This window comes from Aestuariibaculum lutulentum, from assembly GCF_032926325.1.
Lineage (GTDB): Bacteria > Bacteroidota > Bacteroidia > Flavobacteriales > Flavobacteriaceae > Aestuariibaculum > Aestuariibaculum lutulentum.
The window spans coordinates 3527998-3585668 of the sequence record NZ_CP136709.1 but is presented as its reverse complement, the minus strand read 5'-3'; the positions used below and the strand labels follow the sequence as shown (position 1 = coordinate 3585668).

The 57671-nt window shown below is 35.6% G+C and carries 44 protein-coding genes (2 of these 44 only partly in view); 24 read left to right on the top strand and 20 right to left on the bottom strand.

The genetic code is table 11. From position 1 onward, the window contains the following. Positions 1–1066, top strand: the 3' portion of a protein-coding gene (locus tag R1X58_RS15195; protein WP_240573217.1) for an RluA family pseudouridine synthase. 620 nt of this gene lie to the left of the window's left edge; 1066 of the gene's 1686 nt are visible here — the last part of the coding sequence; its start codon lies off the left edge, out of view; it ends in the stop codon at positions 1064–1066. Positions 1067–1072: 6 nt separating this feature from the next. On the opposite strand, the gene R1X58_RS15190 is transcribed toward R1X58_RS15195, so the two are convergent. Beyond that, positions 1073–2023, bottom strand: coding sequence for an NmrA/HSCARG family protein (locus R1X58_RS15190; protein ID WP_240573216.1), 951 nt, complete (start codon positions 2021–2023; stop codon positions 1073–1075). Positions 2024–2143: 120 nt separating this feature from the next. Next, positions 2144–3433 carry a serine hydrolase domain-containing protein gene (locus tag R1X58_RS15185; RefSeq protein ID WP_240573215.1) on the bottom strand — a complete coding sequence of 430 codons (1290 nt, stop codon included), beginning with the start codon at positions 3431–3433 and terminating at the stop codon, positions 2144–2146. Positions 3434–3642: 209 nt separating this feature from the next. Here R1X58_RS15185 and R1X58_RS15180 point away from each other — a divergent pair, with 209 nt between their 5' ends. After that, on the top strand, positions 3643–4356 hold the full coding sequence (locus R1X58_RS15180) for a tetratricopeptide repeat protein (RefSeq protein WP_240573214.1): 714 nt from the start codon (positions 3643–3645) through the stop codon (positions 4354–4356). Positions 4357–4411: 55 nt separating this feature from the next. On the opposite strand, the gene R1X58_RS15175 is transcribed toward R1X58_RS15180, so the two are convergent. Together R1X58_RS15175 and fahA are read right to left on the bottom strand one after the other, a co-directional pair. Then, on the bottom strand, positions 4412–5590 hold the full coding sequence (locus R1X58_RS15175) for a hypothetical protein (protein ID WP_240573213.1): 1179 nt from the start codon (positions 5588–5590) through the stop codon (positions 4412–4414). Between the two features lie 110 nt (positions 5591–5700). Further along, positions 5701–6987, bottom strand: coding sequence for a fumarylacetoacetase (gene fahA, locus R1X58_RS15170; RefSeq protein ID WP_240573212.1), 1287 nt, complete (start codon positions 6985–6987; stop codon positions 5701–5703). A gap of 202 nt (positions 6988–7189) precedes the next feature. Here fahA and glyA point away from each other — a divergent pair, with 202 nt between their 5' ends. Then, positions 7190–8464 carry a serine hydroxymethyltransferase gene (gene glyA / locus R1X58_RS15165; RefSeq protein WP_240573211.1) on the top strand — a complete coding sequence of 425 codons (1275 nt, stop codon included), beginning with the start codon at positions 7190–7192 and terminating at the stop codon, positions 8462–8464. Between the two features lie 248 nt (positions 8465–8712). Beyond that, complete coding sequence (locus R1X58_RS15160; protein WP_240573210.1) at positions 8713–9882, top strand: MalY/PatB family protein; 1170 nt, start codon at positions 8713–8715, stop codon at positions 9880–9882. Positions 9883–9888: 6 nt separating this feature from the next. On the opposite strand, the gene R1X58_RS15155 is transcribed toward R1X58_RS15160, so the two are convergent. The 10 genes from R1X58_RS15155 to R1X58_RS15110 all read right to left on the bottom strand — a co-directional run bounded on the left by R1X58_RS15155 (position 9889) and on the right by R1X58_RS15110 (position 23919). Beyond that, on the bottom strand, positions 9889–10992 hold the full coding sequence (locus tag R1X58_RS15155) for a lipid II:glycine glycyltransferase FemX (protein ID WP_240573209.1): 1104 nt from the start codon (positions 10990–10992) through the stop codon (positions 9889–9891). A gap of 99 nt (positions 10993–11091) precedes the next feature. Beyond that, entirely contained in the window at positions 11092–12654 is a 1563-nt protein-coding gene (locus R1X58_RS15150; protein WP_240573208.1) for a hypothetical protein, read from the bottom strand. Between the two features lie 123 nt (positions 12655–12777). After that, entirely contained in the window at positions 12778–13797 is a 1020-nt protein-coding gene (locus tag R1X58_RS15145; RefSeq protein ID WP_240573207.1) for a UDP-glucose--hexose-1-phosphate uridylyltransferase, read from the bottom strand. A gap of 13 nt (positions 13798–13810) precedes the next feature. Next, the gene (galK, locus tag R1X58_RS15140; RefSeq protein ID WP_240573206.1) at positions 13811–14962 is read right to left on the bottom strand and encodes a galactokinase; all 1152 of its coding nucleotides are present in this window, start codon (positions 14960–14962) and stop codon (positions 13811–13813) included. Positions 14963–15022: 60 nt separating this feature from the next. Beyond that, on the bottom strand, positions 15023–15919 hold the full coding sequence (locus tag R1X58_RS15135; protein WP_240573205.1) for an aldose 1-epimerase: 897 nt from the start codon (positions 15917–15919) through the stop codon (positions 15023–15025). 188 nt (positions 15920–16107) lie between these two features. Further along, on the bottom strand, positions 16108–17517 hold the full coding sequence (locus R1X58_RS15130) for a purine-cytosine permease family protein (RefSeq protein WP_240573204.1): 1410 nt from the start codon (positions 17515–17517) through the stop codon (positions 16108–16110). A gap of 26 nt (positions 17518–17543) precedes the next feature. After that, positions 17544–18833 carry a class II aldolase/adducin family protein gene (locus tag R1X58_RS15125; protein ID WP_240573203.1) on the bottom strand — a complete coding sequence of 430 codons (1290 nt, stop codon included), beginning with the start codon at positions 18831–18833 and terminating at the stop codon, positions 17544–17546. A gap of 56 nt (positions 18834–18889) precedes the next feature. Further along, positions 18890–20260, bottom strand: coding sequence for an FGGY-family carbohydrate kinase (locus tag R1X58_RS15120; protein WP_240573202.1), 1371 nt, complete (start codon positions 20258–20260; stop codon positions 18890–18892). A gap of 4 nt (positions 20261–20264) precedes the next feature. Next, the gene (locus R1X58_RS15115; protein WP_240573201.1) at positions 20265–21545 is read right to left on the bottom strand and encodes a sugar isomerase; all 1281 of its coding nucleotides are present in this window, start codon (positions 21543–21545) and stop codon (positions 20265–20267) included. A gap of 268 nt (positions 21546–21813) precedes the next feature. Then, positions 21814–23919 (bottom strand): bifunctional aldolase/short-chain dehydrogenase, encoded by a 2106-nt coding sequence (locus tag R1X58_RS15110; RefSeq protein ID WP_240573200.1) that lies wholly within the window; start codon positions 23917–23919, stop codon positions 21814–21816. A gap of 319 nt (positions 23920–24238) precedes the next feature. Between R1X58_RS15110 and R1X58_RS15105 the strand changes: the two genes are divergently transcribed. The 18 genes from R1X58_RS15105 (at position 24239) to R1X58_RS15020 (ending at position 50086) form a co-directional block, all read left to right on the top strand. Further along, entirely contained in the window at positions 24239–25051 is an 813-nt protein-coding gene (locus R1X58_RS15105; RefSeq protein ID WP_240573199.1) for an SDR family oxidoreductase, read from the top strand. Between the two features lie 23 nt (positions 25052–25074). Beyond that, positions 25075–26238, top strand: coding sequence for a mannonate dehydratase (uxuA, locus tag R1X58_RS15100; RefSeq protein WP_240573198.1), 1164 nt, complete (start codon positions 25075–25077; stop codon positions 26236–26238). An 18-nt stretch (positions 26239–26256) separates the two neighbouring features. Further along, positions 26257–26994: a (Fe-S)-binding protein gene (locus tag R1X58_RS15095; protein WP_240573197.1), complete on the top strand. Its 738-nt coding sequence runs from the start codon at positions 26257–26259 to the stop codon at positions 26992–26994. 2 nt (positions 26995–26996) lie between these two features. Further along, positions 26997–28361 (top strand): lactate utilization protein B, encoded by a 1365-nt coding sequence (locus R1X58_RS15090; protein WP_240573196.1) that lies wholly within the window; start codon positions 26997–26999, stop codon positions 28359–28361. Continuing rightward, on the top strand, positions 28358–28939 hold the full coding sequence (locus R1X58_RS15085) for a LutC/YkgG family protein (RefSeq protein ID WP_240573195.1): 582 nt from the start codon (positions 28358–28360) through the stop codon (positions 28937–28939). The genes R1X58_RS15090 and R1X58_RS15085 overlap by 4 nt, the downstream gene beginning before the upstream one ends. Before the next feature lie 92 nt (positions 28940–29031). Next, positions 29032–29874, top strand: coding sequence for a 5-dehydro-4-deoxy-D-glucuronate isomerase (gene kduI / locus R1X58_RS15080; RefSeq protein WP_240573194.1), 843 nt, complete (start codon positions 29032–29034; stop codon positions 29872–29874). A gap of 116 nt (positions 29875–29990) precedes the next feature. Further along, complete coding sequence (locus tag R1X58_RS15075; RefSeq protein WP_240573193.1) at positions 29991–31220, top strand: hypothetical protein; 1230 nt, start codon at positions 29991–29993, stop codon at positions 31218–31220. Between the two features lie 129 nt (positions 31221–31349). Then, positions 31350–33581 (top strand): tetratricopeptide repeat protein, encoded by a 2232-nt coding sequence (locus tag R1X58_RS15070; protein ID WP_240573192.1) that lies wholly within the window; start codon positions 31350–31352, stop codon positions 33579–33581. A 246-nt stretch (positions 33582–33827) separates the two neighbouring features. Continuing rightward, positions 33828–37181 carry a glycoside hydrolase family 2 TIM barrel-domain containing protein gene (locus tag R1X58_RS15065; RefSeq protein ID WP_240573191.1) on the top strand — a complete coding sequence of 1118 codons (3354 nt, stop codon included), beginning with the start codon at positions 33828–33830 and terminating at the stop codon, positions 37179–37181. Between the two features lie 144 nt (positions 37182–37325). Then, entirely contained in the window at positions 37326–37892 is a 567-nt protein-coding gene (locus R1X58_RS15060; RefSeq protein WP_240573190.1) for an RNA polymerase sigma-70 factor, read from the top strand. Positions 37893–38075: 183 nt separating this feature from the next. Beyond that, positions 38076–39242 carry a FecR family protein gene (locus tag R1X58_RS15055; RefSeq protein ID WP_240573189.1) on the top strand — a complete coding sequence of 389 codons (1167 nt, stop codon included), beginning with the start codon at positions 38076–38078 and terminating at the stop codon, positions 39240–39242. A 160-nt stretch (positions 39243–39402) separates the two neighbouring features. Next, positions 39403–42933 (top strand): SusC/RagA family TonB-linked outer membrane protein, encoded by a 3531-nt coding sequence (locus R1X58_RS15050; RefSeq protein ID WP_240573188.1) that lies wholly within the window; start codon positions 39403–39405, stop codon positions 42931–42933. A gap of 32 nt (positions 42934–42965) precedes the next feature. Beyond that, entirely contained in the window at positions 42966–44375 is a 1410-nt protein-coding gene (locus R1X58_RS15045; RefSeq protein WP_317292996.1) for a RagB/SusD family nutrient uptake outer membrane protein, read from the top strand. 63 nt (positions 44376–44438) lie between these two features. Continuing rightward, positions 44439–45404: a hypothetical protein gene (locus R1X58_RS15040; protein WP_240573186.1), complete on the top strand. Its 966-nt coding sequence runs from the start codon at positions 44439–44441 to the stop codon at positions 45402–45404. Between the two features lie 85 nt (positions 45405–45489). Further along, complete coding sequence (locus tag R1X58_RS15035; protein ID WP_240573185.1) at positions 45490–46701, top strand: TlpA family protein disulfide reductase; 1212 nt, start codon at positions 45490–45492, stop codon at positions 46699–46701. 15 nt (positions 46702–46716) lie between these two features. After that, positions 46717–48099, top strand: a complete 1383-nt coding sequence (locus R1X58_RS15030; RefSeq protein WP_240573184.1) for a TlpA family protein disulfide reductase — start codon at positions 46717–46719, stop codon at positions 48097–48099. Between the two features lie 71 nt (positions 48100–48170). Further along, positions 48171–49550 (top strand): TlpA family protein disulfide reductase, encoded by a 1380-nt coding sequence (locus tag R1X58_RS15025; protein ID WP_240573183.1) that lies wholly within the window; start codon positions 48171–48173, stop codon positions 49548–49550. 197 nt (positions 49551–49747) lie between these two features. Then, complete coding sequence (locus R1X58_RS15020; protein WP_240573182.1) at positions 49748–50086, top strand: DUF4870 domain-containing protein; 339 nt, start codon at positions 49748–49750, stop codon at positions 50084–50086. A 73-nt stretch (positions 50087–50159) separates the two neighbouring features. Here R1X58_RS15020 and dnaN read toward each other — a convergent pair whose 3' ends face one another. The 5 genes from dnaN to R1X58_RS14995 all read right to left on the bottom strand — a co-directional run bounded on the left by dnaN (position 50160) and on the right by R1X58_RS14995 (position 55288). After that, positions 50160–51278: a DNA polymerase III subunit beta gene (gene dnaN / locus R1X58_RS15015; protein ID WP_240573181.1), complete on the bottom strand. Its 1119-nt coding sequence runs from the start codon at positions 51276–51278 to the stop codon at positions 50160–50162. A gap of 180 nt (positions 51279–51458) precedes the next feature. Continuing rightward, complete coding sequence (gene gldG, locus R1X58_RS15010; protein WP_240573180.1) at positions 51459–53126, bottom strand: gliding motility-associated ABC transporter substrate-binding protein GldG; 1668 nt, start codon at positions 53124–53126, stop codon at positions 51459–51461. Continuing rightward, the gene (locus R1X58_RS15005) at positions 53119–53604 is read right to left on the bottom strand and encodes a hypothetical protein (protein ID WP_240573179.1); all 486 of its coding nucleotides are present in this window, start codon (positions 53602–53604) and stop codon (positions 53119–53121) included. The genes gldG and R1X58_RS15005 overlap by 8 nt, the downstream gene beginning before the upstream one ends. After that, a complete protein-coding gene (gldF, locus tag R1X58_RS15000; protein ID WP_240573178.1) occupies positions 53601–54320 on the bottom strand; it encodes a gliding motility-associated ABC transporter permease subunit GldF in 720 nt (239 codons plus the stop codon). The genes R1X58_RS15005 and gldF overlap by 4 nt, the downstream gene beginning before the upstream one ends. 110 nt (positions 54321–54430) lie before the next feature. Continuing rightward, positions 54431–55288 carry an SAM hydrolase/SAM-dependent halogenase family protein gene (locus tag R1X58_RS14995; RefSeq protein ID WP_240573177.1) on the bottom strand — a complete coding sequence of 286 codons (858 nt, stop codon included), beginning with the start codon at positions 55286–55288 and terminating at the stop codon, positions 54431–54433. A 153-nt stretch (positions 55289–55441) separates the two neighbouring features. On the opposite strand from R1X58_RS14995, the gene R1X58_RS14990 reads away from it, so the two are divergent. Next, entirely contained in the window at positions 55442–56395 is a 954-nt protein-coding gene (locus R1X58_RS14990) for a PhoH family protein (protein ID WP_240573176.1), read from the top strand. A 207-nt stretch (positions 56396–56602) separates the two neighbouring features. Next, positions 56603–57559: a phosphoribosylaminoimidazolesuccinocarboxamide synthase gene (locus tag R1X58_RS14985; protein ID WP_240573175.1), complete on the top strand. Its 957-nt coding sequence runs from the start codon at positions 56603–56605 to the stop codon at positions 57557–57559. 72 nt (positions 57560–57631) lie between these two features. Here the strand turns inward: R1X58_RS14985 and R1X58_RS14980 are convergent, their stop codons facing one another. Continuing rightward, positions 57632–57671: the 3' end of a Crp/Fnr family transcriptional regulator gene (locus tag R1X58_RS14980; RefSeq protein ID WP_240573174.1), read on the bottom strand. The gene runs 536 nt beyond the window's last position; the window shows 40 of its 576 coding nt (coding positions 537–576); its start codon lies off the right edge, out of view; its stop codon occupies positions 57632–57634.

Here is a 57671-nt window from a genome sequence, read left to right as displayed (position 1 = left end):
ATATTTGAAATTTGAATGGGAACAAAAAATAAAGGAAGTCGAAGAAGCGCTTAACTGTCTTTTAAAGCCGATAACCGATTTAAAAAATAAAAGAGCTTCACAATCTTCAGACTTACAGAAACGCATTCATGAGCAATATCAGTTTTTAAATGCTGAAGGAGCAACTAAAGATTTACTGGATATTTTTAAAGATACGAACTCACCAATTCCACCGGCAGGTTCTGGAGAGTGTGCGGCGCCAAAATTATTTCAATATGCCTACGAAAATGATTTTAAGCCTATTGCAATGGCTGAATTCTGGTGGGGTGCTTCTCCAAAATCGGAAGTACGTAAACATAAACAGTTTTATCCTTCTTGCCGAAGTAAATGTGAACCTATTTTAGGACACATGATGCAAGGTTTACAGGTTGATGAAAATCCAATAGAGCAGGGTATAAGCTATGAGGCGGATTTAGAAATAGTTTACGAAGATGATTACTTGTTATTAGTTAATAAACCACATGAGTTTTTATCGGTACCAGGGAAAACCTTTAGTGAGTCTGTATTAACTAAAATGAAAGCCTATTTACCAAAGGCCAAAGGTCCGCTATTGGTACATCGTTTAGATATGTCGACTTCCGGGTTGTTATTGGTGGCTAAAAACGAACGTATACATAAGCATTTGCAGAAGCAGTTTATTGAGCGCACAGTTAAGAAGCGTTATGTGGCTTTGTTAGATGGCGAGCTTAAAACAAAATCAGGTCAGGTAGATTTGCCTTTACGTGTCGATTTAGATAACCGTCCGCAGCAATTAGTGTGTTACGAGTATGGTAAACCTGCTGTAACCAATTTTGAGGTTCAGGCTATTGAAAATGGTAAGACCAGAATTCATTTTTATCCGATAACCGGTCGTACACATCAGTTACGTGTTCATGCTGCGCATAGTAAAGGGTTGAAAACGCCTATAGTTGGAGATGATTTGTACGGTGTTAAAACAAACCGCTTGCATTTACATGCCGAGCAATTAACTTTTGTTCATCCAATAACCAAAGAGGAGTTAACTATTATTTGTGAAGCCCCTTTTTAGTATTAATTAATCAATTGGTATTCGAGAGCTATTAAGAGATAGCCACTTATCCAAGTTTTGTAATTCGGGATTAAGTTCTAATGAAAAGGCTTCGTCTCGAACTTTATTGAAGTCGTCGTTAAAATCTCTTTTAAACTGAAACATATTACCTAAATCGTCGGCTCCAGGAAAACCAAAACTTCTATAAGTCTCAGGGCTTACGTTGTTGTAAATAACATTTATGTTTAAAGCTTTTGAAAGTTTTTCAGCCATGTCGGTTCCGTTTAATTTTTCGCCAACAATACCAACGGTTTTATGGAGTAATTCTTTTCCTTTTTTGAAGATGCCATAGGCGCATTTTCCAATATCTTGGGCGGCTATTCCGGCAAGGGTTTTATCATTCATAGGGAATGCAATGTAATAATTGCCGTCTTCTCCTTTTTGCGGCCCCATACCAAAATAGATAAAATTATCCCAGTAAAAGGATGTTCTTAAAAAGGTAACAGGTAAGCCTGCTTCAGAAAAAAGTTTGTCATCGTCACCTTTGCCATCGAAATGAGGAACTTTGTATTTGCCTTGCAACGTAGGCATGCGATCATCATTTAAAGGCACCCAGTTTCTCGTGTCTTCTAGGGTAGACCAAACAATGTGTTGAAGACTACTATCTTTAGCGGCTTTTATAAAATTCTCTACTTCCTCAATTTCTTTTTCGGCTGAAAAATGTTCCCAGAAGAAGGTTACAAAGTATGCACCATAAGCTCCTTCGATGGATTTTTCTATACTTTTTATGTCATCAATATCCGCTTCAATGATTTCAGCTCCTAAAGCTTCCAGGGCTTTTGCTTTTTCAGAATTCACATTTCTGGTCACTGCGCGCACCGAGAATTCAGAATTAGAATCTGCAAGTATAGCTTTAACAAGCCCGCCACCTTGAGCACCTGTGGCGCCAAATACAGTTATAATTTTTTTATTTTCCATGATTTACTTTTTAATTTATGATGTTTGAATAAGTAGAAGAAATGGAAAATGGTGTCTTTGGAGTAAGTCCTCTAAAGATAATAAAAAATCATTTTAAAATTAAGAATGAGAATTTGTGAATTATAAACTTGCGATGTCTTTTGAGTGGTCTGTGTTGTGTTGATTATACACCTGTTTAATAATTTCTTTTAATTCAGGTATAACGTTTGCAGCAATTTTAGAGTGACTATTTAAAAGCACGCAAATGCCTAAATCGTCTTCTGGAAATAATGCAATTTCGTTTCTAAAATCATTCACGCTACCGCCATGATGAAGGATTGTTTTTTCTTCGTGAGTGTCTTCATCTGCATATTTATGAATACGCCATCCAAAACCGTAATAAGATTTTAAATGTCCCGGCCAGCGTTGGTAATATTTACTACGTCCACCAATTTCAACAAAAGGATTAAAGGCGTCTAGTAAAGCTGATTTATCCATGATTTCAGGATTGTGGCCTAATAGAAAACGCATCCATTTCGCCATATCAAGAGCACTGGCATTAATTCCTCCAGCCGCAATTGCGTTATAATATTTATTGGTAAGTTTTATGGGTTTCCAGCCGTGTGTTCTTTTTATATGCGGCGAGGCTACATTTTCTGCATGAGTTAATGTTTCGTGATCCATACAGGTGGAATGCATGTCAAGTGGCTTGAAAAATCGATTCATTAATGCCGACGCTAAATCCTGCCCGGTTTCTCTGCGGATAACTTCACCGCAAAGCGCGAACATGGCGTTTTGATAACTGTACATAGAACCCGGAACGCTCACCGGTGTAATTTCTTTAAAGTGTCCTACAATATCAGTTAATGGTAAACCAGCTTCAACCAAATCAGTAAAGCTATGGTAAGGTGTACCTGCTGTATGTGATAGCAGATTTGCTAAGGTTATTTTTTCAGTATTACTTTTGTCTCCTAATTGAAAACCTGGAATATAGTCACTTACTTTATCTTCCCAATGAATAAGTCCTTCGTTTTCAAAACTTGCCGCTAATATGCCGGCGAAGCCTTTAGAAATTGACCCTAATCGAAATATGGTTTCATTGTTTATATTGTCCTCTAATTTAGCATTTCGTTTACCAAACCCTTCGGAAACCACAATGGAATCGCCTTTTACAATACTTACTCCAGCTCCTATAATATCACCTTTTGCTATGGCGCTCTCGAAATAGGATTCAACCGCAGTTTTTAAATCTTCTTGCTGGGCTTTATATTGTTTTAAAATTTCAGGATCTTTGGTCGGTTTTTGAGGTAATTCAGGAGTTTCAACAACTACGGTCTCAGGAGTTGTTGAGTATTTAAATATAGTTAGCGCTAGGGCAAAAATAGCCAGAACGATAAACGCAGACTTTACTAAGACTTTAGATCTTCGCATTAGGGTTAAGTTATGGGTTACTAACAGTTGGTTTTCGCAAATATAGGATAAAATGTATTGATAATCCGATTAAAAGCGTAAAATTTAATATTTTTTAACGATTTAAGATGTTGGTTTGTAGGTGTTTGGCGGTGAATTTTATTGAAGAAATTAATAACTATATCTGTTTAGTAAGAATTTTCTATATTAGTTTTTTATTAAATGTATTTATGCGGCTAGTTATTGTAATTGTATTTTTTGGATTTTCTCTAATTTCAAATTCTCAAAATTCTAAAGAATTTGAGAAATTAATTGTGGAAGGGAACATTGCATTGAAAAATGGTGAATTGAAGAAAGCAGAAGAAATCTATTTAAAAGTTCTTCAAAAAGATTCTAAAAACACAGACGTTTTATATAATCTGGCATTAGTTGAATTCCATTTAGAGAATAGAGCAGTTGCTTGCGGGTTATTACAAAAATCGTATAAATTAAAGGATAAAGGTGCAGGTAAGCTCATTAAGGAATACTGTGGTGATATTTTTTATAATGATTTTATGTTTTATGAGGATGTTGAAGTTGGGTTAAAGTTTAGAACAAGAGGTAGAGAATATGATTTAATAAAAGAAGGTAGCATTCATCCTATTTTGGTTAACCAACTATCTCAAAAGATATATGGTTCCGAAGAGTTTGTTGACTTTGATGGTGGTAAAGTTCGAGTTTCCCTTTTAGTGGATAAATATGGAGCTGTAAAGAGTAGGGTAACGGGTGGTTTTGAGAACGTATTAACTAAGACTGGCAAAGAAGCAAGAATGGAAGTTATTAATAAGGTATTTCAAGAAGAAATTGATTTCATCCCTTGTCAATACCAAGGTAAGCCAGTAGGGATGTGGAGCCCCGTTGTTTTTGTTTTTAATTTGAGAGAAAGTGGCTATCCTTTCAATTAATTATTTTGAAGGAGATTAAAAAAAACGCCCAAACTAAATTTGGGCGTTTTTCATTCTATCTTATGGAATAGGAATTTATAATCTGTTTGAGCTGTGCTTTAAGATCTTCACCTGTATCGTAAATCATTTGCGATTCACTAGGGAAGGGCACACGCTGGTTGTTTAAATATTGTAATAAGTCGGTTTCCAAAGCACGACGATCTCCTCTTGACGTAGCAAAAATATGCTGAAATACAAATTCACTAGTAATCGGAAAAGCATCTTCCAGTTGTTTGGTGTTTAAATTTATGTATTCAACATTTCCGGTAACCTGTACTGATTTAAATTGTGTCGATTCATAATACTCGCAACGTACAGTTTTTAAATTATCTACCTGAATGGTATTGCCTAAGCTGTCTTTTACCTGATTACCATTTGCGTCCAGTAAATTCTTTTTACCATCAGCAATTTGTTTTTCTTTAATAATTTGTCGCTCTTTAATTTGTTCGGGAGAAATACTGATGCCTCTCAAATTCACACGCATACTGTAATCGTAATTTACATCGTTTACAGCATTGTTGTGGTAAACCGTCCATAAGTTGTTTAATCCGTAGGTGCTGAAATTAAGTAAATCGTCTTCCAGGCGTTGTGGGATTACCTTTTCGGTATCGTTAACCATGTCTACTAAAACAAAATCGGTTCCTTTGGCATGCGCTACATCCATAAGCTGACGTACGTCTTTGAAATTCGGATTTATAGTTTCAATTTCTTTGAAATCGTTATAAGCCTGACGGTAATCTAACTTGTTTTTTGAATTTAGTAACGATGATGCTGTTTTATACATTTGTTGTGATGCATCATTTTTAAAGGAAATAATGTGGCTTGAGTAATTGTTAAAATCAAATTTTACTTCTTTGCCGTTAATGAATAAAGGTAAAACAGGTTTAATGCGCTCCTGACGATTATCTAAATTTACATAGGTATCGTAGATGCGAATGTAGTTCTCGGGGTTATTATCTTTCTTTAAAAAGTCAACAGAGCTTAGGTCGCGTTCGGTGGCCTTGTTGTAAGCCTCGTGAAGCATTACAATATATTCTGCTTTTCCTTTTTTATCTTTGTTGGTACGTAATTTATTTAACGCATCATAAATCGCCTGGTCATAATTACCTGAACTTAATGATTTTTCAATTTGCTTGCTGCTACTACAAGCACAAAGTATAAACAAAGAAAGAATAGAGAGTAGTTGTTTTTTCATGCTTTAAAATTTTGAGTTTTGATTAGGGGTAAACAATAGTAATGCCATTTTATAATAAAGAACCCTCAAATGTAATATTTGAGGGCTAATATTAAGGCGTTAAAATAAATTTATTTCTTTTTAAATACGGGTAATAATTTGGTTGACACTTCGCCGAAACCAATTCGTGTTCCGTCTTTTTCGCAATAGCCTCGCATGATTACGGTATCGTTATCATTAATGAATTTACGTTCTGTGCCATCTTTTAGTTTGATTGGTTTTTCGCCTTTCCAGGTTAATTCAAGCATCGAACCGTAAGATTCTGGAGAAGGCCCCGAAATGGTTCCGCTTCCCATTAAATCACCAGAATTTACAGGGCAACCATTAATAGTATGGTGAGCCAGCTGCTGCGAAATATTCCAATACATATATTTGAAGTTAGACTTCGATACAATATTTTCTTTGGCACCTTCCGGCTGTATCGATACCTCTAAATTAATATCGAAACTTTTCTTTTTACCAGAATATTTAAGGTAATCTAACTGTGGTTTTACAGGTTTTGGGCCTTCAACACGATAAGGATCTAATGCATCAAGTGTTACAATCCATGGAGAAATAGATGTTGCAAAGTTCTTAGCCAGGAAAGGTCCAAGTGGTACATATTCCCATTTTTGAATATCGCGTGCACTCCAGTCGTTTAATAATACTAAGCCAAAAATGTATTCTTCGGCTTCGTCAACAGGAATAGGTTCTCCTAAATCGTTGGCGGCCGTTGTTATAAAAGCCATTTCTAATTCGAAATCTACTAATTTACTTGGTCCGAAAACTGGTTCGATTGCGCCTTCCGGTAAGGTTTGACCTTGAGGTCTATGTACCGGAATGCCTGAAGGAATAACCGAAGAACTTCTTCCGTGGTAACCTACAGGAATATGAAGCCAGTTTGGTAACAAGGCATTCTCAGGATCTCGAAACATAGTCCCTACATTTGTAGCGTGTTCCATGCTTGAGTAAAAATCGGTGTAATCACCAACTTCAACAGGCAGTTGCATTTCAATTTCGTCTAAACGAAACAGGACAATTTCTTTATGACTTTTATTATTTTTTAATGTGGTGTTTTTGCTGTCGAAAACTTCGGCAATACGGTCTCTTACGGCACGCCAGGTTTTTCTACCATCAGCAATAAAATCGTTTAACGAATCCTGAAGAAAGATATCATCGGTTAAAGGAATGCCATCAAAATACCCTAACTGGTGTAAAGCCCCTAAATCTATAGCGGTATCACCAATACGGGTTCCGATAGTAATGATGTCATCACGCGTTAAAAAAACACCAAACGGAATGTTCTGAATTGGGAAATCTGAATTTTTATCGACGTGTAACCACGATGTTCTATCTGGATTGTTAGCTGCTAATCGCATAACGTTTACTTTTATTTAATAGTTGATAATATTCAAACCTACATAAATTTTTCATTTTTAAGGAAAAAAATAAATAAAAATTGGGTTTAAATACCGGGTTATCAAAAAGGTTAAAAACTTAATAGTAAATATATGTTTTTTGATGCTTTTAACTAATCTATTTGTTACTTTTGCACAATATTTAACTAGAATTTAATTTTATATGCAACGCGACGAACAAATTTTTGAATTAATTCAAGCTGAAAATGAGCGCCAATTACATGGTTTAGAGCTTATTGCGTCTGAAAACTTTGTAAGTGAACAAGTTATGGAGGCTGCTGGTTCAGTATTAACTAATAAATACGCAGAAGGATATCCAGGGAAACGTTATTACGGTGGATGTGAAGTAGTTGATGAAGTAGAGCAAATAGCTATTGATAGAGCAAAAGCTTTGTTTGGAGCCGAGTATGTAAACGTACAGCCGCACTCAGGAAGTCAGGCAAACACAGCGGTTTACCATGCATGTTTAACACCTGGTGACAAAATTTTAGGATTCGATTTATCTCACGGAGGTCACTTAACTCACGGATCGCCAGTAAACTTCTCAGGAAAATTATATAACCCGGTATTCTACGGTGTTGAAGAAGAAACAGGCGTATTAAACTACGATAAAATTCAAGAGATTGCGACTAAAGAGCAACCAAAATTAATCATCGCCGGAGCATCTGCTTACTCTCGTGATATTGATTTTGCTCGTTTTAGAGTTATTGCTGATAGCGTTGGTGCTATTTTAATGGCTGATATCTCTCACCCAGCAGGTATGATTGCAAAAGGTATCTTAAACGATCCAATGCCGCACTGTCACATTGTAACAACAACAACTCACAAGACGTTAAGAGGTCCAAGAGGAGGTATGATTATGATGGGTAAAGATTTCGATAACCCATTCGGAATCACTTTAAAAGATGGAAGCTTACGTAAAATGTCTTCTTTATTAGATTCAGCGGTATTCCCAGGAAACCAGGGAGGTCCATTAGAGCACATTATTGCTGCTAAAGCAATCGCTTTTGGTGAAGCTTTAACCGATGAGTTCTTACACTACCAGTTACAAGTAAAAGCAAATGCAGCAGCTTTAGCTAAAGCATTAGTGGCAAAAGGATACAACATTATTTCAGGAGGTACAGATAACCACTGTATGTTAATCGATTTACGTAACAAAGATATTTCAGGTAAAGATGCAGAGCAGGCTTTGGTAAAAGCAGATATCACCGTAAACAAAAACATGGTGCCTTTCGATACCCGTTCTCCGTTTGTAACTTCAGGTATTCGTATTGGTGCTGCTGCTGTTACAACAAGAGGTTTAAAAGAGGCTGAAATGGAGCAAATCGTTGAGTTAATTGATGAAGTGATCATGAATTACCAAGATGAAGCTGTTTTAGAAGCTGTAGCTGATAAAGTAAACGCATTAATGGCAGACAGACCATTATTCGTAGCGTAATTGACTTGTCATGCTGGACTGGTTTCAGCATCTATACATATTCAGAAAATCCCGCTTATTTAGCGGGATTTTTTGGTTTTGGGCGTTACCCTTCGTTGTTACTTCGGGTCGGGCTTTTCGCGCTACATGGTAGCTTGCTACAATCCCTAACGCAATTAGATTTAGAATCTTAAATTCAATATAAAATTTGGTATAAACTAAATCAATATTGGTAGTTTTGAGATGCGACTAATAAAACGAATCATCCTATGAGTATCTTCGATATAGAACACAACGTTGAAAACCATTTTGTAAAGAACAATCCTAAATATTTAAAAATGGTTTTAGGCACAGACGATGTGATGCCTTTATGGATAGCAGATATGGATTTTAAAGTCGCTCCGCCAATTACTGAAGCTTTAAATGATATTGTGGAGCGTGGGGTTTATGCGTACGAAGATATTAGTGAGCAGGTTAAAGAAGCCATTGCTAACTGGAATTTAAAGCGTCATGGTTTAGAGTTGAACCCGAATAATTTTATTCAGGTCAATGGGGTGCTTACCGCCATTGCTGTTATTTTAAGAGCCTTGACAGAAGAAGGAGATGGTATCATGATTCAAACACCAGTATATCATCAGTTTTATACGGCTATAAAAACAGCAAACCGTACAGTTGTTGAGAATCCGTTAAAAATTGAAAACGGACACTATGCGTTCGATTTCGAAAACATGGAAGAGCAGCTTAAAACCGGAAACACAAAAGTGATTTTACTGTGTAATCCGCATAATCCAGTGGGGCGGGTTTGGAATAGAGAAGAATTACAAAAGCTGGTGGATTTAGCAAATATTTATAACGTAATAATTGTAAGCGACGAGGTACACTCCGAAATTGTGTTTTCAAACTCTAAATTCCACAGTATACTATCGTTTGAAAAGACTCAGAATCATATTGCTGTTCTAGGGTCTCCGGCAAAAACGTTTGGTATGCAAAGTATAGCTAATGGTTATATTTACACCGAAAATAAAGCGCAGTTTGAAACGATAAACAGTCTGGTAACCTCAATGTATTTACATCAGGGAGGCGCGTTGTCGGCGTATGCGATTTTAGCAGCCTACACTCATGGTCATGATTGGGTAGATGCGTTAGTTGTGTATTTAGAAAAAACAGTTGACTGGATTGAAATATTTTTAAAAACAGAATTACCACAAGTGAGAATGATTCGACCTGAAGGGACCTATCAAATCTGGCTAGATTTTTCAGCATTGAATATCTCCGAAAGGGAATTAAAAGATTTAGTATTCAATAAAGCAAAAGTAGGTTTGGCTCTAGGTTCAACATTCGGAACCGATTATCAATTATTTATGCGTATGAATATCGCATCGCCACTTTCAAAAATTCAACGTGCATTTCAGCAATTAAAAGCAGCGATGGATTCCTAAATCAGTTTAATTCTGCATTTCCTGCAGTTTATATAAATCGTATAGTTTTTGATTAAACGGATAATCCCAGCAACCCATACGGTGATATAAATCGCCACCAAATCCTTTTTTGTAAACATGAACACCGTGTAACGGGTGGCTACGATTTAAATTGGGTGCCGAGCCAAACATATCATATTCGGTGCAGCCCCAGGCTTTCGATACTTTCATCGATTCCCATTGCAGAGCATAGCTAGCGGTTAAATTGTTTTTGTCGTTTGCCGAAGCACCATATAAATAAGTACCTCGTTTTTTTGATAACACTAAAAACATAGACGATAAAAATTCGCCATCTTTTTCAGCCATTAACATTTTAACCGTAACCCCTTTTTTACTGTTGTCCTGATTATTGAAAATAGTTGAAAAGAATTCCTCGTTTTGGGCAGGCATACCATGGCGATTAGCTGTTTCCAGATACAACTTATACCAGTCGTTCATGTGTTCTATACCATATTCCTTAACGTTAATTCCTTTCTTAGAAGCTCTTCTTATGTTATATCGCGTGTTATAGCGCATATTGTACAACAGGTCCTCTTCATCTAAAGATAAATCGATAAAAAAGGTGTTTTTGGGAAGATTATCGCCTACACTTTTTTGTAAGTTCCAGTTGGCGGTATTGAAATTCACACGAAATTCCTGTGTTTTGTTGGGTGGCGGACCAATCCAGTTGCCGTCGTTATCAAAATATTCCTCTTCGGTAGCCCATTGGTTTTCCCAGATTAAATCGTAACGGATAAAAATACAGTTGGGTGGGAGGAACGGACGTATAGATTCTGAAAGTTGCTCCAAAAACAACCCTTGATTTTCAAAGTCGGGCTCTAATTTAGGGCCGTAAGGCACGTAAGCAAAGCAGTGATTCTGGTCGACGTACTTAATAAGTATTAATAAATCTTCGCCCTTTTTTTCAATAGAACTAGCATCGCTAATCAATAAGTCTTTTGAAATGGTTAGTTCAAAACCTTTGGGAATGAACCCTTGGTTTTCTTTTACGCGGCCCCAGAACGGCGTTTGCGGTAGTATGTTTGTTGCATCAAATTCTTGTATATCCTTTTCGCGTAGCTCACAAATCATGTTTTTGGCTGCAAAACTACAGAATCATATATATAATATGAAATTATTAAGGAGTTTATGTTCGAATTGGGTCTTATTTACAAAACCAACTCATGTATTTTAATTCTCCTCCTCTGGAAACGTAATATGCTGATATGCGCCTAAATCGGGAGTAGTCGTTCGGTTTACATTTAATATATCGGTTGGAACCTGTGATGCAAAACCAGGTAATCCTTGATTGATTGCAGCCGAGTTCTCTCCAATAATCAACTTATTTTCTTCAGTATTAAAGAAGTCGGGTGTTTGATTAAAGATATTACCATGGTAATGTGTGGTATCTTCAAAATCGTAATTGGGCCCTGAGTAATAATTGGTGTAATCCTGAAAGCGAATTAAACAGTTGGTGAATTTAAAATTAAAGTTTACGGTTTCTTCTTCAACTTCATCGAACAAGAGCTCTGGGTTGTCGTTTCCGTATATAATGCAGTTGTTGAAATTAGCTTCGGTTAAATCTGTAACCACTATGTTTTCATCGGCATCAACGATATAATTATTTAAAAGCAGGGCGGGGAACTGTCTAGCATTATTCCAGTAATTGGCAATCGTGCAATGCGTAAAATTATAACGGCCACCAAAAGTACCAGCAAACGATGATTGTCCGGCATTGTTTAATACCACGTTTTCAGCAGTAATCGAGGTATTTCGTCCTAAAATACCAAAACCTGTGTTGTTGTAAATCTGCGAATTGGTCATTTTTAAAGCGTCTTCGGAGGCTTCCGCACCGCCATCACATAAAATACCGATAGAGCCATTTTTAATGGTAGCGTAGTTAATAATATTGTTAGTGCTGCCTTCAAAAAGCCATATGCTGCCCCATTGACCAGGAATATCAGCGAAATCTGGTTCTAAGCGGTCTCCTTCAAAAATGACTTCGTTCTCCAGTAAGTCCTGATCTGCACTGAATTCACCATTTACGTGAAGTGAAGCGCCTTCAGAAACCAACAGCCCTGAACTTTCATGGAAATGAATACGGGCTCCGGCATCGATGGTTAGCGTGTAGCCATTAGGTACGGCAGCATATCCGTAAATGACATAAGGTTTTTCGTTTGTAAAATGTAATTCATTGGGTTGTAAAGTGCGTCCTTGAATATCGGTTTCGTATTCCTCGCCACCAATATTTAAGCTTAAGGTTTCAATAATTTTAGTGTCGTAATCGCGATTCGGATAAATAAATACGGCATCCTGAACCAAAGTTACCAGTTCTACATTTTGCTGGTTAGTTCCGGCATCAAACTGAATTTGGTCTGTATATAAAAAGGTGCCGTCATTAGCGAAATCGTTGATATTGATAGTTGATTCTACAAAAATATAAATGCTGTCTTTGGCTTGAATTTGCACATTGCTAAATACTTTTCCTGCCATACCGTCTATATTCAAACGGTAGTTTGAACTGTTACCTTCGCCTAATTGCACCGATGGAATATTGATGTCGGTATTACTACGATTATATACTTTTAGTGTGTAGGTACTAGATCCAATATTGGTAAACGTGGTGTCCAAATACACAGTATCTTTTGAAAATTCCAGATTTCCGGTACTTGGTGAAAACTCAAAATCTTTGCGACAAGAACTCCAAAACATTAAAAATAAAAAAGTAAGTAAAAAGTATATGTAGCGTTTCATTAAAGGCATTTGTTTTGTAGGCTAAAAATATAACTTTTGAAGTTATGATTTAGTGTATTGTTTTAAAAATTAAAAACCTGATGGAGTGCATCAGGTTTTATTGTTCATCTATTTTTTTAGAGGCTATAGTAAATTACGAAGCATTTTTACAGCGCTTTCTGCTGTAATATCGCGTTGGGGCGAACCAAACATTTCGTAACCTACCATAAATTTCTTAACCGTTGCACTACGTAATAATGGTGGGTAAAAACTCATGTGCCAGTGCCAGTGATTATTATCTTGACCATTGGTTGGTGACTGATGAATACCACTTGAATAAGGGAATGAAGTGTTGAACAACTTATCATAAGCCTTGGTGATTACCGAAATGGCTTCAGCAAACAATAAGGTTTCGTTGTCTTTCATTTCAGAAATATTCGTCTGATGTTTTTTAGGGACAATCATGGTTTCAAAAGGCCATACTGCCCAGAATGGAATTAACACCACAAAAGCATCATTTTCAAAAATAATGCGCTCTTGTTTCTCTAATTCCTGAGCCAGATACGTTCCTAGAATACTTTTTTGATGCTCGTTATAGTAATTACGTTGCTGTGTATCTTTCTTTTCAACTTCGTTAGGTAGTGTTGTCTGGCTCCAGATTTGTCCGTGCGGGTGCGGATTACTACATCCCATAACAGCTCCTTTGTTTTCAAAAATCTGAACGTAATTGATTAAGTCATTGTCACCAAGTTCCTTGTATTGTTTTTGCCATTCTAAAACGACCTGCTCAATTTCTACAGGAGCCATGTCCGCTAAGCTTTTAGAGTGGTCTGGACTAAAACAAATCACTTTGCAAATACCTTGTTCGCTTTGCGCTTTTAATAAACCGTCGTCTACTGTAAAGGTTTTTGAATCGGTTTGAAGTGCTGCGAAATCGTTAGTAAATACAAATACGTTTTCGTATTTCGGGTTGACTTCGCCGTTAATACGAGTGTTGCCTGCGCATAAATAGCAGCTTTCGTCGTAAGATGGTCGGACTTCGTTTGAAACCGCTTCGTTTTGTCCTTGCCATGGGCGCTTTGCACGGTGAGGAGAAACTAAAACCCATTCACCGGTAAGTATGTTGAATCGTTTGTGTGAGTAATCTTGTAAATCGGTATTCATTGTTTTTTTAGCTTTAGTCAGTTACTAATCCGGTTCCATCGGCCAGTTCTACAGAATAGATAGAGCAGTCTTTACCAAATTTGTTTTTATAAAGTTCTGAAATTTTTGTCTTAAAATCGTTAACAGCAGATTTTGCAATCAGGTTAATGGTGCAACCACCAAAACCGCCACCCATCATTCTTGCGCCCAGAATCTGGTCGTTTTCTTTAGTTTGATCTACTAAATAATCAAGCTCTTCACAGCTTACTTTGTATTGGTGTTGCAGTCCGTGGTGAGAGCCGTAAATGAGTTCTCCTAAGGTTTTTAAATCACCATCGGTCATGGCTTTAGAAGCTAATTCGGCACGTTTATTTTCCTGAATAACGAACAACGCTTTTTGGTAGTTTTCTTCGGTAACTTTGTCTTTTACGGTTTCTAAATCGGCTTCATTAGCATCTCTTAAAGCTTTAATGTTTAGCATTTCAGAAATTGATTCACAAACCGAACGGCGATCGTTGTACGCGCTATCAGAAAGGCTGTGTTTTACGTTGGTGTTGATTAACATCAATTCGTAACCTTCAAAATCGATATGAAACGGTTGTGCTTCAATCGAGCGACAATCTAAAAGTAAAGCATGATCTTTGATTCCGAACATGCTAGCGTATTGATCCATAATGCCGCAGTTGACACCCACATAGTTGTGTTCTGCTTTTTGGGAAATGAAAATCATTTCTTCACGGGTTAATCCTAATTCGAATAATTCATTTAACCCAAAAACCACGCTGTTTTCAAGTGCTGCTGAAGAGGACATTCCTGATCCAGCAGGAATATTTCCACTGAAAACCACGTTGAAGTTTCCAACCGTAAGTCCTTTTTTCTGGATTTCAGCTATAACACCTAAAACGTAATTCCCCCAGCTTTCTTTAGCTAAAGGTTGAATGCTATTTACTGAAAATTCTAAGGTATCCTCAACATCAATCGCATAAGCTACAGAAGTGTCAGAATCGTTTTTTTGAAATGCCGCAACAATACCTTTGTTTACAGCAGCCGGAAATACAAACCCGTCGTTATAATCGGTGTGTTCCCCAATAATATTGATACGCCCTGGAGAAAATACCACGAGCGGTTGCGCGTTAAATTTATCTACAAAGGTTTCTTTTACCTTGTTCACTAATGCTTTATTCATCTGTAAATATTTATTTTTTAAGTCAGATGGAATACCCTAAAAGGGGTATTTCATAATTAACTATTGTAGTTTAATGTTCCAGTTTAATTGATAGGTTTCGTTTGGTTTTAAGGTTTGTAATCCCATGTTATTATTGAAGCTATCTGAGACACCTGTAGTTGGCTCAATAGCTACATGCGTTTTTTTAGGCGGTGTATAGATTTGTAAATAACTTTCTTTTGAAGAACTACTCATTACAAAACTATATTCAGGCGTATTGAATGTAATATCGTTATGGTTTAACAGGAAGCAATCGTCAAGATATTTATCCTTAATTTCAAAAATATTGGTGCTTGAAGCATCTGTTGTTCCTGTAGTAATGCAACGTTCGTTTAAAACCAATTGTTTGTCACTGTCAAAACTTAATGTGCTTTCAAAAAGGTTAGCCGATTCAAAATACGGATGCCATCCCAAAGTAAAAGGAAATGTTTTATTATCGGTATTTTTTATAGTCACATTTAAATCTAAAGACGTCGCCGTTAACACATATTCCAATTGAATCGCAAAAGTATATGGGAATCCTTCAGATTCGTTTTTTTCTAAGTATTCCAATTTTACTGAAGCTTGATTATCATCAGCAACTTGTTCAATAATTTTAAAAGTTTTATTGAATACCAAACCGTGCAGTGCATTGTTATTTCCCGGTTCGTTTATTGGAAATTGAAACGTTTCGTCTTCAAAAGTATAAGTGCCATTGTCTATTCGGTTTGCAAAAGGAAATAAAATCGATGATGCGTAAGTATCGGAATAGGGTAGCGGGTCTAATGAAGTAATTAATGATTTTCCATTTAAAGTTAATGCTTGGAGGCTGGCACCCAGACTGGTATATATTTTTGCGGAGGTTTGAATTGAGGAATTCTCAATTTCAATATATTCTAAACCATTAGAATTATCCGTTTTAAGATTTATGTTGTACAATTTTGTTGAATTAACAGATTAAGAACTACAAATATACTAACTAAATATTGAATAATAATGTGTTATAAACGTATTTTTTACGCTTAATTAAAATGGTTTTTTTTGAATAATTCAGTGTTTGCTGTAGATTATTAAAAAAAAGCCCGTAAACGAATTTACGAGCCTTTAAATTATGATAATAAACGTGTTTATTGCTTTTGAAATTTTTTACTGAATACCAGAAATAATACACCACACATTAGCCATGTTGGCAAAGTAACAAACGATAAAAAGATATCGAATTGAATGGAAATAAAATAGAACAACCCAAAACTAATTGCCCAGGCAAAAAGTACTGATTTGTTAAACTTAATTCCTGCGTGCTCGGCATAGTTTTTAATGATACCATATTTTTTTGCAAAGAAATGCTCGAATACAATTACTGCTCCAATAGGTGCTAAAATAAATCCGTAGAAAGCAACAAAATCTAATAATTTCATGGCGAATGCAGGGAATATTCCAGCTAAAGTTGCAATGGTACCTGCTATAATGGTTACCCAGAACGTTGATACTTTTGGAATAATTGCTTGAAACGCTAAACCAGCTCTGTAGATGGTTGGGTTAGCTGTTGTCCATCCAGCCAGAATTACAGCAATGATACCGAATACACCAATAGCGTTATATGCTAAAGGGCCTGGAGCTACCGAAGGAGCCTGACCAGTTCCTAATAAAGCCTGGGCTTCTGGAGACTGTAAATACACAGCATATAATAAACAAGCAGCAATCCAAGCCATGTAGTGACCTACATACATACCTGCAGCTGTTGTCCATCCTGAACTTGCCTTTTTTGCAAAACGGAATACCGATAAATCAGACATACCAATATGCATAGCTGCATTTGCAAACCAAGACCAGATAACCACGTGCCAGAAGGTGTATTTAATTTGTCCAGGAAATGGTTCTGAACCTTCTCCCCAGATATTCCAGAAATCGGAAAAGCTTTCAACTCCTAACTGATTTAATGCCACAATACCACAGGCTAAAAACGCCAAAACAATAATAGGAGACATGTAATTTGCTGCTTTCGATACGGTATCATAACCACGAGCTGCGATAATTGAAATCACAGCACCAATAGCCAATACGATAACAATCCATGTTACGCCGTTAGGCATGGTATCGGTTAGTTTTGGCATTGGCATATCAAAAGGGATACCTACCGCTGTTGCTGAAACGGTAATCATGGAACCTGCAAGAAAGCAGAATAAAATTCCGTTAGCTAAATTGTATACAGTAACTAAGTTTTTACCGCTTATTTTTTCTAATTGAAAATATAAGGTTAAACGGTTTTTTACCGCAACTTCAGCAGTAAGGAAACGCCAGCTTAATACGGCTAACAAGTTTCCTAAAAGTAAGCCTATAATTAAATCGAAAGCACTAACTCCGGCAGTTAAAAACAGGGGGCCGATTACAAATTCGGTACCTGCGGCATGCTCACCGGCATACATACCTAAAAAGCTTTTCCAGCCTTTTAATTTTGATTGCGGGACAGGGGTTCTCTCAAACTCCCCTCCAGCAATATCTTCTATCATGTCTTCTTCTTGATGATATTGTGTCATATATGTTAGTTTAGTTAATTGTTTATTTATGTTAAAAATTTCTTTCTTAATTCTTCTACCTGATCGTCGTTAATAGGCACCATATTACCTAAAGAAGTTCCTAAAACAATAGATTTAGCACTAAATTCGGCAACTTCAAGGTAGTCGAATGTTTGTAATAATTTATCGCCCGTAACAATCACAGAATCGTTTTCAATAATTAAAGCTGTTGTACAATCGTCGATAATCTGAGAGTTGTTATTCGCTTTAAAATGCGTACCGTATTCCACCATTGGTATATCCTGTAAAAAGATCCAGCTTTCCGGAATGGTTCTCACGTTTAAATACGATTTAGTCACCGAGAATGCCATTAAATAAGGCGATTGCGTCATGATAATGGAATTCACCTTCGGATTACGTTTATAGATTTCCTGATGTATCCATGTCGCTCGACTAGGGTTTTTACCAGCTTCTCGTTGTCCGTCTTTAATTTGAACAATATCTTCAATAGCCATATCCCAACGATTTACGTGAGTAGGGGTAATTAGGAAATCATCCCCTTTCCAGCGCATAGAAACGGTTCCGTAAGAGCTTATCATTAAACCTTGTTCACAAGAACGTTTTACGATGTTACAAATCTCTAAACGCTTTTCAACTTCATCCGATGGATACTCGGTTGCAGCCATTTCAGGAAGTGTCGATTGGGTTTGTGATTCAAACTGTTCTATCTGTTCATCTGTGAGGTAATTGGGCGTGCCAATTTGAGATCCGTATAAAATGGTGCGAGCACACAGCTCTAAAGCTTCAAAGCGCTCGAAAGCATCATTTAAATCGCTTCCACCTAAAACAGTTCCGTGGTTTTCCATGATAACTGCTTTAAATCCTTTTTTAAATTCTTCAGCAATAACATCTCCTAATTTATGACTTCCAGGCAATTCGTAAGGCGCATAACCAATAGGTCCGCAAACGTGTTTAGCTTGTGAAATGATATTGGTATTTGGTATTTGGCGAACAATGCTGAAAGAAACCAACGCTGGTGGATGTGCATGGATTACCGATTTAATATCTGGCCTAATATCATATATGGCTTTATGAAAAGGAAACTCCGACGACGGTTTGTGTTTACCAACCACGGTACCATCCTTCCTGACGCAAATAATATCTGATGCTTTTAGCGATCCTTTATCGATTGCTGAAGGTGTTACCCATATATCACCGTTGTCATCGATGATAGAAATATTACCACCCGAAGTGGTCGTCATGCCCCTTTTGTAGATTCGACTAATAATTTTTGTAATCTGATCTCTGGGGTGCTCCAAATTTAATTTTGAGGCCATATAGATTTAATTTAATGTTAGGCAAATATTAAAACATAACAAGCTATAAGTTTAGGTTAACTGATGATAAACGGTACGTGTTTTTTTAACGAGTAGTTCTTTTTCAGAAATTTAGAATTCAGTTTGCTATCGGAAATAGAAATCGCAGCACCTAAAGCCGATCCCAGTGAAGAATCGGTGGTCCTTAGTTTCATATTTCTGAAATTATGCGATAACAGTTTTATGAATAAATCGTTGTCGCTAAAACCTCCGTCAACATATAAACGTTTGATTTCCTCGTCGCCTATAACATCTTTTATACTCTTAATTTGAAGTTCAACCAGCTCAATCATTAACTGATGGAAGGCTTCCTCAAAATCTTTGTATGGCAGTTTTGTCTCGGCAGGCATATCTTTTGAAGACAGACTTTCCCACTTAAACATGTGTTCAAAATCGTTTACGATTTCTGTATAAATCTCGTAATTGAATTTGATATGACGATGAGTATCTTCAGGAACGTTATAATGTTTATGAAGCTTACTAACCTGAATTTTATATTCGTTACCTAAAAATAAACGCGTTGCTTTAACTGGTTTTCCGTTAATACGCATGTAATTTATTGAATCCTTATCTTTTGTGTCTTCAATAATTGGATGATCTGCAAACGGATTTAAGGTAATGCTCCATGTACCTGTTGATACCAAGACAAATTTCTTTTTAATGCTTCGTACGTAAGGTAATAGAGCAGAAGAACTATCGTGAATACCAACACCAATTTTAATGCGTCGTCCATTATAGTTCATATTTATGCTTGTTTCGGTAGAAACAATGGTTGGAAGAATATGGTGTAATTCTTCTTTGTATACCCACTCGTGGTAATCTTTTTTTGCGTAATCCCATAGTGCGGTATGGCAGCCAATACTGGTGTATTCGCTTAATGGAATTCCGGTAAACACATAACTTAAGTATTGTGGTAGATGTAACGAGTATTTAATTTTTTTGAATATTTCAGGTTTACTGTACTTTAACCAGTACAATTGTAAACCTGAATTTAATAAACTTAAATCGAAACACCCGGTAGTTTTTAAAAACTCCTCTTTAGGGCCGTATTTATCTAAAAATGAATCAACAACTTCCTGATCTAAAGGCTTTGTATAGTTGTAAAGCGGCGTTAATACTTCGCCATTTTCATCTATATGTACAAAACTTGCGCCGTAAGTTGAAAAGTTTATGGCTTTTACATTAAACTCCTGAGCGTCTAAAATGTTTTGAAAAACACTTTTTAACCAGTTTTGAAGCGCTTCTAAATTTTCGGTAGGATGACCATCTTCATCTTCAATTTCCTCGAAACTCGTATATTCTTTATAAACTTCCTTGTAGTCTTTATCGAATAGGAAGAATTTTTTATTGGTTTTTCCTATATCAAATACAGCAGTTACATCTATCATACTCTTATAATCCTGTTGCTACAGTGTGTTTTCCTCTTTCTTCAATTAATGTATCTCTAACACCTAAGGCGCGGTAAGCGTTAATCGGGCTTAAAGCACCACCAGCCAAACGTCTTGCTTCAGCTAAAAGCGGACGAACATCGGTTCTGTAGGCGTCTTGTAAAATTTCCTGACACTTCACAACGTCGTTGTTTAATTGCGCTGCTTTTAATTCAGCTTGATCAACTAATAAGGCTTTAGCGTAAGCTTCCTGAATAGCTTCTAACGATTGGATTAAATCTTCTAACGGATCTTTTACGTTGTGGCTCGCATCAATCATCCAGGCTAAATCAGGGTTTTGAGGATTGTTTTGCATACCGTAAACCAATTCGTTGAAAATTAAGAATAAGGCATAAGGCTTAATACTTCCAACGGTTAAATCGTCGTCACCGTATTTACTATCGTTAAAGTGGAATCCTCCTAATTTACCTTTTAACATTAACACAGAAACAATTTGTTCGATGTTACTATTTGGTAAGTGGTGACCTAAATCTACTAACGAATAGGCTTTTTCTCCACAAGCATTAGCTAACATAAACGATGTTCCCCAATCCTGGATAACCGTGCTGTAGAAATTAGGTTCGTAAGGTTTGTACTCGATTAACATACTCCAGTCCGCAGGCAACCCTTTGTAGATTTCTTTAAGACTGTTTTCTGTATTTTGTAAAGCCGTTTGGAAATTATTTTGCCCAGGGAAACAAGACCCATCAGCTAACCATACTGTTAAACTTTTCGATCCTAACTGGTTTCCTATATTGATAACATCTAAGTTATGTTGAATTGCTTGTTGTCTTACTGCTTCGCTGGTATTGCTTAACGATCCGTATTTATAAGTTTCCTTAGCATCTTTTTGGTCTTGGAATGTGTTCGAGTTAACTGCATCGAATTTAATGTTTAATCCGTTAGCTAATTCTTTAACCGCAGCGTAATCTTGTGGGATATCCCAAGGAATGTGTAATGACACCGCTCCAGCTGTTTGTGTTAACGAGTGAATTAACCCGATATCCTGAATTTTTTGTTCTAAACTTGAAGGCTCACCGTAAAAAGAAAAACGTCCGAAACGTGTTCCTCCAGCACCTAAAGCCCAACTTGGAATAGCTACTTGAAAGTCTTTTAATTTACTTACAATTGCTTCTACATTAGCTCCTTTTTTAGAAAGGTTGTTTGCTAAAAAATCGAAATTTTCCTTGTGTGATTGTAAACCAGATTTATTCGTGTCCTGAATGTGGTTTTGTGATATTTTCATCTGTTAAAAATTTTTTGTTATCTGAATGTTCAAAAAATTTGAATGCATTCAAGAACTCGCATAAATTTTAATCATTTCTACTTGAAGAATTTAAAAATGATAAAATTTAAACTTGTTTCATGTCTTTAATTGTAATTGGTTACTACAAGATACAATCATTTTTTTACTAAGTGAATAAAGAAAATGAAGTATCTGAAATTGAAAAAAAAACTCCCATAGATATTCAACTATGCTATGGAAGTTTTTACAAACTAAAACTAACTATCGTTTATCTTACAAATGCATTAGCCATACCGCCATCTACATTTATAATGTTTCCTGTTGATTTATCTAAGATACCTACGAATGTAAAAACACCGTTAGCAATATCAGCAGGAGTAATGATTTCGTTTAATAAATTTCTTTTTGCATAAAATGCAGGAAGTTCTTCAACGGTGATTCCGTTTGCTTTAGCACGACCTTCGGCCCAAGCACCTTCCCAGATTTTACTTCCAACAATAACACCATCAGGGTTTACGGTGTTCACACGTACTTTATCTTTAGCTAACTCAGCTGCTAATAATCGTACCATGTGTTGTTGTGCAGCTTTAGCTGTACCGTAAGCAACGTTATTTGGCCCAGCAACTAAACCGTTTTTACTTGCTATGGCGATATAATCACCTCCTAAGTTTTGTTGACGAGCAATCGCTGCAAATTGTTTTGCTAAATCGAATTGCCCTTTTACTAAGATGCTTTGTAAAATATTCCAGTCTTTGTCAGTTGTGTCTTCTAAAGATTTAGAGATTGCTAAACCAGCACTGTGTACCACGATATCAACACCACCAAACTCTAAACATGCTTTTTTGTAAGCAGAAGCAATAGATTCAGTATCGGTAACGTCACATACAGCGTAAGTAGACACGTCACGTTTGTAAGTTGCATGTGCTACTTTTAAGCTTTCTTCGTTAATATCTGTTAATACAACGTTAGCACCTTCTTCAGCTAATTTATCAGCGATAGCTTTACCAATTCCACCACCTGCACCAGTAACAAAGGCTACTTTTCGAGATAATGGTTTTTCTTTTGGCATACGTTGTAATTTAGCTTCTTCTAATAACCAGTACTCGATATCGAAAGCTTCCTGTCTTGGTAAAGACGTATATTCTGTAATCGCTTCAGCACCACGCATTACATTAATCGCGTTGATGTAGAATTCACTTGCTACACGTGTTGTTTGTTTGTCTTTCGAGAAACTGAACATACCAACACCAGGGTAAATAATAATTACCGGGTTTGGATCACGCATTGCCGGGCTGTTATCTCTTTTACAAGTATTGTAATAATCTGCGTATTCTTGTCTGTATTGTTCGAAAGCAGGCTCTAATTTAGCAAGCACAGCTTCAGCATCTGATAAATCTTCTTTAGGATCTAATGTTAATACTAAAGGTTGAATTTTTGTACGTAAGAAGTGGTCTGGACAAGAGGTTCCCATTGGCGCTAAACGCTCAAGATCGTTACTGTTAATGTATTCCATTACCACATCGCTGTCAGCAAAGTGACCAATCATTCTGTTTTCAGAAGAACATAAACCTCTTAATAACGGCATTAATTGCGCAGCTTTTTCTAAACGCTCTTCCTGTGGTAAGCTTTCTACTTTTTGTCCACCAAAAACAGATCCTTTTTCTTCAATCTTTTTATTGATGTATTCAGAAGCCATTTCAATAACTTCTAAACTGTTCATATAACATTCGTAAGATGTATCTCCCCAAGTAAATAAACCGTGGCTACCTAAAACGATACCTCTAATTCCAGGGTTGTCAGCTAAACATTTTTCTAATTGTAAACCTAAATCGAAACCAGGACGTTGCCAAGGCACCCATCCCATAGTGTCTCCCCAAATTTCTTTGGTTACTTTTTCGCTGTCTTTTGCAGCAGCAACAGCAATAAGAGCATCTGGGTGTAAGTGGTCGATATGTTTAAAAGGTAATAAACCGTGAAGCGGCGTATCAATAGATGGTGCTTTACTGTCTAAATCATAAATACAGTGGTTAAATAACCCAACCATACGATCTTCATCTGCTAAACCTCCATATACATTTTTTAAATCGCGTAATCTTTCGGTGTATAATCCAGCAATACCAGAGCGTGTTAAGGTACCAATATCTCCACCAGAACCTTTAACCCACATCACTTCAACTTCAGCATTGGTTAACGGATCTTTTTCAATGGTTTTACAACTAGTATTACCACCACCATAGTTGGTAATTCTAAGGTCTGCACCTAATATATTTGAACGGTATAAAAATAAAGCAACCTGGTCGTCACCTAAGCTTTCAGCCTTCTTGTCATCCCAAAGATAATCTACGTATTTAAATTGTTTTTCAAGTGTATTCATGAGAATTTTTAAAATATTTGAACTCAAAATTAAACGAATAGAATATGCTTTCTATCCTGTACTGTACTGTTATTTGAATAAAATTTTATCGAATTGATATTTATTTATAAACAAAACAGCATTATTGTTATAATTTTAGATGTTTTATTATGTGATATTGTTAGTTCTTTGTTTTTTGATTGTCAAAAATTTAAAGAAATAATTATTCTTGTAGTTATTTTAAAAAAAAAGAAGAAACAGTACAGTGCAGTACAGTAATTGTAATGTATATGCTTAAATTTGCTATTCTCATCATGATTTTAATTATTCATAACAATAAATGAACTTATTCAATTTACAAGACAAAGTAGTTCTTGTTACCGGAGGTGGCGGTGTTTTAGGGGGTAGTATGGCCGAATATCTATTACATCAGGGAGCTACAGTAATTATATTACATTACAAACAAGAAACTGTAGATGCAACTGTTGAGCGCATGAAATCTATTAGCAAAAAAGTTGATGGGTATTTATGCAATGTTGTCGACGAGACAAGTCTTCAGGACGTATCTGATGCGGTTATCGCAAAATATGGAAAAATTGATGTGCTTATTAATGCGGCAGGCGGCAATATGCCTGGGGCGACTGTTGGACCAACACAATCATTTTTCGATATTAATATGGATGACTTTAAAAAGGTTGTCGATTTAAATTTATTTGGAAGTATTATTCCTTCTATCGTTTTTGGTAAGGAAATGGTAAAGAGCAAATCGGGAGTGATTATCAATATTTCTTCAATGGCTGCCGACAGAGCCATCACGCGTGTAGCAGGTTATTCAGCATCAAAAGCTGCAATTGATAATTATACTAAATGGTTGGCGGTAGAGTTAGCCACAAAATACGGAGATGGCTTACGAGTTAATGCTATTGCACCAGGATTTTTTATTGGAAACCAAAACCGAGCTTTATTGTTAAATGAAGACGGAAGTTACACAGATAGAGGTAATACAATCATAAACAATACGCCAATGAAACGCTTTGGTGAAGCTGACGAGTTGCACGGAGCATTACATTATTTATGTTCTGATGCCTCAAAATTTGTGACCGGAATTGTTATTCCTGTTGATGGTGGATTTAGCGCGTTTAGTGGGGTTTAATTTTTATTCAGATTTAAAAGAAAATGCAAGAAACATTTAGATGGTTTGGAGTCTCAGACTCTGTAAAATTATCAGATATAAAACAAGCAGGAGCAACAGGTGTTGTAACAGCTTTACACCATGTATCAAACGGTGAAGTATGGGAAGTTGAGGAAATTCAGAAAGTAAAAACACTTATTGAAGATGCCGGTTTAGTATGGAGCTTTATCGAAAGTATTCCTATTCACGAAAACATCAAATTACGCAAAGGCGATTATTTACAACGTATAGAAAACTACAAGCAAAGTTTACGCAATGTAGCGGCTTGTGGTATTAAAAACGTGTGTTATAATTTTATGCCGGTTTTAGACTGGACACGCACACAACTGTTCTGGAAATTAGAAGATGGTAGTACGGCGTTACGTTTCGATAAGGTTGAAATGGCAGTTTTCGAAAAATTCATCATGGAGCGTGAAGGGGTAGAGGAAGCTTATACTTCTGAAATTCTGGCTTTAGCTGAGACACGTTTTGCAGACATGTCTGCTGAAGAAAAACAAGCACTTGAAGACAATGTTTTAAAAGGCTTACCAGGAACAGTTGATGATTTAACGATTCCGGTGTTTAAAGACATGATTGCCCAGTACGATAACTTATCACACGCCGATTTAAAAGCGAATTTATCGTTTTTCTTGAATGAAGTCATTCCGGTATGTGAAGAGAACGGCATTGTTATGGCTATTCATCCAGACGATCCGCCAATGGACATTATGGGCTTACCGCGTATCATTAAATCGGAAGCTGATTTAACCGATTTAGTAAACTTTATCGATAGCCCGTCAAACGGCATCACATTTTGTACCGGGTCGTTAGGTGCAAATCCGGATAACGATTTACCAAGCATGATTAGAAAATTTGCCGATCGCATTCACTTTTTACACCTTAGAAATGTAAAACGCGAAGACGATGGTAGTTTTTACGAGGACAATCACTTGGACGGTTCTACCGATATGTACGAGGTTGTAAAAGCTGTTTTAGAAGTAGAAAAACAAAGAAATATACAATTACCAATGCGTCCTGATCACGGCCACCAAATGCTAAGCGATTTAGAAAACAAAAAAGCGTATGCGGGTTATACGGCGATTGGTCGTTTACGTGGTTTAGCAGAATTACGTGGTTTAGCGCTTGGGATTTCAAGAAGTAATAATTAGTAATTAAAAAGCATTAATATGAAAGTCGGTTTATTTATACCGTGTTATATAAATCAACTCTATCCGCAAGTCGGCATCGCATCATTAGAACTTCTTGAAAAATTAGGAGTCGATGTGGAGTATCCGTTAGGGCAAACCTGTTGTGGGCAGCCATTAGGAAATTCAGGATACGAAGACGATTCTAAAGGAACTTGTCAGTTGTTCGTTGAAAATTTTAAAAACTACGATTATATCGTAGGACCTTCGGGAAGTTGTGTGTATCATGTGAAAAAGCATTTCGATATTTTAGAACAAACCGAAGATGTGAAACGCGTTCGCGAGAACACCTATGAGTTGTGTCAGTTTATATATCAGGTACTTGGTAAAACCGATTTAGGAGCGTCTTTTCCTCATAAAGTAGGTATTCATAAAAGTTGTCACGGCTTACGTGGATTACGATTAGGTTCATGTTCAGAGCGTATGGATCCACATTTTTCAACCGAAGAAAATCTACTAAAAGAAGTTAAAGGTTTAGAACTTAAAACCTTAAATCGCGCCGATGAATGTTGCGGATTTGGAGGAACATTCTCGGTATTTGAAGAAGCCATTTCTGTAAAAATGGGAAAAGACCGTATTCAGGATCATATTGATAGTGATGTAGAAGTGATTACCGGAGCCGACCATTCGTGTTTAATGCATTTGGAAGGTTTAATCAATAGAAATAAGCAGCCACTTAAGGTGATGCACATAGCAGAAATTTTAAACAGCAGTATCTAATTATGGCACACGCAGAAGCAGCAGCAAAATTTAATGAAAACGAGGCTAAGGTAAACTGGCACGATAAAGCCTTATGGTTTGTAAGGCAGAAACGTGATAAACAGGCGCATAAAATACAAGGTTGGGAACAACTTCGTGACTATGCATCGGCACTAAAGGCTAATGTGTTATCGAATTTAGATAACTATTTGGTGCAATTTGAAGAAAACGCAAAAAAGAATGGGGTTACGGTACACTGGGCAGCAAACGCCGAAGAGCATAATAAAATTGTTCACAGCATTCTTCAAAAACACAATGCCAAGAAGATTGTAAAAAGTAAATCGATGTTAACTGAAGAGTGTCATTTAAATCCGTTTCTGGAAGCCAATGATATTGAAGTTATCGACACCGATTTAGGAGAGCGTATTGTGCAGTTAGCACAAGAGCCACCGAGTCATATTGTGTTACCGGCCATTCATAAAACCAAAGAAGAAGTTGATGAATTATTTCAGGAGCATTTAGGCACCAAGCCAAGTGGAGGAAATCCTGAATATCTAACTCGTGAGGCAAGAAAGCATTTAAGAAATAAGTTTTTGCAAGCCGATGCGGCGATAACTGGTGTTAATTTTGCCGTTGCCGATACCGGTGGATTTGTGGTATGTACCAACGAAGGAAATGCCGATATGGGAGCACACTTAGCTAAAGTGCATATTGCCTGTATGGGAATGGAAAAGTTAATTCCGCAAGAAAAACACTTAGGTATCTTTTTACGTTTGTTAGCAAGAAGTGCTACGGGGCAACCTATAACGACTTATTCATCTTATTTCAACAAACCTGAAGAAGGAAAAGAAATGCATATCGTTATTGTTGATAACGGAAGAACGGAGCAGTTAAGTCGAGAGGATTTCAGACGATCGCTACACTGTATTCGTTGTGGTGCTTGCATGAATACCTGTCCGATTTACAGACGTAGTGGGGGGCATAGTTACGATGCAACCATTCCGGGACCTATCGGCTCTATTTTATCACCAGGAAAAGATTTAACTAAACACAGTTCGTTACCTTTTGCTTCTACACTTTGCGGGTCTTGTAGCGATGTATGTCCAGTAAAAATTAATATTCACGAACAGTTGTATAAATGGCGACAAATTATCGTTAAAGATGTGCCACAACCATTTGTAAAAAAGAACATTATGAAAGCTGTGGGGAGTATTTTGGCGAAACCAAAGACGTATGATTTTGTTGGAAAGTCCACGCGTTTTATGCTGAAAAATACGCCAAAGTCATTAATCAATTCAAAAATTAATACCTGGGGGCATGCCAGAGATTTGCCAGAAGTAAAAGGTGATAATTTTGAAGAATGGTACAAAAAAAAGACAGAAAAATGAGTAGAGAATCTATATTAAATGCGGTAAAAGCCAATAAACCGGAAGCCTTACCATTACCAGATATCGATTTAAGTGTTTTTGATGAAGACATTAATTTAATTGAACGCTTTAAAGAAAATATTGAATTTGTTGGCGGACGTCTTTTAGAATTAGATGGATTAGATACCCTTGATATAGAAATAAAGGCGTTATATCCTGAAGCAACTAAAATTGTTTCATGCATGAAGGAATCAGCCTTAGGTACAGTTCCTGTTTCAAAAGATACCGATCCGCATACGCTTGAGGACATCGATTTAACCATTATAAAAGGAAATTATGCCGTTGCTGAAAATGGAGCGGTTTGGGTATCAGAAGACGATATTATTGTTCGTGCTTTACCTTTTATTACCAACGATTTAATTTTGGTAGTCCCTAAAAATGCTGTTAATTTGCATATGCACCAGGTTTTTGATGCCATTTCAGAGCGTGAAAGAACTTTTGGAGTCTTCATTTCTGGACCTTCAAAAACAGCAGATATCGAACAATGTCTGGTGGTTGGTGCTCACGGTGCTATCAGTTTAACCGTCGTTCTTTATTAGAACATAGAAAAAAGGATAAGTTTTATTTTATCCGTAGATATCGCTTAAACGTTTAAGCATTGAAATTATTAAAAAAATTAAAACTATAAATTATGTCAGTTAGTTATGAATCGCGTTACGCATCGAGCCCACAAGGTGTTAAAGGCTACGATACAGCGCAATTAAGAAACGAGTTTTTAATTGAAAATCTTTTTGAAGCCGATAAACTAAATTTAGTGTATTCACACTACGATCGTTTTATTACGGGAGGTGTATTGCCGGTTTCTAAATCAGTGTCGTTAGATGCTATCGATCCCCTTAAGGCAGAATTCTTTTTACAAAGAAGAGAGCTTGGTATTATTAATATTGGTCAAACAGGAACAGTAACTGTAGACGGAACGGTATACGAGTTAAATCATAAAGAAGCGTTATACGTAGGACAAGGTAATAAAGAAGTGGTATTTGCAAGTGCATCGGCAGATAGTCCTGCAATGTTCTACTTAAATTCAACACCTGCTCACAAAGCATATCCAACAAAGAAAATTGGAACCGATGATGTAGAGGTAATCGAATTAGGTGCTCCTGAAACAGCTAATGCACGTACCTTAAGAAAGTACATAGTAAACAGCGTTGTTGATGTATGTCAATTACAAATGGGAATGACGTCTATTAAAGTTGGAAGTAGCTGGAATACGATGCCGGCTCACGTTCACGACCGTAGAATGGAAGTGTATTTCTATTTCGAAATCCCTGAAGGACAATCGGTTTGTCACTTTATGGGAGAACCACAGGAAACAAGACACATCTGGATGCAAAACAATCAGGCGGTAATTTCTCCACCATGGTCTATTCACTCAGGTTCGGGTACAAGTAATTACTCGTTTATCTGGGGTATGGCAGGTGAGAATTTAGATTACGGCGATATGGATGTTTGTGCTATTCCAGAATTGAGATAGTAGTTTAGTAAAGATTTAAAAAAAGGCGTTGAAACTTAGTTTTAACGCCTTTTTTAATTTGTAGTACTTTATGTGGTTAAAAATGAGTAAATTAAGATGTTTTTAATATCGCCAATATGAAACATTTTGCAACCTTATTTTTTGTGCTAAATAGCTTTTTGGTTTTAGCTCAAGATCCGTTTTTAACGGTAACTTCCAACGATTCCATAAATAATCAGCCACGTATTAAATCCAGTTTGGGAGTTAATATGAAACTGAATGGTTATATGGATATTTTTGGAGGCTTAAATGATAATGAGACGTTTAATGTCGGACTTATTAATGTATTTGGAACTGAAGAAGAAAAAAGTCTTAAAGCCGATTTGTATCAAACACAACTAAGGTTAACCACCCACATGGTGCAGAAAAACGGCAATGTGATTAAAGCGGTTGTAGAGTCGGATTTTTGGGGAGGAAATGGCAAAATGAGGTTGCGAAAGGCCTATGTAGAAACGGAACACTGGCAAATAGGGCAGATGTGGAATAATTTTAGTGATGAAGACATCTGGCCGGATATTATGGAACTGGAAGGTCCTCCGTCAGGCGTTTGGCTTAGAACACCACATGTGAAATATAAAAACACATTTGGAAATCCTCACTGGATTTACGAAGCCAGTATCGAGGCACCAATTGCTACAAGTTTTACTTATGCCGAATTTCAGCCATTAGTTGACGAAGCCGATCAGTTTATGCCTGATTTAACTTTTGCAATTAAATATCAAAAGGATTGGGGACATCTTAGATTGTCATCCATTTTAAGAAGTGTACGTTATAAGTTAAATGATGAATTGGATAAATTTACAGGTTATGGAGTAAGTTTTAGTGGTAATTACAAACCTGGTTTAAATAATTTACAGTTTCAGTTGGTAGGCGGTAAAGGGATTTCGGCATATTTAACAACAGTTTCTGGAGGTGGCTATGATGGGTATCCAACAGGAAATAATCAAATAAAAGCGACACCTGCTTTTGGAGGATGGGCTTCATATGGATATTTCATTACAAAAAAATTACATACTAACGTTGTGTTTGGGGCATCGCAATTTAAGTTAGATGATTCCGAGCGACTCATTATTCATGAAGCTTTAGAAGATACTACGGTGTTCGTCGAAGGTGATTTTCTGCACAAACATTATTATGGTATATTTAATATGATGTATGATGCTTATGAACGCATGACTGTTGGTTTGGAATTAGATTATGGTATAAAAACATTGGAAATTGATGGTCAGGTTAATGATGTGGCGCAATCCATTGACAAAAGTCGGGATGCGATGCGCATTAGTTTTGGTTTTATGTATAATTTTTAAGAGAAACCAGGAGTCTTTTATATTTAATTTATAGCAATTCTAAGTCAAAATTAAGTTACATTTATAGAGCAATTTATTCTGTAATTTTAAAAGATAAATATTTTGACTAACCCCATTATAACTCGAGCTTTGTCAAGCTTAATCTGTGGTTTCTTTTCAATTGTTTTATTGGTTTCTTGCAAAGAAGAAAAAAAGTATGAGGCTATAACTCATGATGATATTTTTACATCTACTGCTTTAATTCCTGATAATCATTTTTTAGGTGATGAAACCTGTAAAACCTGCCATAATACAGAATTTGAGGAATGGCAGGGTTCTCATCATGATAAAGCCATGCAAATTGCTGATAGTTTATCGGTTTTAGCTGATTTTAAAGGGGAAACATTTACCAGTCAGGAAGTCACTTCGCGATTCTATAGAAAGGATAGTGATTATTATGTGCATACCGAAGGGCCAGATGGTACATATCAGGATTATAAAATAGTTTACACCTATGGTTTAACACCATTGCAACAGTATATTGTACAATTTCCCAATGGAGCCTATCAGTGTTTAAGTACGGCATGGGATTCGGTTGAAAACAAATGGTTCAATTTATTTCCGGATTTTAGAGTCGTTCATGAAGAGTGGTTACACTGGACCAATAAAGGATTAAACTGGAACACCATGTGTTCCGATTGTCATTCAACAAACGTTAGAAAAAATTACGATCTTAAAGCTGATAGTTACGATACAAAGTATGCCTTAATTAATGTGAATTGTGAAGCTTGTCATGGGCCAGGAAAACAACATGTTGATGATGTTAAACGGTTAGGGGATGCTTACGCACCAACAGGAACCATGAAAATGACGAGCAGAATAGCACCAAAACAATTGGTTGATGAATGTGCTCGTTGTCACGCCCGTCGCGAGCAGTTCACCGAAAATTATAATTACGAAGGCACGTTTTTAGATCATTATTTTCCGCATTTAATTGTAGAACCCCAATACTATCCTGACGGACAAATTTTAGATGAAGATTATGTGTATACTTCCTTTCTGCAAAGTAAAATGTATAAAAACGATGTAGCGTGTAATAGTTGTCATAATACGCATTCCTTAAAATTAAAAATGGAAGGGAACGCTCTGTGTACGCAATGCCATACACCAACAAAGTACAATACACCTGAGCATCATAAACACGACATGGGAACCGAGAGTGCAGAATGTATTAATTGTCACATGCCAGGGCGCTATTATATGGGAAATGATTTCAGACGCGATCATAGTTTTAGAGTGCCTCGTCCCGATTTAAGTTTGAAATATAACACGCCAAACGCTTGTGTTGGTTGTCATGAAGGTAAAGACAATACATGGGCCTGGGAATCTTTTCAAAAATTATATGGAACGGTAGATTCACTGCATTTTTCAGATAAGTTAGCTCCCGGTGTTTTAGGAGTTGCTCATGCCGATGCAGGTCTGATTGATTTAATTCACGATACCTCAGAAAACGAACTGGTAAGGGCTTCGGCGTTGCGTGCCTTATCAAATTATGATGTTCAACAGCATTTAGATGAATACATTATGCGATTAAATGATGCATCACCTATGGTTCGTGCAACAAGTGTAGATGTGTTGAGTAATATTAATACTAATGATTATATAAATTATTTGCTACCCCTTTTAGAAGATCCAAAAAGAACAGTTCGTGTTAAAACATTTTATGCACTGGCAGGTGTTAGCGAACTTCAAATTCCAGAGAAATATAAAGCCTCTTACAAAAAAGTAAAAAAGGAGTTTGATACTTACTTAGAGGTGAATACGGATTTTGCTGGCGGATTAGCTAGAAAGGGTAATTATTACATTAAACTAGGTAATTTACAACAGGCTATTTTTTATTATGAAAAAGCTCTGGAAGTTGATAATCTGGAGAATAATATAAGATTAACCTTAGCTAATTTATATTACAATACCGGCGATTACAAAAAAGCAGAAGACACATTTAAACTTATTATTCAGCAAGAACCAGATTATGGTTCAACCTATTATTCTTTAGCATTATTATTAGCTGAATTAAATAGGGAGGAGGAAGCCATTTCGTATTTAGAGCAAACCATTACCAAAATGCCTGATAATATTAGAGCCTACTATAATTTAAGCCTAATCTACGATAAATTAAATCAACCTAATAAAGCTGAATCAACTTTAGCAAAAGGTTTAAAAGCAGATCCAAATAACGAGAGTCTGTTATATGCTTTAGCATATCATTATCTGAATCATAATAATACAAATAAAGCTAAAAATATAGCGAAACGATTGGTAGAATTATATCCAAACAATCAGCAGTATTTGGCATTTTATCAGCAGTTATTAGCTATATAAGGGAATGACGTTATAATAGACATTTACTAAATCTATCGCTATAATAGATGTAAATTATACATTTAATCTTAAAAATTGTTAAAAATTCCAAACTTACATCACAAATATACTGTTTAGTATAGCACTATCAGCTAAAATTAATATGTTTGTGTTCGAACACATTTTAATCAATATGAAATGAGCCATAGCACAAAAGGATTATTGGCGAATGACATCTGTCTGATAAAAACAACATAATTTAACTAGATGAAAAACAACTTAACAAACTTAACTCTCTTTTGTTTTACAAATTTACTCTTCGCCCAGGAGTTACCTAACGATTTGAAGCATTACATTCAAAATCCGCAGGTAATTTCAGAGAATAAAGAAGACACACACACAACGTTTTATTCATTTTCTTCTGAAAATGATGCTTTAAAAAATAACTGGAAAACTTCTGCAAACTATCTTAGTTTAGATGGACTGTGGAAATTTAAATGGGTTCGTAAACCTGCAGACAGACCTCAGGATTTTATGAAACCTGAAGTTGATGTGACAGGCTGGGATGATATTAAAGTACCGGCGAACTGGGAGGTTGAAGGTTATGGCGTGCCTATTTATGTAAACCATCAATACGAGTTTGCCGATTATAAAGCTCCGGTTTCAAGTGAAATTACTTTTACAGATAAAATTTATCCGTCTAATCCGGGGCAAGTACCATTTGATTACAATCCGGTAGGGTCGTATAGAAGAACGTTTACAGTAAGTAAAGGCTGGGATGAGAAAGAAGTGTTTCTGCACATTGGAGCCATGAAATCGGGAGGTTTTGTCTGGATTAATGGAAATTACGTTGGGTATTCTCAAGGGAGCAAACTTCCGGCAGAATTCAATATTTCAAAGTATTTAAAGGAAGGAGAAAACACTATAGCGCTTCAAATTTTCAGATGGACAGACGGTTCTTATTTAGAATGTCAGGATTTCTGGCGTATCAGTGGTATAGAACGTAGTGTTTATGTATATGCTCAGCCCAAAGCACGTATAAAGGATTTTGAGGTTATGGCAACCTTAGATGGTGCTTATACTACAGGTTTATTAGACCTTACGGTAGCTGTTAATAATGCAGATGTAAAATCGAAAACAGTTGATGTTTTTTATGAGGTTTTAGATAATAAAGGTTCGGCGGTTGCAAAAGGAAACCAATCGGTAAAAGTGCCTTCCGATGGAACCATTAATGTGAATTTAAAAACGCAAATTTTTAATGCCCTGCCGTGGACAGCCGAAACACCAAATCTATATCAGGTGGTCGTGACGACTAAAGAAAAGGGGAATATTTTAGAATCAACTTCCTCAAAAGTTGGGTTTAGAACCGTTGAAATTAAAAACGGATTGTTACGTGTAAACGGACAGGTTATTACCTTAAAAGGTGTAAATACGCAAGAGCATAATCCTGAAACCGGACACGTGGTTAGTGAAGAGCAGATTTTAAAAGACATTCAGCTTTGGAAAGAAAATAACATTAACGCTGTTCGTTTAAGTCATTATCCACAACAGGAGAAGTTTTATGAATTATGTGATATCTATGGTATTTATGTAGTAGATGAAACCAATATAGAATCACACGGTATGTACTACGGAGACCATTCACTTGCAAAAGTAGAAAGTTGGGAAAAAGCACATGTCGATCGTATGATTCGTATGGTAGAGCGCGATAAAAATCATCCGTCTGTAATTATTTGGTCTATGGGTAACGAGGCTGGAAATGGTATTAACTTTTTTGCAGGTTACAAAGCCATAAAAGCACACGATAAACAAAAACGTCCGGTACAATATGAGCGTTCCTATAAAGATGTCGATGGTAATTTATTCGATATGGACGAGAATACCGATATTATTGTGCCTCAGTATCCGTCTCCAGCGTCTTTTGAAAATATTGGAAGATCGAAAACCGATCGTCCGTTTATACCTTCAGAATATGCTCATGCTATGGGGAACAGTACTGGGAACTTTCAGGATTACTGGGATGTGATTGAACAACACGAAAATTTACAAGGAGGTTTTATTTGGGATTGGGTCGATCAGTCCATTTGGAAAACCAACGAAAAAGGTGAGAGGTATTATGCTTATGGAGGTGATTTTGGTGAAGGCATGCCAACCGATAATTCTTTCCTTAATAACGGACTTATTTTTCCGGACCGTACAGCACACCCTGGATTATATGAAGTTAAGAAAGCACATGAATTTATTAACTTTAAAAACAAGGGCATCAACGGCGATAATCAGGTTAGAGTTTTAATTGAAAATTTATATGATTTTACAAATCTTGATAAGTTCGACATTAAAGCAAAAATTAAAGCCGATGGCGAAGTTTTAGATACGTTTAATGCAGGTAGTATTGCTGTAGAACCACATACAGGTAAATTGGTAAGAGTACCATTGAGTAATATTGAATTTAAAGAAAATACCGAGTATTTTTTAGAGATAGAAGCCATTCTTAAAGAGGATTGGGGTATTTTAAAGGCAGGTTACACGGTGGCACACGAGCAGATTTTATTAGGCAGAAAGCTGAAATGGCAAGAAGAAGTTATAGCAACAGATAAGGCTGTTAAGGTTAATGAAACTAAAGATGTATTAGAACTTTCGGGTGATGATTTTAAATTAGTATTTGATAAAGCTTCAGGTAAAATGGAATCATATGTTTTTGCCGGTGAAGAACTAATTAAAGACCAAAACGGACCAAAACTAAACTTTTGGCGCGCACCAACCGATAACGATTTTGGTAACCGTATGCAGGAAAGAAATATAGCCTGGAAAGAGGCTTCGTTAAACTACAAAGTAGCTTCGTTTACAACAGATAAATCAGAAAACGGAAAAGTAACTGTAAATGTGACTTATAATTTGCCAGGTGTTGAAACAACTTTTGTGTCTGTATATTCAGTATTTGCGAATGGAGTTGTAAAAATTGATAACACGCTAAATACAACAACATACGAAGCCGATATACCTAGAATGGGCATGCGCATGCAATTACCGAAGGCATTTAGTAAGATGACATATTATGGACGCGGACCATGGGAAAATTATACCGACAGAAAAGCTTCAGCGTTTGTAGATGTCTATGATTCTTCAGTATCCGATCAGTATGTGCCGTATATTCGTCCTCAGGAAAACGGATATAAAACCGATGTGCGTTGGGCAGCTTTTGCCAATTCAGATAACAATGGTTTGCTTGTAGTGTCTTCCGTAGGTAATAAAAAAGACTTAGGTTTAAGTGCGTTACATATGCTTAATGAAGATTTTGATGCTACCGATGGTTTAAATTATGCTGTTGAAAAGAAAGTAGAAAAGCATGCAACCAAAGACGAGAACTATAGCGATGGTATGCCTGAAGTGAATAAAAGCAAGCATACTATTGATATTATTGAACGCGATTTAGTTCAGTTAAATATCGATATGGACCAACGAGGTCTTGGAGGAGATAACAGTTGGGGAGCAAAACCTCAAAAGGAATATATGTTAACAGGAAACCATGTAAATACCTATAGTTTCTATATGATTCCGTTTAAAAATGGAAACAAAGAAAAGTTTATCGAACTATTTAAATCGGTTTACACGATTAAATAAATTTTAACTCTTAAGAATTTAAAAAATCCGTAGTTGTTTTTAACTACGGATTTTTTTGTTTAATATGCGCCTTTAAATCTTGCCCTCAAATCATTCTAATAGAACAAGTCACTAATAATTATCAATTATTACTATTTTTATTTTATGCTCTCACAGGATTCAGATATAGTAGATCGTCTTAAAAAAGGGGATAAGAAGGCTTTAACTGAGCTTTACGATAGCTATTGGAAGCCTCTATATATCAGTTCCTATAATCTTCTTAAGGATAAAGAACTCTGTGAAGAAATCATTCAAGATGTTTTTATTGATGTCTGGAATTATAGAGACAATCTTCAAATTAAAATATCATTAAAATCGTATTTATATGCTTGTGTAAGATATAAGGTGTTTAGCGAATTTCGAAAAAATAAAATTCAGCGTGTAGAATTATTTGAAGGACTAAACGATCGATTTCAATATGCTACGCCCGAAACCAAACTGATGCATGAAGAGTTGGTGATGCAAATAGATACGATTGTTAAGACTCTACCCGAACGTTGCCGGGAAGTCTATATTTTAAGTAGAAATGAGCAATTAAGCCATAAAGAAATTGCCGAAAAACTAGGCATTTCACCAAAAACAGTTGAGAATCACATCACATTGGCTTTAAGAACCATCCGTTCGTCGCTAGGATACTTGTTAAGTATAGAAATGCTGTATTTTATACATTAATCGATATTCCTTTTTTCGCAGTATTACTTTCTTTATTTGAAAAATAATTCAGTGTTATCCCTTTAATTACTGAGGGTTTGTCGTGTTTGTAAATAAAAAGTTAATTTTTTTTTAAATTTCATTAGGGGATAGGTCTTTTATTCTACACATAAAAGATGAACCCAGTTATTTAAAAATATTTTAATGGACAATACCGAAATGAATAATAAGTTTTTCCGAAGATTGATAGAACGCTATCTTGAAGGGGAAACGACGGCCGATGAGTTAAAGCTCTTGGTTAATTACTACGAAAGTTTCCAAAAGGAAAATGAGTGGGTTGAAGCCTTAGGGCCAGAAGACGTTATTAAAGAACGGATGTTGGTTAACATCTTGGAAGCGATAAAAGATGATGAAGAAATTAAGCAGCCAAAGGTGATTTCTATATTTAGGTCTGCTTATGTAAAATATGCGGTTGCAGCTTCAATATTAGCATTTGTAGCAATCTATACAATTATAAATAAAGGGACAGACTTTATAGTTCAAGAGGACGCTGTTGTTAATACGAGTATTGAAGTAGGAACCAATAAAGCGGTATTAACCAGAGAGGATGGTTCTAACATTACTTTAGAAAAAGGAGAGCAACTTGCCTTTGATAATTTAGAAAGTAATGGAGAAGAACTTGTTTATACTAATAAAGAGACAGCATCAAAAGCCATTGCCTATAATTATTTAACCATACCAAGAGGCGGACAATTTTTCGTAAAACTATCTGATGGTACTCAGGTTTGGTTAAACTCCGAATCGAAATTAAAATACCCGGTTACTTTTGTAGATGGCGAAAAACGTATGGTGGAACTTTTGTATGGTGAAGCCTATTTTGACGTGTCTCCAAGTACAGCTCATAAAGGTTCGAAATTCATGGTAACCAATAACAATCATGAAATAGAAGTATTAGGAACCGAATTTAACGTTAAAGCCTATAACAACGAATCGAATATAACCACCACTTTAGTAGAAGGAAAGGTAAATATTAAGTATCAAGGGGAAGATCATATCTTACTTCCAAATCAGCAATCTGTATTAGATCGTAGTACCAACACCATAACATTTAATGAGGTTGATGTATTTCACGAAATTTCATGGAAAGAGGGCATTTTTAGTTTCAATAATAAAACCTTGAAAGAGATTATGATGGTATTGTCGCGATGGTATGATTTTAATGTAGAGTTTAAGAATAAAGATGTTGAAAATGAACTATTTGTAGGGACTCTGGGTAAAGATGAAAAAATTGAAAATATACTTCAGAATTTAAAAGAATTAGGAATCATAAATAAATATGAATTTCATGAGAAAAACATAAGTATTGAATAAAAAAAAAAGGGAGCTAAGTTTAAACATTTGGCCGTGTAGCAACTTTCTCCCTCTTGTATGTATTAATTAAAGTAATGTCTAACTAACACAAAACAAATTTATGAAAATTAAATTAACTAACTATCGCTATCTAATACGAAAGCGATTACCCTTATGCATTATGAGAGTATTTATCTTTTTGTTGTGCGCAACGGTTTTTGGGTTTAATCCGAATACATCCTTTTCACAGGAAAAAGTATTCATTAATCAAAACCAGTCTGTTTCAGTAGATGAAATGTTTAACATCATTCAGCAACAAACCAATTACCACTTTATATTTCCTAAAAAGTTATTCAAAGATTCGCCTACTATTCAGTTAGAGCAAGGAGAGGTACTGGTAATAAGTCTTTTAGATAGAGCACTTAAAAACAGTAGTCTGGAGTTTGAAATAGATGAAAATAACACCATTTTAATTAAAAAGGTAGATCATACTTACGACAGAAGACAACAAAAGGTGAAAGTGTCAGGAACGATCACCGATGCCACAGGTATGCCATTAGCAGGTGTTACGGTACTGGAAAAAGGGACTCGTAATGGCGTAGCGACAGATTTTAATGGGGTCTATTCTATTTCTGTAGCAGATAATGCTGTTTTAGAGTTTACCTATGTAGGTTTCATTAAAGAAACTAAAGAGGTTAGTGCCTTAACCTATTATTCTAATGTAGATGTCACTTTAAAAGAAGATGTAAATGCCTTGCAGGAGGTGGTTGTTACGGGATATCAAACTTTATCCAGAGAAAGAACAACCGGGTCTTTTGCTCAGGTTGGAGCAGAACAACTTCAGCAAAGACCAAGTAGTACCAATATTATTGATCGTATTATTGGACAAATACCAAGTGTGAATATTAATAATGCATTTGGACAAGGAACTTTTGAAATTAGAGGTAGAGGTTCTGTCTTGAGTTCTAATACCAGTCCGCTAATTGTGGTAGATGGATTCCCTTTAGCAGACCAGTCTAATTTAGAGTCGATAAACCCAGAAGATGTAGAAACCATTACAGTCCTTAAAGATGCGGCAGCAGCATCAATCTGGGGGTCAAGGGCAGCTAACGGTGTAGTAGTTGTTGTTACCAAAAGAGGAGGAAAAAATAAAGCATTAACAGTAGACGCTTCAACATTTGTCGATTTAGAAGAGAATATTGATTTAAAGAACTTTAACTTCATGACTACAGCTCAAGAGTTAGCTTTAGATCAGGAGTATATCGATAGAGGTTGGACTAATATAAATGGATTAGAAACAGGTACAGCTAGTATTAACGATTTTCATTTGGCGCATATATACAGAAATGGTACGTCGCCTGATGGTGTAGTGTGGTCTCAAAACACTTTTGATAACTATATCAATGAACTTAAGAAGAGAGATATAGACCAACAGTGGAGTAAATACTTTTTAAGAACAGGAACACAAAAAACATACAATCTGTCTTTATCAGGTGGAGGAGAACGTAATGCTTTTTTTGCATCATTGTCTTATGTAGATCAAAATGGAGCTGTAATAGGTGATGATAACGATCGTATGACTATGAATCTTAGAAATACGTTCGATTTTAATGATAAGATATCTTTTACAGCTGGTATGACCGCTGCTTTAAGACAGCAAAAGGATAATTATTTAACGTCACGATATGGTTTAGACCCAATTGAATTGGTTAAGTTGGCGCAACCTTACGACCAGTTGGTTGATGAAAACGGTCAGTATATCCAAAAGTATTATGACTGGAATCCGTGGATGTCTCAAGATCGTGAAGCAGAACTAGGAGTGCCTTATACCTATAATGCCTTGGAAGATAGTAGAAACCGTGATCAAAGCAGTACGCTGGTAGATATAAGAGCCGATTTTCAATTGGACATAGAATTATTTAAAGATTTCGTGGTAAGTAGTTCATTTAGATATGAGCGTAATACCAATGACTTAGATGAGTTTAGATCTATGAATATGCCATCTTGGCGTAACACGGTTAATGATTTTTACGTATATGATTCATCAACAGGGAATTATCAGTACGGTATACCTCCAGGATCAATGTATTTACAGGAACGTTCATATTCAAAAGGTTGGGTGTTTAAAAATACTATTAACTGGGATAAGACCTGGGATGATCATCAGTTAACAGTGTTTGCCGGAGGTGAATATTCAAGACGATTTAATGAGTCTACAAGAAACAGACAATTTGGATATGATAAACAATCGACGTCGTATTTACCAATTGATGAAGCTGCATTAGTTGGTTACAGATTAACCGACTGGAATGGCGGTAGATTTTATGATTACTATGCTGCATTAGTCTTTAATGTAACGAATAGAGATAACCGATTTGTTAGTGGTTTTTCTAATGTAGGTTACACCTACCAAGGAAAATATACCCTTAACGGTAGTTTTAGAATAGACCAGGCTAATATTTTTGGAAGTAATCCAGATTTTAGATACAAGCCATTATGGTCAGTAGGTTTAGGATGGGATTTAAATAAAGAATCCTTTATGTCTAATGCAAGTTGGATAGATCGTTTAAAGCTTAGAGGAACTTACGGTTTAGCTGGAAATAGTTTAACAGGGGTGTACCCAGAGGCAGCAGCACGCATTAGAAATATTACCTGGGGTAATGTGTATAATAGCTTGTATCTAAGTCAACCAGCTAATCCAGATTTAAAATGGGAGGAAACAGCAACAACAAACTTAGGTCTTGATTTTGCATTTTTTAATGATAGATTGTCTGGTAGCTTTGATTATTATGTAAAAAAGAGCACCGATGTGTATACGAGCAGACCTATTGACCCAACGGTTGGTTTTTCAACCTCGAGAGTAAATTACGCTAATATTGACAATAAAGGGGTTGAATTGGTATTAAATGCAGACATTATTCGTAATGATGATTTTAAATGGTCTGTAAGAGCTAATTTTAACCACAATAAGAATATTTTATCAAAATCATTAATTGAATCTAATCCAACAGCAGATGGATTGTCATCAGGAAATGCTTATGTAGAGGGTGATGCCATGGGGTCTTTTTATGCGTATAACTTTGCTGGTTTAGATGATAACGGAGAGGTGTTATTATATGATTTAGATGGTAATACCAAGAAATGGAATGATGGTACAATCATGCCGGAAGAAATGGAATATTCTGGTACCAGAACAGCGCCTCATTATGGTGGTTTATCCAACACGTTTAGATATAAGGGCTTAGACCTTACTATAAACATGAACTATCAGGCAGGACACGTATTTAGAATGTCTTATAACTACGGATCAGTGGGATATGGTACTTACAATAACTACGATTACGATTTTGGTAATATTAGAATGCACAAAGAGTGGGCTAAACGCTGGATGCAACCGGGAGATGAGGCCACTACAGATGTCCCTGGATTAATAAGCCGATCGTTAACAGGTACTATGCATAGAATCTGGAGCCAATCTACGAGAAATACCCATAAAGCAGATTATATAAGAGTACAGGATATTATTTTAGGGTATAGTATGCCACAACAGTTTTTAGATAAAACATTTTTCAAAAACTTACGCTTAAGCATGCAGGTTACCAATCCGTTCCTTTGGGTTAAAAATGATTTAGGAGTAGATCCTACCGCTCCAAACAGTGAAGCTTATATGAATTTAACACGTTATACCTTAGGGGTTAGAGCGTCATTTTAAAAAGTAACACTATGAAAACAAAACGTAATATCATGAAAAAAACATATATATATTTATTACTAACATTTCTGACCTTATCGGCTTGTCAAAGCCCGGATGATTTCCTAGATGTAGAACCTACAGGATTGATTATTCCTTCAACATTAGAAGATATCGATAAGTTATTACAGAATTATGCTATCCTTCGTGAAGTAGGCCAGAATACAAGATTCATGGATCCAGATGTATACCTTAACGATGCCAGTTTTGCTTCGATTGCAAATACTACAAAGGATGTAAATGCCTATGCATGGAAACACGATATTTTTCCTGTAGGTGTTAATGATAAAGATTATAATGATTTTTATTTCTATATCCATACCATGAATTATATTTTAGAGAATGTAAATGGTGTAGATCCTGGGAATTTTAATCCGGCAAACCGCGATATCTTAAAAGCTGAAGCTTTAGCCCAACGTGCTTTTGAATATTTCTTGGTGGTTAATGAATATGCACACCATTACGATCCGGCAAACCCAGATTTACCTGGGGTAGCGATGCCGTTAAAAATCGATTTACAGGCTCAGTTAGGGCGTTCAACGCTGGGTGAAGTATACGAGCAAATGTTAAAAGATTTAAACGAAGCACTTAGCCTATTAGGGAATAATTATCAGGCTATAAACTCTTATGCTAATTTTAGACCAGGTCGCGCTTCTATCTATGCTTTAATTGCAGAAATTAACCTATTCATGGGTGATTTTGACGAAGCTGTAGAAAATTCTAATAGAGCTTTAAGTCTTTACGATTTCTTATACGATTACAATACCATAGATTTTGCAAATCCATCTAATCCATGGTCAGGGTATAATAATGGTAGTTTATGGTATAGCGGTACATTAAATAAAGAGAATATGTGGAACAGATACAACTATTGGTCTTTTAGTCGCCCATTTCACCTATATGCTCCAGAATTGGAAGCCTTGTATGATAAAGACAATGACAGAAGATGGTATTTGTTTGCAACACAAACTTCAAGTGCAGGAGTAGATGTCTCTCCAAACTATATTTACATGCACGCAAATTCTGAGCGTTGTAATGGTTTAACGGTGCCAAGATTAATGTTAACCAATGCAGAAGCTAAAGTGCGCACGGGTAATGGAGCAGGAGCTATAGCAGTTTTAAATACATTGTTAGCAAATAGAATGTCGACGTTTACAGCATTAACCCATACAAATGATGCAACAACCTTACAAATTGTTAAAAATGAAAGACGTAAGGAATTAGCAGGAACATCTATAAATCTTTTCGATCAAAAAAGATATCATGTATATGGAGATGCAGTCCCAACCTACACGCGTATCAATCCAGAAACAGGTGAGACTATTGAGTTAAAACCAGGAGACGATGGTTATGTTGTGAAAATTGCTCCGGCAGTTACCGATCAAAATCCAAACTTAAATTAATTAACTAAAGGTCAGTATTTTATATTTTATATATAAAGTAGGATCATTAAATACAATATAGAGATGAAAAAAATAATTTTATTTTATTTAGGCTTGTTATTGCTTCCTGTTTTTCAATCTTGTGAGGAAGAGGATGATGTAGTAACGCCAAGACCATACAATTCTACATGGGTAGATAATGCAACACTTAAATTTACACCTGCAATAGAAGACCTCAAAGCATTTGAATATTATGTAGAAGCCGGAGCAAATGGTAGTCAATATTGGAATACAACCGATGTAGATTTTAATGTAACACTTGAGTTAGGTGATGCTACAGCATCAGAAATTAGCAAAATTGATATCTATGCGTTTGTAGAAGAAACAGATGGTGAGAACTTTACATATTTAGGAGGTGAACAAGGGAAATTATATGAAACTATTTCAAATCCTTCCGATTCGTTTGTACTTTCTTTTTCAAAAGATAAGTTAGAGGAATTATTTAAAAATGATTTTTCTGCAAATCATAACGGTCAGGTAGCTACCGATGATATTTTTGAATTTAAATGGGTTATTACTGGAAAGGATGGATCTGTAGTAGATTCAAGAGTGGATTGCTTCGGGTTTAATTGTACTTATGGCATTGGAACAAATGTAATTGATGTTGCTCCACCAATCTGGGAAGGAACTTTTAATTACGAATGGACTGCCGTTACAGCTAACGCTACAATTTATGGAAGAGTAACTGTTGGACAAACAGGAACCATGACCTTTACATTGCAGCCTGGTTTCTTTACAGTATATGATGTAAGTCATTTAACTGCGGATTATTACTATGGTAGTGCCGGAACCTTAACTTACGATTACGAAAGTGGTCTGGTTGAAATTCAAGGTAGATATGCGCAAAAATGGGATATCGTTGATGTGAGTGGGCCAACATTAACCATTGATTTTAGTTACCAATATTCAGCAGGATATGATGAGTATGGAACCTTTACACTTACCAGAACAGATGGTCAGGACTGGCCTTCTAATATCTACACAAACTAATTTGTAAGTCATATTTTATTGGTGTCGATACAGGTTGCAGCCTGTATCGGCATACAATAAACGTATTACATTAATTTTTTAAAACATGAAAACAGTAAAAATACTGGGAGTCATATTAATGGCTTCTACGGGATTCTTTGGCTGTAAAACTAAGGATATTGGTTTGCAAAAGGAGATGTCATCAACATTTACGCTAAAGGCGAATTTAGAAAACCTTGATACAGAATACTTGATTTATTCTGAAAAGAATAATGCGTATCCAGATGGTTACCGAAGAGATACCCTTTGGGTGAATAATGGGAAGTTTACATTTACCGACTCGGTTGATGATTATAAACTGTATTTCATTCATGTTGTAAATACCAGAAGTTGGGTGCGAGAATATGATGGTAAAACCTATACATCTTCAACAAAAGCCGATGTGAATAGATTATGGTTTATCGGTTATCCAGGCGCTGAAATTAGCTGTACAGGTAGAGTCGACGATTATATGGTAAATGCAAAGTTGTCTGATAAAAAAGGCGTCAATCAGGATTTTACAATTATCCAGGAAAAGACATTTCCATTAATTGATAAAGCTCATGCTTTAAAAGTTAGAACATATACCGAAGAATTAAGTGAAGAAGAATCTAGAAGGTTATCAGATTCATCAGATGTGCTATTTAAACAAGCAATCGAATTAAAAAAAGATTTTGCTAAAAATCATCCAAAATCTATAGCAGCGTCTTATGTGTTTATGGATGGGTATTACAGAAAGTATTTTAAGCACGATGAAGCTAAAGCAGTTCTTGCCGGTTTTGATTCAGAAGCCTTATCAGGCACGCCTTTTTATGATGAAGTTAAAAGCAGAATAGAAGCGGTTGAAAGTACACAAATAGGCATGCCAGCCCCTGAGGTTGTTACTAATAATACTTTGGATGGTTCAGAATTTAAATTGTCAAATTTTAAAGGAAATTATGTGTTGCTGGATTATTGGGGAACCTGGTGCGGCCCATGTATGGCGGAGATTCCAAAAATAAAAGAGTATTATAAAAAGTATTCAGATAAAAATTTTGTTGTAGTGGGTGTTAATTCTGGAGATGCTGTTCCGAGATGGAAAAAAACCGTTGAAGAGAATGGATATAATTGGGAACACATACAAACTACAGATGATAATAATCTTTTAGTACCGTTTAATGTAAATTCTTTTCCAACCAAAATATTAATAGACCCGGAAGGTAAGATTATTTACAATTCAAAAAATCCGGAAAAGGTAGACATGTATGCCATGTTGGATAATATTTTTAAAAAGGGATAAAACAAATCTAATCTAATGAAAAGAATATCAGCAATTTTTATATTAATTCTTCTTGCAGCTTGTAAAACCAATAATACGGTAGATTATGCAATTCTTCAAGGTAAAATTGAGAACAAAGGAGAATACAAAAAACTGACCCTAACTAATAATGATCGGGATTTCAAGTATGAAATAGACATAGCAGAAGATGGTAGTTTTCAGGACACATTGAATATAGATTCGGGTGTATACACTTTGTCTTTGGATAGAAGAAAATATATAAGTGTTGCTTTATTTGATGGAGATCAACTTACTGTAACGAGTGATGCAGAAAATTTTGCTGATTCATTAAAATTTGAAGGCCAAGGAGGGAATGAAAATATTTTGTTACAGAGTATTAATGGTAAAATAAAGGATTTTGATCAAAACAGAAAAAATGACTATACTTTAGAAGAGGGGGCTTATAAAAGTTTGATTTTAAATCAAAAAAGTAAATTAATGTCATTGTTAAATGCTTCTGAAGTTATCAATCCTCTTTTTAAAGATCAACAGACCAGATATATAAATTATTGGTTCGTACACAACTTACAGTATTATCAAAACTCACATAGATATTTTACTGAAGATCCAGATTTTGTTGTTTCAAAGAATTTTTTGGATGAAGCAAAGGCTATTGATTTTCAAATTGAAGAGGATTATAAAGGATCTAAATACTATAATAATTTAGTAAATATTGAGCATAGAGAAATAGCAGATAGTCTTGTAAAAGACGGGTTTAAATCTGTTAGACAAGCAAGGCTTGAAGTAGCAACCCAATTTCAGTCAGATTACATTCGTAATGACCTTTTGTATCAAACAATAATGGGGACTTTAGTTTTTGCTAATGAATTCTCAGCAGACTATAACACGTATTTAGAATTGACTACTAATGAAACTCAAAAAGCTAAGGTTCAAGAAAAATATAACCAGGTAAAAGCATTAGAAAAGGGAAATCCGTCACCAGCTTTTACTGAGTATGAAAATCACAGTGGAGGTAAAACTTCTCTAGAGGATTTTAGAGGAAAATATGTTTATATCGATGTTTGGGCAACCTGGTGCGGACCATGTAAAGCTGAAATTCCATATTTAATTGAGGTAGAGAAAAAATATCATGACAACAACAATATTGCTTTTGTAAGTATTTCGGTTGATAAAGAAAAAGACTATGACAAATGGAAAACTATGGTTAAAGAAAAGGGATTAGGGGGAGTTCAGTTAATCGCTGATAATGTTTTTAATTCCGATTTTATAAAAGCATATCAAATTATGGGGATTCCTCAGTTTATTTTAATTGATCCCGAAGGTAATATTGTTAATCGAAATGCTCCAAGACCATCGTCAAGTGAACTTTTAGATGTATTCGAAGAACTAAAACTTTAATTCTATAGGTCAGAGAATTGTGATTTAAGACAGTTGTAGGGTAGAGTGGAATATTTTAAAATTATTTTAATATGATAAAAAAAATTTTAGGTGTCGGAGCCATCTTGATGAGTTTGGTTTCCTGTCATATGGAACATGAAAATGATTATATCGTTTTACGAGGAACGGTTTTGAATAAACAGGCTGATGATTTAAAATTGATGAGTTTGGTTTATTCAAATAGTAAATACATTCCAATTAATGAAGATGGAACATTCATCGATACATTACAAGTAGAGGCTGATAATGTTATGCTGTATTACGGAAGTAAGCTAACATACATGTATTTGCAAGCAGGAGATAATATTGAATTAAATTTTGATAACAATAACTATGATGAAACCATAAAGTTTTCAGGAACAGGTGCTACTTACAATAATTATTTATTAGAGAAGCAAAAGGTTTCAAAAGACATTTTAAAAGAAGTAGGCAACGTTTATTTACTTCCTGAAAATGAATTTAAAAAGAAACAACAAGAGATAGTATCAGCTTCTTTTAGGCTTTTAGAAACTAGTCAAGGATTGCCAAGTGAATACATTGATAAAGAGAGGAGAAATATTAGATACAGTTATTTAAGTCGATTAAATGAGTATGAGGGTTCTCACGCCTATTATAGTAAGACTCCGGATTTTAAGGTGTCTGAAGGATTTTTAAAAGAATTTGATGAATTAGATTATAATAATGCTGAAGATTACTTTTTTTCTAGTAATTACGGTAGGTTAGTCGGTAATTATTGTACAAAATTAGCAAAAGAGTTTTCAGATTCTATTGAAATGGATCAAGATGTTGCTTACTTAAAGGCGGTTAATACTTTATCTAATCAAACCATAAAAAATATTATAAGTTATAAGCGAGCTAAATACGGTATTACTTATACCTCCGATTTAGAAGGGTATTATGCCGAATATCTAAAAGGAAGTACAGATGAGGTTAATAACAAAGAAATAGAAGAAAGTTACCTGGCTTTAAAAACCGTTGCTAAGGGCCAACCATCGCCAAAGTTTGAAGGTTATGAGAACATCGATGGCACAACAACATCTTTAGACGATTTAAAAGGAAAATATGTGTATATAGATGTTTGGGCAACATGGTGCGGGCCATGTAAAGGAGAAATTCCTTATTTAAAAGAAGTAGAAAAACAGTATCACGATAAGAATATAGAATTTGTAAGTATCTCGGTAGACACTCCTGATAATCGCGATAAATGGAAAGCCATGGTTGAAGAGAAGGAGTTGGGAGGTATTCAGTTATTAGCAGACAATGCCTTTGACTCGAAATTTGTTCAGGGTTATCTTATAAAAGGGATTCCTCGTTTTATACTATTGGATCCGCAAGGTAATATTGTTACGGCAAATGCCCCAAGACCTTCTAATGAGAAATTGGTGTCGTTATTTGAAGAGTTGAAGTTATAAGTATTGAGTTTATATCTTAATTTTTTTGGTTGAGAATTCATATTTGAGTTAGTTCCCCTTAAGTAAATGTGAATTGTGAAGGGCTGCATCTGCAGCCCTTTTGTGGTTTTTTATTAAAATGATTTAAAACTTGCGGAAAAAACTGTAACTTTTTTCGTGTTTATGAGTCCTATAAGCATCAATCAAAAAAATCAATCATGAGACAAGATAATCAACTTTTAGTTATAATGCACTTAAGTCAGTTAGTCACTTTAGTATTAGGCTTTGGCAGTCTGCTGGTGCCTTTGGTAATTTGGTTAACCCAAAAAGATAAAGTGTACCAAATGGATGAGCATGGGAAAAATATTGTAAACTTTCAATTGAGTTTAATTGTTTACTGTTTATTATGTATTCCGTTAATGTTGCTTTGTGGTATAGGTATTATTGGTTTTATTATTATCGGTATCATATCGCTTATTTTTCCCATTATTAATGCTATTAAAGCCAGTAACGGTGAAGTTGCAAAATACCCGTTATCTCTTAATTTTATTAGTTAGTTTAGTTAGTTGAGGTAATAAAAAAACGCTCACCATTGGTGAGCGTTTTTCTTTATGTATAAAATTAAAAATCTTAGCTATTCAGCATTACCGGCATAACAAGCATGGTAATTTGCTCACCTTCATCTAAACCATCAATAGGAGTTAAAATACCCGCACGGTTTGGCATGCTCATCTCTAACTGTACATCGTCTGAATTTAAGTTGTTCAGCATCTCTGTTAAAAAACGCGAGTTGAAACCAATTTGCATATCGTCTCCCTGGTAGTCACATGTTAAACGCTCTTCAGCTTTGTTACTGTAGTCGATGTCTTCCGCAGAAATATTTAATTCGGCTCCTGCTATTTTTAAACGAATCTGGTGTGTTGTTTTGTTCGAGAAAATACTAACACGGCGTACAGAGTTCGAAAATTGTGTTCTGTCGATAACTAATTTATTCGGATTCTCCTTAGGAATTACCGCTTCGTAGTTAGGGTATTTCCCGTCGATTAAACGACAAATTAAAGTTGAGTTTTCAAAGATGAATTTCGCGTTAGAATCGTTGTATTCAATGGTTACATCTTCTTCGCTACCAGCCAGAATACCTTTTAAAAGATTTAATGGTTTTTTAGGCATGATGAATTCAGCAACCTGACTTGCTTTAATATCTTCGCGCGTATATTTTACTAATTTATGGGCATCGGTAGCCACAAAGGTTAAACCTTCGGTAGAGAACTGGAAAAATACTCCGCTCATTACCGGACGTAAATCGTCGTTACCTGCAGCAAAAATAGTTTTACTAATTGCTGTAGCTAAAACATCACCTAAAACAACCGTTTTACTAGGGTCTTCTAAAGTTACTGCCTTAGGGAATTCTTTTCCGCTGGCATAAGCTAAAGCATATTTTCCGTGGTTAGAGCTAATTTCAACGGTGTTGTTATCTTCAATAACAAAAGTTAAAGGCTGCTCAGGGAAGGTTTTAAGCGTATCAAGTAACAAACGTGCCGGAATAGCAACACTACCTTCACTGTTGCTCTCAACTTCAAGTGTAGAGGACATGGTGGTTTCTAAATCACTTGCAGAGACGGTTAATTTAGATTGGTCTAATTCAAATAAAAAGTTATCTAAAATAGGTAAGGTGTTAGAGCTATTAATAACCCCGCCTAAAACTTGTAATTGTTTTAATAAATAAGTACTCGATACTATAAATTTCATGTTTTAACTTTATGGTTTTGGTTGATTACATGCTACCATTACAAATTAATAACTGTGCTTTAGAACACAGCTGTAACATTATGATGCGTTACATGTAAAAGAACTTAGTTTAAGTCTTGAATTATACTACTTACAAATATATTCGTTAGCCCTTAATAAAGGAAACAAACTTATTAACATTTAAGCGCCGTATTTTTTCTTTCTTACGTAATTATAAGTAAAACCAAAGATTGCAAGCAATACAAGTGGTAAGGCAATGTTTATAAGTTGCCATTTGGTTTTTTCGGCGGCTATTTTTTGTTGATTTAAAAAGGCGACATCAATACGTTTAGAACGAATGTTTATCAGGCCGCTATCGTCTAAAAGATAGTTTACGGCATTCAATAAAAATTCCTTGTTGCCATACTGTTGCCCAGTCCAGCGGTCGAAGCCTAATTCCTGAGGAGCACCTCTAACCACATCATTTTTAATAACATCACCATCAGCAATAACAATCATTTTTGTGGGAACACTGATGTCTTTTTCTTGTTGTAATTTGAAAGGTTTGATACGATTGCTGTAAACCGAAGGAAATTCGCCTTCAAGCAACACAGCCAGTGTTTGATTGCCTTTATTGAAAAGCGAAGGGTCCTGTTCTTTGGTGACTAAATCTAAACTGATTTCTCTTGGTGTGCCTTCTAGTTTGGTTAATGGCGCACTTTCTAAAAGAATGGTTTTAGAAACGTCATTCTTTAAGGTGTCAATCTGGTTTGCAAAATCGAAACGCACAAGGTTTAAATTGTTAACGATTGGATGATTGCTGTTGTTTGATGCTAACGGCGAATACGGCCATCGTAAATTCTGAAACTGAGAATTACTGCCTTCACCAATGGCTAGGGTGATAGGCGCGGAGTACAATGTACTAGTAATAACCGGGTTAATTCGCACACCGTATTTAAAGAAAAAATCGGTTAGGTTTAAATCTCTTGTAACAGCAAAGTTGGTTCCTGTAGCATTGTATAAGCTATCTTTTTCCATAATCACGGCATCAACCATCCAAAGACTTTTTCCGCCGTTCATGGTATATTGGTCTAATACCAGTTTTTCCTGTTCCGAAAAGGCTTCTGTTGGTTTAGCTGCAATAATTAAATCGAAGTCATTTAACTCCTTAAGTGATTTTTGAGGATGGTTTGAAACGCTGTCTAAAGTGAAGGGCGCAATAAAATAGTATTCGCCAAGTTTTTTAATGAAATCGGCAATGTACTTATCTTCTAATTCCTTATTACCTTTTAAAACGGCGATTTTTTGATGTTTTGGTGAAACCAGCTTCTTAAAACCATCGGCGAAAGCATATTCTAAATGCTGAACGGAATTGGTTACTAATTCCTGCTGTGATGCCCCGATTTTGTTTTTTATAAGTGGAATAATAACGGTTTGCTCATTATAGCTGGCCAATGCCCAAGGGAAGATAATAGCCTGAGATGTTTTACCACTTTCCTGAACGCTTAATTGCATAGGTGTTAATCCTCTAGCGGTTAACTGCTGAATGTTTCTTTCACGTGTCGATTCGTCTTCTAGCGGATTGATGAAGTTGAAAACAATATTGCTGTTTTCGGCAGCGAATTCTTCAAGTAGTTGCTTGGTCTCATTTTGAAGCCTTCTAAATTCCGAAGGAAAATCATCTCCCTTTAAAAAAACATCAACAATAATAGGCGATTCAACATTGTCTATTATTTGAATTGCAGCTTCGCTTAAAGTGTATCGGTGGTCTTCGGTTAAATCGAAACGTTTATAAACGTTGCTGCTTATTACATTTACAAGTATTAAGCCAACAATAAAACCGACGGTATAATTTACTTTTTTATTCAAACTTTGTTTCTAATTGGTATTGGGTGGTACTAATCACTTTATTGTTTTCAAAAATAAGTTCTAAACACTCCTGATTCATATTAAAAGCACCAGGTTTAAATCCTAGGTTATAGTTCCATTTTTCAGGAGAATTAGCTTTAATACGATCATCCCAGCCAAACCATTCACTTTTGCCTAAAAGTGATTCTACTTCTTGTTTGGTTTTTCCTAAAAACAGATGTTTTTCAACTATTTCATTGCTCATTTCGTAGCGTAAGGCTGGCTTGCTTATCCATGCATTTGAATCGAAATGTTTTTCATGGTGATAGCTTGAAAATATGTTAATTAGCGGGTAAAACACATAGAAATAAATAACCGGAGTTAAAGCTAAAGCCAATAGTAAACTAAGCCATTTACGCTTGTCAATGGTGTTAGTAAATAACCAGGTTAAAGCGAATACTATAATTAAAAATGTAACGAACAGGGGCGTTAAAATCATTGTTGTTCTTTGTTAATAGTTAATTTGGTAAGCATAATAAATAATGCTGTAATACTTAAAAAATAGACAATGTCACGAGTGTCTAAAACACCACGACTCATACTTTTATAATGAGAACTCATACCTAATTGATTGATAAAATCACTTGAAGTAAAATCGGCAACACCTTCAAATCCAATATAAAAAACGAAGCATAAAAATACAGCCAGAATAAAAGCAACAATTTGATTACTTGATAAGGTTGACGTAAATATGCCGATTGCTGTGTATGCTGCAATTAAAAATAGTAATCCAAAATAAGAGCCAAGCGTACTGCCTACATCTAAATTACCAGCTGGATTTCCTAGTTGGTATATTGTATAAACGTATAAAAGTGTAGGTATTAGCGCAATAAGGATTAATACAAAAGCTCCAAAATATTTTCCTAAAACAAGATTAAGATGCGAAACAGGTTTGGTTAGTAAAAGCTCTAAAGTGCCTTGTTTTTTCTCATCCGAAAAACTTCGCATGGTCACTGCTGGAATAAGGAAAATTAATATCCACGGTGCCAATAAAAAGAAGGATGATAAATCGGCAAAGCCATAATCCAGAATATTAAATTCGCCCTTAAAAAGCCATAAAAACAAGCTGTTTAGTAATAAAAATATAGCGATAACCAAATAGCCTATTGGTGAGGCAAAAAATGAGTTTATTTCTTTCTTTAAAATGGCGAGCATTTATAACAGTTAAAAGTTAAGTAAAGGTTCTTTTGCAAGGGTAAAATTAACAAGAAAAGTTTCAGAAAGAGATTTACAAATCACCATTTTTACAATTCTTATTAACATCTTTAATTGAGTTTAGGTAGTATCGATTCGGCAATAAAATTAATACTAACGGTATCCATTAGTGATAGTCCCATTAGGGTAGAGGCACTACCAACGGTGGCACTATTACTTTTATACACTGCAATTTCTAAAAAGTTTCCAGAATTAAATACGACCATGCCACGACCTTCATCATGACGTTTTTCTTCGGGAATGTCAAAATTCACGATGTCGCTATATTTAAGATAGATTTTTTTGAATTTATGGTTACGCGCCGATATTTCGAAGGCGCGTCCTTTTTGTATGGTTTCAAAAAAGCTTCGTTTAATGTTAGTTACCACATTTCCGTAGTTGTCAATATAAATAACGCTGCCAATAATTTGAGATTTATCGTCATTTATATAAGGAATAACATTCCTAATAGGTTTAATCTTAGAAATAGTTTTGCCAATAACTTCCAGTGTGCCTCCTCGTGCAATATGGCAGGCTACTTTTACAAAAACATCGAGAACAGGAAAGCTGGATTGTATTCTGTCGTGAATATTTATTTCAACAATTTTTTCAGGTGTAATTTCAGAGCAAATCATGCTCATAATACCATTGTTGGCGCAAATAAAATAATGGTCGTCAAGCTTTAGCGCAATGTGTTTATTCTCCTTGTTAATTTCAGAATCAATTCCAATAATATGAATGGATCCTTTTGGAAAACTGGCATAGGCATTTTGAATAATATATGCTGCTTCTAAAATATTAAAGGGGGAAACACCATGTGAGATATCAACAATTCTGGCATCGGGTAATTCTGTATAGATCGCTCCTTTTGTCGCGCCAGTAAAGTAATCTTTCTCCCCAAAATCGGTTGTTAATGTAATAATCGCCATCGGCAAAATTGTTGATATGTTTTTAGTGTTACCTGACTCAAATTTGTTTATTTTTGAGTTGATACAGAGTTTCACAAAACTAATAAATCATTTGGTCTGATTAAATATTATTTTAATTTTATCTCTGTAGTAACCTAAAAATAACCGACGCTTTTGAACGAAATTATTATCGAACTTGAAGAGATCTCTCCAAAGGATTTTTTTGGAGCACAAAACACAAACATCGAACTTCTAAAAAAATATTTTCCAAAGCTTAAAATAGTAGCGCGAGGAAATAAAGTAAAAGCCTTTGGCGATGAAGAATTACTGGAAGAATTCGATCACAGAATCAATATGCTACTCAAGCATTTTGCCAAATACAACAAAATAGACGAAAACACCATCGAGCGCGTATTAACCAGCCAGAGTAGCGATGATTATAATACATCAGAGCAGAGTGGCGAAGTTATTGTGCACGGTGTAGGAGGTAAGCTTATTAGAGCTCAAACCGCCAACCAGCGTAAACTGGTAGAGACCATGCGTAAAAACGACATGGTTTTTGCTATTGGACCTGCAGGAACGGGTAAAACGTATACAGGTGTTGCCTTAGCAGTGCAAGCCCTTAAAAACAAAGAAGTAAAACGTATTATTTTAACACGTCCGGCGGTTGAAGCTGGAGAAAATCTTGGTTTTTTACCAGGAGATTTAAAGGAAAAGCTAGACCCGTACATGCAACCGCTTTACGATGCGTTGCGTGACATGATTCCTGCCGAAAAACTGGCGCTTTATATTGAAAACGGAACCATTCAAATAGCACCTTTAGCTTTTATGCGTGGTCGTACTTTAGATAATGCTTTCGTAATTCTCGATGAAGGTCAGAATACCACTCACGCACAAATGAAAATGTTCTTAACCCGTATGGGTAAAAATGCGAAGTTTTTATTAACCGGAGATCCGGGTCAGATAGATTTACCACGTCGTACCATTTCAGGATTAAAGGAAGCCCTGTTAATCTTAAAGAACGTTGAAGGTGTAGGAATGATTTTCTTAGACGATAAAGACGTTATTCGCCACCGCTTGGTTAAAAAGGTTATTGAGGCTTATAAGAGCATCGAAAACAGAGAATAATTCTTTTTAGTAGCAGTTTCCTGCTGTCGGCAGTCGCTTTTTATGCTTGTTATTTAAATGGATAACAAGCATAAAAGAGCTCCGGCATATGCCTTCATCAGGGCTAGATATAATTTCATATTTTTAAATTGTAATTATCGGGTAAATGCGAACAATTTGATAAATTTGCAGTATCAAAAAAATCAGATATTAAATAAAAACGAATTCGTGGCAAATACAGATAATACCATAATTGACACAAACTTTAATTTTCCTGGACAAAAAAATGTTTATAAAGGAAAAGTTAGAGAAGTATATAACATTAACGACGAGCAATTGGTCATGATTGCTACAGACCGTCTTTCGGCTTTCGACGTGGTGATGCCAAAAGGTATTCCTTACAAAGGGCAAATATTAAATCAGATTGCTACAAAAATGATGAAAGCAACCGAAGATTTAGTGCCAAACTGGTTAACTGCAACTCCGGATCCTAACGTAGCTGTAGGGCATTTATGTGAGCCGTTTAAAGTTGAAATGGTGATTCGTGGCTATATGTCTGGTCATGCAGCTCGAGAGTACAAAGCTGGAAAGCGTTTGCTTTGTGGTGTGCCAATGCCAGAAGGTATGAAAGAAAACGATGCTTTTCCAGAGCCAATTATTACTCCGGCAACAAAAGCAGAAATGGGAGACCATGACGAAGATATTTCTCGTGAAGATATTTTAAAACGCTGTATTGTAAGCGAAGAAGACTATTTGGTTTTAGAAGATTACACCCGTAAATTATTTAAACGTGGTACAGATATCGCTGCAGAGCGTGGATTAATTTTAGTAGATACCAAATACGAATTTGGAAAAACTAAAGACGGTAAAATTGTTTTAATTGATGAAATTCATACGCCAGACTCTTCGCGTTATTTTTATGCTGAAGGATATCAGGAGCGTCAGGATAAAGGGGAAGCTCAAAAGCAATTAAGTAAAGAGTTTGTTCGTCAGTGGTTAATTAGTAATAATTTTCAAGGTTTAGAAGGACAAACTGTACCTGAAATGAGTGATGAGTATATCACCTCGGTAAGTGACCGCTATATTGAGTTATATGAAAATATTACTGGTGAAACTTTTGTTAAGGCAGATGTAACCAATATTCAGGACCGTATTGAAGCTAACGTTTTAGAATACTTAAAATAATTTGTCTCAAATATTGATAAAAAAAAAAGCCCTTTATTAAAAGGGCTTTTTTTTTTATGGTTTTCTATAAGTTTAATTATCGTTTTTAAGCGCGTTTTTTCGAATTCTGCTT

Coding starts and splice junctions, on each gene's coding strand:
- R1X58_RS15115 (WP_240573201.1), bottom strand. CDS start 21,545: ATGAAAATATCACAAAACCACATTCAGGACACGAATAAATCTGGTTTA.
- gldF (WP_240573178.1), bottom strand. CDS start 54,320: ATGCTCGCCATTTTAAAGAAAGAAATAAACTCATTTTTTGCCTCACCA.
- R1X58_RS15185 (WP_240573215.1), bottom strand. CDS start 3,433: ATGCGAAGATCTAAAGTCTTAGTAAAGTCTGCGTTTATCGTTCTGGCT.
- R1X58_RS15030 (WP_240573184.1), top strand. CDS start 46,717: ATGAAAAGAATATCAGCAATTTTTATATTAATTCTTCTTGCAGCTTGT.
- R1X58_RS15175 (WP_240573213.1), bottom strand. CDS start 5,590: ATGAAAAAACAACTACTCTCTATTCTTTCTTTGTTTATACTTTGTGCT.
- R1X58_RS15110 (WP_240573200.1), bottom strand. CDS start 23,919: ATGAATACACTTGAAAAACAATTTAAATACGTAGATTATCTTTGGGAT.
- R1X58_RS15160 (WP_240573210.1), top strand. CDS start 8,713: ATGAGTATCTTCGATATAGAACACAACGTTGAAAACCATTTTGTAAAG.
- dnaN (WP_240573181.1), bottom strand. CDS start 51,278: ATGAAATTTATAGTATCGAGTACTTATTTATTAAAACAATTACAAGTT.
- R1X58_RS15150 (WP_240573208.1), bottom strand. CDS start 12,654: ATGAAACGCTACATATACTTTTTACTTACTTTTTTATTTTTAATGTTT.
- R1X58_RS15045 (WP_317292996.1), top strand. CDS start 42,966: ATGAAAAAAACATATATATATTTATTACTAACATTTCTGACCTTATCG.
- R1X58_RS15035 (WP_240573185.1), top strand. CDS start 45,490: ATGAAAACAGTAAAAATACTGGGAGTCATATTAATGGCTTCTACGGGA.
- R1X58_RS15190 (WP_240573216.1), bottom strand. CDS start 2,023: ATGGAAAATAAAAAAATTATAACTGTATTTGGCGCCACAGGTGCTCAA.
- R1X58_RS15125 (WP_240573203.1), bottom strand. CDS start 18,833: ATGGCCTCAAAATTAAATTTGGAGCACCCCAGAGATCAGATTACAAAA.
- R1X58_RS15065 (WP_240573191.1), top strand. CDS start 33,828: ATGAAAAACAACTTAACAAACTTAACTCTCTTTTGTTTTACAAATTTA.
- R1X58_RS15005 (WP_240573179.1), bottom strand. CDS start 53,604: ATGATTTTAACGCCCCTGTTCGTTACATTTTTAATTATAGTATTCGCT.
- glyA (WP_240573211.1), top strand. CDS start 7,190: ATGCAACGCGACGAACAAATTTTTGAATTAATTCAAGCTGAAAATGAG.
- R1X58_RS15085 (WP_240573195.1), top strand. CDS start 28,358: ATGAGTAGAGAATCTATATTAAATGCGGTAAAAGCCAATAAACCGGAA.
- R1X58_RS14995 (WP_240573177.1), bottom strand. CDS start 55,288: ATGGCGATTATTACATTAACAACCGATTTTGGGGAGAAAGATTACTTT.
- R1X58_RS15050 (WP_240573188.1), top strand. CDS start 39,403: ATGAGAGTATTTATCTTTTTGTTGTGCGCAACGGTTTTTGGGTTTAAT.
- R1X58_RS15090 (WP_240573196.1), top strand. CDS start 26,997: ATGGCACACGCAGAAGCAGCAGCAAAATTTAATGAAAACGAGGCTAAG.
- R1X58_RS15145 (WP_240573207.1), bottom strand. CDS start 13,797: ATGAATACCGATTTACAAGATTACTCACACAAACGATTCAACATACTT.
- R1X58_RS15105 (WP_240573199.1), top strand. CDS start 24,239: ATGAACTTATTCAATTTACAAGACAAAGTAGTTCTTGTTACCGGAGGT.
- R1X58_RS15075 (WP_240573193.1), top strand. CDS start 29,991: ATGAAACATTTTGCAACCTTATTTTTTGTGCTAAATAGCTTTTTGGTT.
- R1X58_RS15120 (WP_240573202.1), bottom strand. CDS start 20,260: ATGATAGATGTAACTGCTGTATTTGATATAGGAAAAACCAATAAAAAA.
- kduI (WP_240573194.1), top strand. CDS start 29,032: ATGTCAGTTAGTTATGAATCGCGTTACGCATCGAGCCCACAAGGTGTT.
- R1X58_RS15155 (WP_240573209.1), bottom strand. CDS start 10,992: ATGATTTGTGAGCTACGCGAAAAGGATATACAAGAATTTGATGCAACA.
- uxuA (WP_240573198.1), top strand. CDS start 25,075: ATGCAAGAAACATTTAGATGGTTTGGAGTCTCAGACTCTGTAAAATTA.
- R1X58_RS15060 (WP_240573190.1), top strand. CDS start 37,326: ATGCTCTCACAGGATTCAGATATAGTAGATCGTCTTAAAAAAGGGGAT.
- R1X58_RS15130 (WP_240573204.1), bottom strand. CDS start 17,517: ATGACACAATATCATCAAGAAGAAGACATGATAGAAGATATTGCTGGA.
- R1X58_RS15055 (WP_240573189.1), top strand. CDS start 38,076: ATGGACAATACCGAAATGAATAATAAGTTTTTCCGAAGATTGATAGAA.
- R1X58_RS15040 (WP_240573186.1), top strand. CDS start 44,439: ATGAAAAAAATAATTTTATTTTATTTAGGCTTGTTATTGCTTCCTGTT.
- R1X58_RS15020 (WP_240573182.1), top strand. CDS start 49,748: ATGAGACAAGATAATCAACTTTTAGTTATAATGCACTTAAGTCAGTTA.
- R1X58_RS15025 (WP_240573183.1), top strand. CDS start 48,171: ATGATAAAAAAAATTTTAGGTGTCGGAGCCATCTTGATGAGTTTGGTT.
- galK (WP_240573206.1), bottom strand. CDS start 14,962: ATGAATAAAGCATTAGTGAACAAGGTAAAAGAAACCTTTGTAGATAAA.
- R1X58_RS15180 (WP_240573214.1), top strand. CDS start 3,643: ATGCGGCTAGTTATTGTAATTGTATTTTTTGGATTTTCTCTAATTTCA.
- fahA (WP_240573212.1), bottom strand. CDS start 6,987: ATGCGATTAGCAGCTAACAATCCAGATAGAACATCGTGGTTACACGTC.
- R1X58_RS15095 (WP_240573197.1), top strand. CDS start 26,257: ATGAAAGTCGGTTTATTTATACCGTGTTATATAAATCAACTCTATCCG.